This is a genomic window from Pumilibacter intestinalis, from assembly GCF_943193005.1.
GTDB lineage: Bacteria > Bacillota > Clostridia > Christensenellales > Pumilibacteraceae > Pumilibacter > Pumilibacter intestinalis.
On sequence record NZ_CALPCH010000003.1, the window covers coordinates 1 to 57,671 of the forward strand.

Here is a 57,671-nt window from a genome sequence, read left to right on the forward strand (position 1 = left end):
TGCCCGCACGGGAGCGTACTTTGAGGTACGTGACCACGTGGGCACAAGCACGTAGTGCGCAGATGTGCCGCTATACGCCCGCCGAGATTAGTCGAGTTCGAATGCGCCCGTATAAAGCTGATAATATTTGCCCTTTTGAGCGATTAGCTCGCGGTGATTGCCGCGCTCTATTATTTTGCCGTGCTCGAGTACCATTATTACGTCGGCGGAACGCACGGTGCTTAGGCGGTGCGCTATTATAAACACCGTTCTGCCCTGCATAAGGCGGTTGCAACCCTCTTGCACTATGGCTTCGGTGCGCGTGTCTATACTGCTCGTCGCTTCGTCCATTATCATTACGGGCGCGTCGGCAACGGCGGCGCGGGCAATGCTCAAAAGCTGTCGCTGCCCCTGCGAAAGATTTGCGCCGTCGGCGGTGAGCATGGAGTCGTAGCCGTTCGGCAAGTGCATTATAAAGTCGTGCGCTCCCGCAAGCCGAGCCGCCGCTTCCACCTCTTCGTCGGTAGCGTCTAATCTACCGTAGCGAATGTTTTCGCGAACAGTGCCGGTAAACAGGTTGGTGTCTTGAAGCACCATGCCCAAACTGCGGCGCAGGTCGGCTTTTTTAATTTTGTTTATGTTTATGCCGTCGTAGCGTATTTTGCCGTCGGCAATATCGTAAAAGCGGTTGATTAAGTTTGTTATCGTGGTTTTGCCCGCGCCCGTAGAGCCCACGAAAGCCACGCGCTGACCGGGCTTTGCAAACACCGAAACTCCTTTGAGCACCGGCTTTTCGGGGTCGTAAGCAAAGTCTACGTCGTCGAGCAAAATATCCCCTTTCACCTCGGTGTAGGTTACGCTTCCGTCGGCGGAATGGGGATGCCGCCACGCCCACCTGCCCGTGCGCTCGGCTGTTTCGGTCACGTTGCCGTTTTCGTCGTATGCGGCGTTAACCAAAGTAACGTAGCCGTCGTCGGTTTCGGGCGTTTCGTCCAAAAGCGCGAACACCCTGCCCGCGCCCGCCACGGCTTGAGCTATGCCGCTCACCGTTTGCGCCATTTGCATTACGTTGTTTGTAAACGAGCGGCACATTGCCAAAAACGACACTATCACGCCGGGCGTAAGCGCGTTCCAACCCGTAAGACTCAAATTATTCAAATTTGCGAGTATCATTGCGCCGCCCGCAAACGCGAGTAGCACGTACAAAAGATTGCCTATGTTGCCCACAATCGGACCGAGCACGTTGGCGTAGCTGTTGGCTTTTTCCATGTAGACGTGCAGTTCGTCGTTTATTTTGTCGAAATCCTTTTTTACGGCGTCTTCGTGGCAGAACACTTTAACCACCTTCTGCCCGTTCATCATCTCCTCGATGTAGCCCTCGAATCTGCCGAACGCCTTTTGCTGTTTCACGAAATATCGCGCAGTGCCGCCGCCCACTATTTTGGTTACGAACACCATTATAATCGAGGTTACGAGCACTACGCCCGTGAGCCACACGCTGTAATAAAGCATAACTCCGAGGTAAGCGAGTATCATTACCGACGAGCAAACTATGCCGGGAATACACTGCGTTGCAAGCTGCATTATGGCGTCTACGTCGTTGGTGTACGTGCTCATTACGTCGCCGTGGGTGTGAGTGTCGAAATATTTTATGGGGAGCGACTGCATTTTGTTGAACATGTCTACTCGTATCTGCTTTAAGAACTTGTGCGAAATTATCGCCATAAGTTGGGTCTGCCCGTGCACGGCAAGCACCGCGAGCAAGAACGTGCCCGTCATTACGCCCGCGTATATCCACAGCTTGGGAAACAGCGAAGAGTATCCCGCAGTGAGCGCGGGAGTAATGCAATCGTCTATAATGCGCTGTAAAAACACCGAAGCCGACACGTGCGCGGCGGAGGCGAACAGCACGCAAACAAGCACGGCGATAAGCCGCCATTTATAGTGCGAAAACAGGTAACGAAGCAGTCTGCCCATTACCGGCTTGCGCCGTTCTTTAACGCTCGGTTTCATTCGTTGCCTCCTTCGCTCTCTCTGTTTTGCGACTCGTACACCTCGCGGTATATGTCATTGCTTGCAAGCAGTTGCTCGTGCGTCCCCACCGCGCTTATGCGCCCGTTGTCCAAAACCACAATGCGGTCGGCGTCCATTACGGAAGCGGTGCGTTGCGCGATTATTATCTTGGTTGTGCCGGGTATTTCCTCGCGGAAAGCCTTTCTTATCAGCGCGTCGGTGCGGGTATCAACCGCGCTCGTGCTGTCGTCGAGTATGAGAATTTTGGGCTTTTTGAGCAGTGCGCGGGCAATGGTGAGCCGCTGTTTTTGCCCGCCCGACACGTTTGTGCCGCCCTGCTCTATGTGCGTGTCGTAGCCGTCGGGGAACGAGCTTACGAATTCGTCGGCGCAGGCAAGCTCTGCCGCGCGTTTAATTTCCTCGTCGGTCGCGTTTTCGTCGCCCCACCGTAGATTTTGAGCGATAGTGCCCGAAAACAGCAAGTTCTTTTGCAAAACCATGGCAACGCTGTTTCTGAGCGTTTGGAGGTCGTACTCCCTAACGTCCGAGCCGCCCACCTTAACGCAACCCGAGTGCACGTCGTAAAGGCGGGGTATGAGTTGCACGAGCGAGGTTTTGCCGCTTCCAGTGCCGCCTATAATTCCCACCGTTTCGCCGCTTTTTATATGCAGGTCTATGTTTTCAAGAGCGTCGGCTTCGGCGTTTGCCGAATATTTGAAATTCACGCCGCAAAAATCTATCGAGCCGTCTTTCACCTCGGTAAGCGCGTTTTCGGGCGAAACAATATCGCTTTGCTCCTCGAGCACCGCCGCGATACGCTTTGCCGACGCGCTCGCCATAACTATCATAACGAGCACCTGCGCCAGCATCATGAGCGATGAAAGTATCTGCCCTATGTAAGTGAAGAGCGCGGCTATATCGCCGGTGGACAGCTCGCCCCATACGGGATTATTGTTCGAGTCGTAGCCGCCGAAAGTTTTCACGGTGATTATCGCGCCGAGCGTGCTCACGAGCACTATGGCGGTGAAAATGCAAAACCACTGCAACGGATTTGTGAGGTTTATTATGCGCTCCGCTTTGGTGAAAGTCTTTCTTATATCTTCCGCGCTGTGCTCGAACTTTTGCTTTTCGTGCTCTTCGCGCACGTAGGTTTTCACAACGCGCATGCCCTTTATGTTCTCTTGCACGGAGTCGTTGAGGGCGTCGTAGCGTTTGAACACTCCGTCGAACATGGGGTAAACTTTCACTATAAGCAAAGTCATGCCGAGCGCGAGCACGGGTATTATAGCCAAAAATACGAAGGTCATTTTAACGCTTATGGTAAACGACATGATAAGCGCGATAATAAGCATGAGCGGAAAGCGCACCGCCATGCGAATTATCATCATAAAGGCGTTTTTCACGTTGAAAACGTCTACCGTAAGGCGCGTAACAAGACTCGCGGACGAAAACTTATCCACGTTGCCGAACGAAAATTCCTGTATTTTATAGAAAAGGTCGTGCCGCAAATTGCGCGAAAAACCGCTCGAGGCGCGGGATGCGAACAGCCCCGATAGCGTGCCGCAAAGTAGCGAAACCATAGCCATTGCCACGAGTATCAAGCCGAGCTTTATTATAGGCGCAATGCTATTGCCGTAAAACGTGTCGAGCAACCTCGCCATCACGAGCGGAATAAGACATTCGAGCAAGACTTCGCCCGTCATAAACAGCGGCGTAAGCACCGAAGGGAGCTTGTATTGCCGTATGCTCCGCGATAATGTTTTTACCACCATAAGAAGTATTTCCTCCGAGTATTACTCAAGTATAAAAGAATAAAATTTTATTGTCAATCAAAAAAGCGGCGTATGAGCGCCGAATTTTCTCGCCGTTGTTGACATGTCCGCACTTATTTGTTATAATGGTTTTATGCAGGGTTACGACGCCAAATCCGTTGCGCTCGGCGCGGCGGCAAATCTACTTGCGGACGGCACGGCAACGCCCAAAAGCGCGGTTTCCGCCGCGATTTCTTTCCTTGTGGGAATGACCGACAAGGCTACTTTTATAAAGAAATGCGCCAAGTGCCCGCAATACGCAAAACTCGTTTTGCTCACCCAGCAAAAGCCCGCCGAGTTCGATTCCGACTCGTTTTGCGCTCTGCACAAAACTTTGTTCGAGCCGCGAGCCAAAGCGGGCGAATTTCGCACCGAAGAACTCATGCTCGCGGGCGGAAGTTGCACCGACTCCAAATTACTGCGCGGTTCGCTCAAAAACGCGCTCATTAAATTATCCGAGCTTCGCGGCGCACCCGAAACGGCAAAACCCGACTTTGCCGCGTCGCTCAGTTGCTTTGCCCGCGAACTCATAATTCTCTCGCCCTTTTCTTACGGCAACGGCGTTACCCGCCGCGCTTTTATTCAGAGTTTTGCGCTGAGCCGCGGATTTTTTCTCAACTATGCCGCGGTAAGCAAAAAGGAACTCGAGGAGGCGGAAAACCTCGCTTTTGCCGCCGACGACCCTCAGCAACTTTTTACCGCGCTCGTAAAGTGCCTAAACTACATAACAGAAAACACGGCTTCTAAAAGCAAGCCCAATAAATTCGCCCTCTCGAGCCGACACGTATCCGCGTTGCCGCCCAAATCCGCCCGCTCCTCGGTTGAAATAGCCGCGGCAAAGCCCGCCGCCCCTCAACCCGAACCGCGCCGCATTCCCCAACGCGAAAAACCCGACTCCAAAGCCGAAGCCTTACGCGAACTGCGCGAAATACAAAAATCTCTCGCCGCTCTCACCCAAAGAGTGACCGACGTTATAAAATCTCTCGAAAACGAGTAAGTAAGAAATATAAAAAGCCGCAACTGTGCGGCATAAAGTTTTACCCCCACCCGCGCATTTCCTGTCATATTTTGTCCCACTTTGCAATATAATCGGAATATGAGTAAAGTTTGGTACATAATGTTGCTGGGTTCGGTGTCGGCTTTGCTGTTCACTAATCCGGGGCAAGCGGTTACGGCAATGATAGCGGGCAGTCATGCAGCGGTAAAGCTCGCAATAGAGCTTGCCGCGCTATACGGTTTTTGGCTGGGCTTTTTCGGCATTCTCGAAAAAACGGGGATTGCCGATTTTTTGAGCAGACTGCTCCGCCCCGTGGTGAAATTTTTATTTCCGGGCATAAACGAAACGGGCAGGAAATACGTTACCATGAACATGGCGGCAAACCTTTTGGGACTGGGCAACGCCTCCACTCCCATGGCGATTAAAGCCATAAAGGAAATGGATACGGGCAGTACGCGGGCATCGCAAAACATGATAATGCTTACGGTGATATCGGCTACGAGTTTGCAACTTTTGCCCACCACCGTTATCGGATTGCGCGCCACTCACGGCTCGGCAAGTCCCGCCGATTTTTTGTTGCCCGCAACCGTTGCAACCGTGTTAAGCACCATAATAGGAATTACTTTGGTAAAACTTATAGGCTTGCTTTTTCGCAAACGCGGAGAAAACCGCGAACATAAAAAAGAAAAAGCGGCTTTGCAAGCTCCATGCAGGGGATTGCTTCGCGGCTCGCGCCGCTCGCAATGACAGGGGGCACGTACACTGTCATTGCGAGGAGCGTAGCGACGAAGCAATCTCAGACATGCGGACGGTGCAGTTACTATACTTGTTTCATGTATGAGATTGCCACGGGTGCAAGCACCCTCGCAATGACAGGATAACCCAACCGCTCGCAATGACGTTGTGACCCAAATGCCCTCGCAATGACACAATAAGGAAACAATAATGACCGAAATTATAATACCTCTTATATTCGTTACGGTGCTTGTGATTGCGGCGATACGCAAAAAAGACTCGTATTCCGCCTTCACCGAAGGAAGCCGCGGCGCGCTTTCGCTCATGGCGAACGTGTTCCCCTACCTACTCACGATAATGATGGCGGTGGAGGTTTTCAAACAAAGCGGGCTTAGTTTTTATTTATCCAAAGCCGTTTCGCCCGTTATGAACTTAATGGGCATACCGAGCGAACTCACCGAACTCATGCTCGTGCGACCGCTTTCGGGCGCGGGCGCGATAGGCATACTTGAAAAAGTATACTCAACTTACGGAGTGGACTCTTACATAGGCAGGTGCGCTTCGGTTATATACGGCTCGAGCGAAACTGTGTTTTACATTTCCACGATATATTTTTCGCAATCCAACGTAAAAAAGTTGGGGTACGCAATACCCGTTGCTCTTTTTGCCACGCTCGCGGGTTGCATTACGGGCTGTGCGATACTGCGGGTCATGTAATTGCTCCATGCAGGGGATTGCCGCGCTCGTAAACTCGCTCGCAATGACAGGGCATTAAAAAGCACAAAAAAACGACGGGGTAAATCCGTCGCTTTTCTTGTTTTATTATATTATTTTCTTTTATTAGTTCTTGAACATAAAAGTTGCAAGAGCGGCACCTGCGGCGGCTACAAGGCTGAATATGCCCGCCATAATCGCGCCGATACCCGGGGCAACGCTGCCGCCCGCTTTTTTCAAAGCGTCAACAACGGTATCCAAACCGTCGGCGCACATAGGATAAAAAGCGCCGAAGCAGAAGAACAATACGCCCGCTACCGCAAACGCCGCAAGCGCGATAAGCTTACCCAACTTAAGGTTAAGGAACGAAAGCACAACGCCCGCAATGCCTACGATTACGAGAACAAACGGCAAGAACATCATGAAGTTGAAATTCATACCCGTTTGAGTTCCGAACATAAGTTCGAAACCCGTGCCCGCCGATTCCGACGCCGACTTACCAAATATTTCGGGCGTGGTCAATGTTACGCCCGAGAGCAACATCATGAATATCGCCACAATGCCCAACAGCGCGGCAACACCCATTAAAATCTTGCCCAATCCAAGTTTACTTTTTGCCATGTTTTTACCTCCCAAATAAATATATATTTAATCGATACGCATATTTTACCCCCCCCCGCGCTTTCTGTCAAGCGTTTTGCACAGGGTGAACACTCGTATTTCATTTTTTCACAATATGCGGGTGCTTGTCATTGCGAGGAGCGTAGCCGACGAAGCAATCTCAGCCATGAGGACGGTGTAGTTACTGTACTTGTTCCATGCAGGGGATTGCCACGGGCATAAATGCCCTCGCAATGACAGAAAGGAGAAAGTACGCTCGCAATGACATGGGAAACCGTAGGAGATTGCCTCATGAAATCGTTGCGCAGACAAAGGGACGGAGAACGCTTGACATTCCGTTTCCTTTGCTGTATAATTTGCGTATGGCGAGAAAAGCGAGGGTGAAAAGCGAAAGCGGAATGTATCATATCGTGCTAAAAGGCAACGATAAACTTTTGTTTGCCGAAGACGACGATTACCGCCATTTTCTTTTGCTTCTCTCTAAAATATGCGAACGCGACCTTTTGGAGTGCTACGCCTACTGTCTGTTTTCGGAAACGGCGCATCTTGCCGTAAAAGAGGGATTGCGCCCTATCGGCGAGTCGATAAAGTCGCTCGTGTCGGCGTATGCGGTGCGTTGCAACGAAAAATACGCCAGAGCGGGCAAATTATTTTACGACCGCTATATAAGCGAGCCGATAGAAACCGACGAAGAACTCACCGACGCGGTGCGATTTATTCACGCGTTGCCCAAAGCGCACGGCGAGGACGCAACATATATATATTCGAGTTACGGCAACTACGTGAATAAAAAAGGGCTTAGGAGCGACTCGCTCATGCTTTTATTCGACGACAGCGTGGTGCGCTTTCGGGAAGAAATGGAAATTGCGCCCGAGCACGCTTTTGCCTCGGGCGAAAAGAAAGTTACGCTTTCGGACGCGCAAGTGGTAGCTCTCGTGCGCCGCATGACGGGAAGCATGACGGCAAAAGAAGCCGAGCGGATAACTTTGCCCATACTCGGCGAACTTAGTTACAATCTTTGCCGCGAGGGCGCGAGCATACGGCAACTTTCGCGGGTGTTGCAGGTGAGCAAGAGCGCGGTGGAACGCGCCCTTAAGATACACGCGGAAAATTCGGCAAATTCGGAAGAATAGGTTTCTCATGCAGGGGATTGCTTCGGGGCAAGCCCCTCGCAATGACGGGCAACCATGTCATTGCGAGCGAACGCAGTGAGCGCGGCAATCTCCCGCATGATACAGGCACAACAATGGACTTAAATATACAAAACTGTAAGATTTGCCCGAGGGAGTGCGGAGCAAACCGAACGAAAACGCAAGGCGCATGCGGGGCGGACGAACATATGCGCGTTGCCAAAATTATGTTGCACCGTTACGAAGAGCCGCCCATATCGGGCACGAAAGGAAGCGGCGCGATATTTTTTTGCGGCTGTTCTCTGCGTTGCGGATACTGCCAAAACGCCGAGATATCGCGCGGAAAAATCGCGGGCGAAATATATTCGCCGAGCAGACTTGCCGCCGCCGCGCTCCAACTCCAAAGCGCGGGAGCGCACAACATAAATCTAATAACCGCGGGTCACTATCTTCCCCGAGTAAAAGAATTTTTGAGTATCGCAAAGCCCAAATTGCATATCCCCGTAGTGTATAACAGTTCGGGGTACGAAAAAGCCGAGGCGGTACGCGAGCTTAACGGACTTGTGGATATCTACTTGCCCGACTACAAATACGTTAGCGCGGACGCGGCGCAAAAATACTCCGCCGCCGCCGACTATCCCGAAATCGCGGAAAAAGCCATAGCCGAAATGGTTGCGCAAACGGGCGAATATAAAGAAAAAGACGGACTCGCCGTGAAAGGCACGGTAATCCGTCATTTGGTTTTGCCCTCTCTCTCGAAAGACGGCGTTTTAATCATGCAACGCATCTCGGCGCTGTTTCCCGCCGCCCGCGTGAGCGTTATGAGTCAGTACACTCCCTCTTTCAATCGCACGGACTACGGCGAACTCAATCGCAAAGTTACCGCAATGGAATACAACCGCGTTTTACGCGCCGCGCAACAACTCAATCTCGACGGCTTTATGCAGTCGCGCGACTCGGCTTCGGATTTTTATACTCCCGAGTTTTAGCGCATTACTGCCGTTTTCTTCCGCGCTTTTTCTTTGCGGGCGTTTCCGCGGGCGCGGGGAGTTCGTCGGTTTCTGCGGGAGTTGCGGCGGAGAGCTCGAACCAAAATTCGGTTCCCTCGCCGAGGCGCGACGATACTCCGAACTCCGCTTTATGCAACGTGAGTATATTTTTTACTATGCTTAAGCCCAGTCCGCTCCCCACCACCGCGCGTTTGCTCTGGTTCGCGCGATAGTAGCGGTCCCACACTTTATCCAAATCTTCGGGGGCTATGCCCGAGCCGTAATCGCGCACCGACGCGCGCACTTTGTTTTCAACGCGGGAAACTCGGATATCCACCGTCTTGTTGCCTGTGTAGCTCACCGCGTTGCCTATAAGATTGTATATAACCTGCTCTATGCGCTTGCTGTCGCAGTAAGCGAAACAGTCTTCGTCCGCTTCGAAACGGAACGTGTAACCGTCGCGCTCCGAATATACGCTGAAACGCTCCACCACCATCTTGGCGAGCACGCGCAAGTCGGTTGACCGCAGTTCGAGCGCGTCCGTGCCCGATTGCAACTTGCTTAGGTTCAAAATATCGTTTACGAGCCCCGTCAAGCGGTCGGCTTCGTCTATTATAACCTGACTGTGTTGGTTGCGCTTCAGTTCGTCGCTGCCCGAAATATCGCGTATCATTTCGGCGTAGGCTTTCACCATGGTGAGCGGCGTGCGCAAATCGTGCCCCACGTTAGCCAAAAAGTCGCGCCTTAACTGCTCGGTCTTGCCGAATTCCACCGTTGCGGTGTTGAGAGTGTCGGCGAGGTTTTCTATCTCGGTGTAGCCGTTGCCCTTAAAGCGCACGCTGTAGTCGCCCGCGCTCAACTTTTTCGCCACTCGCGAAAACTCGGTTATGGGCTTAGTTATGCGGTCGGATATAAAGAACGACACAACCACGCTCGCAACCAAGCACACCACGGTAGCTATCAAAAACTGGTCCGCCATTACCGATATTGTGGACTCGAGCGGCTGATAAGGGGTGGTGAGGTAAAGATACCTGCCGTTTCCGTCTATGTTTACGCCGTACACGAAAAAGTCGCCGGGTTTGGTGTGCTGAATATACCCGATGCTTTCGTGAGAGGATACTCCCTCGTAAAATTCTTCCCAATTTACTATTATGTGGGGATTATCGGTTGCTATAAGCCCTTTGTCGGTAACGTCTTCGGCGTTGAACTGACTCGTTAAATACTCGGCTATGAATTTCAACTCCGACACGGGGCAACTCTCATACTTTTCGTGAACGCGGAAAACTATTATGTTAAGCCCGTTGTTCATTGCCGTTTTGTTCAAAAAATCCCTGTATTCGGGATTGCCCGCGTGCCCCGGATATCTCGCGGCGATTTCGTCGCCCAGCCGCTCCACCTCCTGCTTTTTCATGCTCTTATACGCGGACTTGAAAAACACGAGCTGAAACAGCCACAGCACAAAAAGCGAAAGCGCGGCGAGCAAGAAGAAATACGTCCAAGTCTGAAATCTTATAGACCTGTACGAACGCTTCTTTTCGGGTGCGACTGCCGCCGCCGTTACGTTGCTTTCCGCCCACTCGCTCGCGAGCGTCTTTTTCTCACGTTCGGAATTTCGCGTCATAATCCGAATATCACAGTTCCAATTTGTATCCCAAGCCGCGCAAAGTAACTATTTTTTCGCGGTACGGTCCGAGCGACGCTCGCAACATCTTTATGTGAGTGTCCACGGTGCGGTCGTCGCCGTAAAAATCGTAGCCCCACACCTCGGTAAGCAGTTTTTCGCGGGTTATGGCTATGCCCGCGTTTTCGGTAAGATAGAACAAAAGCTCGTACTCCTTCGGCGTCATATCCGCTTTCACTCCGTCTACGAACACGTTTCTGCCCGCTATGTCTATAGTGAGTCCGTCCGAAACTATCTTTTTGTTTTCGGCGCGTCTGCCGCGCTTGAGCACCGCGCCCACTCTCGCCATAACCTCTTTGGGCGAGAACGGTTTGGTTACGTAGTCGTCCGCCCCTATTTCGAAGCCGAACAACTTATCGTATTCTTCCACCCGTGCGCTGAGCATTATTACAGGCACGTCTTTTTCCTTGCGTATCTCTTTCACGGCGGAAAAACCGTCGAGCTTGGGCATCATTACGTCCATTATTACAAGGTCTACCTTGTTTTGCTTTGCCATGCGCACGGCTTCCATTCCGTCGCTCGCTTCCAAAACCTCGTACCTTTCGAACTCGGCGTACTCGCGCAATACTTTGCGAATGTTTTCTTCGTCGTCCGCTATGAGTATAATTGCCATGAGTTTTTCTCCTCTTCCGTTATTTTATCCATTTTACCAAACAATCGTTATACCCGTATTTATCCCATGTGACAAGTTTGTGAACTTTTTTGCAAAGTTATTATATCATCCCCCCCCGAAATATGCAAGCGAATACCGGCATTTGTCTGTCCCCCCCCCTGTCATTGCGAGCGAGTGAAACGAGCGTGGCAATCTCAGCCTCCAAACCCGTACAGCCACTGCACTCGTTCCATGTAGGGGATTGCTTCGCTACGCTCGCAATGACGGGAAACCAAACATGTCATTGCGAGGGTGCTTGCACCCGTGGCAATCTCGTGCATGGAGCGGGTACAGGCACTTTTCCTTTCTCATGTAGGGGATTGCTTCGCTACGCTCGCAATGACGGGAAACCAAACATGTCATTGCGAGGGTGCTTGCACCCGCGGCAATCTCGTGCATGGAGCAAGTACGGTTGCTTTCCCTTTCTCATGCAGGGGATTGCTTCGCTACGCTCGCAATGACGGGAAACCAAACATGTCATTGCGAGGGTGCTTGCACCCGCGGCAATCTCCTACATGGAACTCGTTAGTTGCATTTCGTTTTCATATATGTTATAATAACGGCGAAGCTTTTGCGAGGTGAACCATATGGACGAAGACGAAAAGCGCGAGCAGTCCGCGGCGGCGCGGGTGGGCGTTGACTACGCGATAAAATTATCTTACGTTGCCGTAGACAAATCGGACCTGCCGAATAAGCGCGATATTATTTACAGTTTGGTTTGTTTCGGGTGCATGTTCGACGAAATTTACGCAACCGAACCCGACTCTATCGTAAAAAAATACGACTGCTTGAATTATCCCGAGCCAAAAAAAGCCGACCTGTACGAACTTGCCTACACGGTTGCTTCGCTCGAGTGCGACAGCGAAGCCCAACGCCGCGAACTCAAAAAGTCGTGGTATCTCACTTTCGCGTACGTGCTTTTATCCGAAGCACCGCACTCGCCCGAAATTTTTGCGGCGATGCAAAAACTGCTGTGCCGCGAAGACGTTTTCAAAGACGTGCTCGAGTCGCGTTTCAGCGTGTACGTGCCGCCCACCAAAGAGGAACTTGCGGCGCAGGGCACGCCCGACGTTCTCGCGGAGTGGTACTCGCCCTATCTCGACTACTGCGCCGAGCGCGACGAAAACGGCGTAACCCGCGAAACTCGCGAGTGCAAGCGGCTGTTGGCTCTCGGCGATTTCAACAACGCCCTCATGCGTTCCGAAAGGTTGCTCGCCGCCTTCCCCGACGATTTCCAAATTGCCATAACAGATATAGCGGCAAGGGTGTCGCTCTCGGGCGCGGCAAACAAGCAGTCGCGCGAAACGCTCTTGAAAGACACTCTTTCGCTTATAGACGATTATATAGATATAGCCGAGGGTCAGTATTTCCGCTACTATCGCGGGCTTACTCTTTTGGGGCTTATGGACACGGTGGGCGCACGGGCGGAGTTCGAGTCCTGCCTTGCCGCCGAACCGAATTTCGAGCTTGCGGCACTCATGCTCAAGGGCATGGACAAATACGAAAAATAGCTTTTCAAACTCAATAAAAAGGAGAACACGGTTATGGACGAATTCGAAATAGAAGACGGATTGCTTATAAAATACCGCGGCAACGACGCGAGCGTAATAATTCCCGACGGCGTAATCGAAATACAGGATTTTGCTTTTTATAACAACGAGCGACTCACGAGCGTGAAAATGCCGCAAAGCGTGGTAAAGATTTGCGACAGCGCGTTTTACGGGTGCGAAAATCTCAAAAACGTGCAATTTTCCCAAAACCTCGAGGAGATAGCGGACGACGCGTTCGGAAACTGCAAAAGCATAGAGTCGCTTATGCTTCCGCCGTTGCTCAAAACAATAGGATACTCGGCTTTTTACGGGTGCGCAATAAGCGAACTCGTAATTCCCGACTCGGTGGAAGAAATAGGCGACGAAGCGTTTTCGTTTTGCGAAAATCTCGAACGCGTAGCGGTGGGCAAAAACGTGTCCGAAATGGGCGGCGCACCGTTCGGTTACTGCGAAAAACTCAAAAAGATAGAAATACACCCCCAAAACGAAAATTTTGTTTTCAAGAGCGGCTGTCTTATAAACGCAGAAGAAAAGACTCTTTTGCAAACGCTCGAAGAATTCGAGATACCCGCCGACGGAAGCGTAACCGAGTTCGGCGAGGGCGCGTTCGCGGGGCACGACTCCCTGCGAAATTTCGAGGTGCCCGAATTTATCGCAAAGATACACAACGGCAGGGCGTTTGCCGACTGCCACAATCTGCGAAGGCTTACCGTTGCACGCGGCAACAGGCACTATTATTCGCATAACGACTGCATAATAGAGAAATCTTCGGGACGGCTGGTATTCGGACTTAACCCCGAAAACATACCCGATACCGACAGCGTAAAAACAATCGGCATGGGCGCGTTTCCCGAAACCTCGGGAGCAACGCGCATAACGCTTCCGCGCGGCGTGGAAGAAATCAGCGAGTTTGTGTTCTGTAATTTTACGGACCTTCGCTCCGTCACTCTGCCCGATTCGCTCAAAACGATTTGCGACAATGCGTTCACGGGTTGCAAGAACTTGGAAACGGTGAATTTGGGCAACGGACTCAAAACCATAGGTCAGTGGGCTTTTTCGGAATGCACAAGTCTTAAAGAAATAGAGTTCCCCGAAAGTCTTGAAAAAATAGGCGCGTACGCGTTCGAAAACGTGCCGCTCGAAAAGGCGATATTCCGCGCGCCGAAAAATTGGATAGCCTACGCTTGGAAAAAAGCTCCGTGCAAGCCTAAATTCAAAAAACCTAAAATCGCCGCCGAAATACTTGCGGCTCACAAAATCGAAACTTATTTCGAACGCAAGGCGGAAAAGTAACGAAACAGACCGAATAAGAGGAATACGCGCACAATCGCCGCGTATCGCTTGCCAAATTCGGCAAATTCGTATATAATACTAAAGATTTATGTGCAACGAAAACGAACGTGCAGAAAGAAAAAAACTCGCGATAAAGTATTTTATGTTCGCGATTATAGCATTTGCCGGTATTTACGCGGTGCAGATTTTCCATTTGTTCGAACTGCTTTTCCAACCCGTATATCGCGGCAACATTTCAACGGTGGTATACTGCGCGATAACGGTGGCGGTGTGGATACCGTTTATCATACTCTTGCGCAAATTCGTGCTCAAGCACACAGGCTACAAGCTGTTTAACCGCGAAAATCCCCCCATTCCCTTTAAGCGGGCTTGCATAATTTACGCCTGCGTTTTCGTTCCCATCTTTATAATATCGGCGTGCCTCGGGTTCGAGCTAAAAATAGTTTACGAACTCGGCAAGCGCGTAACGCAGTTGCAGATAATCAAAAACGCGTCTTTGTACGCTCAAGGTTGCGTTGAACTGATACTCGCGCTCGTTTGTTTGGAGCTTGTGCAAGAGGGCATGGAACTGTTATATCGCGGCAAGCACGCGAATATCATTCCTTGGGGCGGCATTGCGCTCGCGCTTACATACGGTTTCGCCGAGGTGCTCGTAGCATACTTAAGCGGCGCAAACGTACTGTTCGCCTGGCTCAACATTGCCTTTTTCCTGCTTTACGGCGTGATATACCTTCTGAGCAAAAAGAGTTTTTCCATAACCTTGTTTGCGGCAATCATGATATATCTTTTGTAAGAGAATAAAAAATGAAACAAAAACTTTGGCGGTTTTTCCGCACGAACTACATTATTTGGTGCTATTGGGCGGTGATGCTCTCCATAGAGCTTACCGGGGTTTGCGTTACGAGCGGTAAGTTTTATATCCGAAACCCGCTCATGTTCTTTTCGCTCATAGGAATTTTCACCGCCGTTTTGTTTTCGATAAAAAACCAAAAGGGCAGATACTGGTGCGCGTTCGTGCTCGCCCTCGTGCTTTTCGTTGTGGATTTGGTGTTTATAGTCATATTCGATATGACGGGCACTACCTTCGACTTTGCCATGCTTCAGCTAAGAGGCGACGCCATGACCATAGTCGAAAAACTGCAAGTGGATTTCGTGTTCGTGCTCGTTTCGGGACTTATCATAAGCGCGTACATGGTGCTCGCTCACTATTATTTGGAGCGCGCGCCCAAGCCCGAGCGCATAATGCCTCGAGGTGCGATTGCCGCCGTTATGGCGGCGGTGCTCGTGTTCCACGGCGGCATGGCTTATTTCGATAACCGCAACTACGACCCGTCCGACCTTTCCTATCTGCTTTACACGGGCGACGAAGGCACTTACACCGACCGCGGCATACTCGGCAATTTCGTAGACGAGCTGTATAAAGGCGCGTTTTTCAACAGAGTTCAGCTCGGCGACCCCGCGGACGTGGAAAACGAGATATACAAAACCGTAAACGACCCCACAAAAAGCAAGCTTATATTTAATCCCGCAGACGGAGAAAAAGAGGTGTTCGGCGCGGCGAAAGATTTCAACGTGATTACCATACTCGCCGAGAGTTTCGAGTGGTACGGCTTTATGGCGGAAGCTCCCTACGCGGTTGAAAACGCTTTCCCCAAAGGTTTTAATTACTCGTTCGCCGAAGAGTCTGCGCCCGAAAAAACCGACTCCGCGAAAATAAGCCAAATTTTGCAAGACCTGTACCCCAATCTTTACAAACTTTACAACACGAGCGTGGTGGGGTTAAATCACCACTCGCGCGAGAAAACGGACGTTTCGGAAAATCATTCCATAATAGGCAACTACCCCACGGGCAGTCTTATAAACTACGACTATAACGAGAACACAATCCCCTACTCCGTGCCCAACGTGCTCGGGACTTTGGACGAAGATATAATTTCGCGCTCGTATCACAACGGCAACTACACGTTTTACAATCGCGGAGAGTTCCACAAAAACGTGCTCGGGTTTGAAAAATTCACCGCCATAGAGCAAATGATAGAACTCGACAAAGAGAAAAACGACGGAGCCGTATTCGAAGGCAAGGGCGCGGACGCCTGGTCTAAAAACGAACATAACCTCGACTCCGATATGATTGAGGTATGCAAAGAGGAAATGTTCCCCGCAGACCGCAGGTTTAACACCTACATCACCACGATTGCCATGCACGGGCAATACGACTACCGCGACAACCTCGTTCCCTACTACAAAGAACTTATCGAGGCGGGCATAGCCGATGTTTACATTAAAGACAGCTACGTAGAACCCGATTTCGACAAATTGCTTGCCGGAAAAGAGCTGTCCGAAGAAGAAAAAGAAGAGGCAAAAGCCGAGCTTGTAATGAAAGCCAAAATAGCCGCGCTCAAAAAGGACAGTCCCGACCCGTTTATTCACTACGCCGCCGCCGCAATAGACACCGACCGCGCCATAGGCAAGCTTATGGACTATCTCGAAAACACGGTAAGCGAAATCACGGGCGAGCCGCTTATAAACAACACTCTGATAGTAATGTTCGGCGACCACAACGCCTATTACCAAGGTTTGGGCGAAACGGTGAAAGACCTTTCGGAATACAACCCCGAACGCAACTACACCGACCTCTTCCGCGTTCCGCTCATGGTGCACGTGGGAAATCAAACCCTGCAAATTCCCATAAACAAATTTACATGCACGGTAGATATCGTTCCCACCATATTCGACCTTTTGGGAATTAACTATTACAACAACTTAAACTACGGCTCGAGCATATTCGGCGAAAACGTGAGCATGCTTTATTCGCGCTCATACAACAACTTTATCACCGACAAGTTATTTTTCACCTCTATAAACAACATTCGCTACAAAACGCCCGACGCCACCCAAGCCGACGTAGACAAAGCGGAAAAAGACGCGCTCGCCCTTTTGGAAAAGACGAGCTACGTAAACAAAATCTTCTATCACGACTTTTTGAGCGGCTCCCGCGCCCAAACATATTATCAAAAACTGAAAGAACTGAATTAGTTCCTAATGCAGGAGATTGCCACGGGCGTAAACGCCCTCGCAATGACGTTTTTTACCTGTCATTGCAAGCGAACGCAGTGAGCAGCCCAATCTCAACCGTCGGAAAGCGGCAACGGTTGTTGCTCTTTTAGCGTTTCGTTGCTCGGGCCGCCGAGCGGGAGTTCGTTCGAGTCTTTTTTGAAGAGCAGTTTTAAGAGTATGGGGGTTACGAGCGAAGATATTATAACGAGCATAATAACGGGCGCTACGTAAATCTCGTCTAAAAGTCCCGCCGTAATTCCCTTTTGGGCGACTATGAGCGCAACCTCGCCGCGAGCCATCATGCCCACGCCTATTTGGAGCGACTCGCGCCAGGAGAATTTGCACGCTTTCGCCGCCGCGCCGCAACCTATTATCTTTCCGCCCATGCCCGCGAGCACGAACAGCAGGCAGAACAAAAGAATTTGCGGCACGAAACCCGAAAAGTCGGTTTTAATCCCTATGTTTGCAAAAAAGACGGGCGCGAAAATCATATACGTGTTTACGTCCACTTTGCGTTCTATGTAGCCCGTTTCGCGCGTGTTCGACAGCAATATGCCCGCAAGGTACGCGCCCGTTATATCGGCTATTCCGAAAAAGTGTTCGGCGCAAAAGGCGTACACAAAGCACATAACGAGTCCGAATATGGGCACTCTGCGGCGGTGCGGATATTTCTTTTCGAGCCAACGAAAAAGATAGTTGAGACCCACTCCGAGCGCAATGCCTATTATGAAGAACAGGGCGGTTTTCACGAGCACCATATACGGCTTGGTTTCGCCCGGATTTTTCATGCCTATAACGAACGTAAGGACTATTATGCCTATTACGTCGTCTATAATCGCCGCCGAGAGTATCACGGTGCCCGTCTTGCCTTTGAGTTTGCCCAACTCTCGGAGCGTTTCAACGGTAATGGACACGCTCGTAGCGGTAAGAATAACGCCTATAAACACGCACTTGAGCACGTTATGAGTGTCCGAAACGCCAAAGAACGGCACGGCGATGCCGAAGCCGAGCGCGAGCGGCACGCCCACGCCGAGCAGAGCCACGAAACCCGCTTTGAGTCCGCAATTTTTAAGCTCGTGCAAATCGGTTTCGAGTCCCGCGCTGAACATAATCATTATAACGCCGAGTTCGGCTATTACGTTCAAAAAGTCGGTAGAGCGAACGAGCGTAAACTTACCGCCCGTCATGGGAAACCAAATAGCGGGTCCTATGAGTATACCCGCAATGAGCGCGCCCACCACCTGCGGAAGCCCGAACTTTTTCATTACGAGCCCCAGCACTTTGGTGACGAACAGTATTATAGCCAAATCAAGTAAAAATCTATAGTCCATTTTTTTTAATTCTCGGATAGTTATTATATTTTCCTAACTATCTTTAGTCCTCGCGTTTTTTATTTCTCGGATAGCCGAACTGCCCGAAAATGCGCCATGCGCGGCTACATTATAATACCGATTTTCGCTTTTGTCAAGCGTTGACCGCCGCGAAAATAAATGTTATACTGTATATGCAATGAAAGCAGATATACAAACCGTAAACGCGCAATTTTCGGCGCGAATGCAAAAATTGCTCGGGGAGAGCGACTATAAAAGATATCTTGCCGCGCTCGGCGAGCCGCCCGAAAGAATTGCAAGGAAAAACCCGCTCAAGTCGGTATCCGACGAACTGATATATAGCGAACTCGGCGGCTATCCCATGCTGCCCGCGAGCGCAAAGCCGGGCAAAGGCGCGTTGCACGCCGCGGGAGCATATTATGTACAAGAACCAGCGGCGGCGGCGGTGTCGCGCATGATAATACCGTTTGTGCCCGAGCGGGCGAACGTGCTCGATATGTGCGCCGCGCCGGGCGGCAAAACCACCGCGCTTGCGGCGGCACGCCCCGACTGCCGCGTGCTCGCAAACGAAATCGTTTTCTCCCGTGCCAAAATACTGTTATCAAACATAGAGCGCATGGGACTGCGCAACTGCACGGTAACCTCCTTGCGCCCCGACGAAATTTCGCGCCGCGGCGAAAACCTTTTCGACGCGGTGATTGCCGACGTGCCCTGCTCGGGCGAAGGCATGCTCAGAAAGACCGAATTCGGGTCCGCCGACCTTAGCGACGAATGCGTGCTCGCCTGCGCGGCGCGTTCGCAAAAAATACTCGACGAGTGCGACAAGTGCCTGCGCCCGGGCGGCGTTCTGCTCTTTTCCACCTGCACTTTTAATCTCGAAGAAAACGAAAACCGCGTTTTCGCCCTCATGAACGAAAAAGGCTACGAGCCTATAGAGCCTACAAAGCGCCCCGCCGATTCGCGGAGTGGATTCAATCTGCCCCAAGCGGTTAGGTTTTTTCCGCAAGACGGCGGCGGCGAAGGGCACTTTGCCTGTCTGCTCAAAAAGCCCGACGGTATCGCGCCCGCAAGCAAGCGGCAAAAATCCGAAAAACGCAACTCGAACAACAAGCGAGTTGCCGCCGCGCTCGACCTATGCCAAAAAATCACGCTCGAACGCTTTAACCCGCAACGCGTAATACTTCTCGGCGACGGTTGCGAATATATTTCCGAAGATTACCCGTACTACGCTTTCCCCGCTTTGAGAAGGGGCATGCGCATGGCGGACTTTGTGAACGAGCGGGCTGTGCCGCACCACCATTTCGCCGCGGCGGCAAACGCGGAACTCGCTCTATTCTCGCCCGATTACGCGCCCGATTCGCCGCAAATAGCCGCTTATTTATCGGGCAACGAATTCGACTGCAATCAAAAAGACGGCTTTCGTATTTTGAAAGTCGCCTCTATACCTCTCGGTTTTATAAAAATATCGGACGGCGCGGCAAAGAACAAATATCCCAAAGGCTTGCGGGTTTTTTAGTGCCCTCGCAATGACGTGGTTAGCCGCATGGGATTGCCGCGCTCGTAAACTCGCTCGCAATGACACAGCTATACGAGCAAATTCAGTTATCGCGGTTGCGAGCCATGAGTAGCAACGCCACAAAGCGCAAGAACTGAATAAGCGACATAAGAAAACTTACAACGTAGGTCATTGCGGCGGCGGTAAGCACCTTGCGCGAAAGCGCGGCTTCCTCGCTCGAAAAAAAGTTTTCCCTAAGTTCCTTTTGCGCTCGGCGGCTCGCGTCGAACTCGGTGGGCAAAGTCACGAGCGAAAACAGCATGCTAAGCCCGAACACCACCGCGCCTATGGCGATGAGAACCGTGCCGAAAGTGGTATACGGCGAAGCGAACCCGAGCAACATGCCTATGAGCAAAAGCGGAAACAACGCGCGGTTAGCCAAATTAACCACCGGCACGAGCTTAATTCTGAGCGTTGAAAACAGATACTTTTTTGCGTGCTGTATGGCGTGCCCCGCTTCGTGGCAAGCCACCCCTATCGCGCTTATAGTGCGCGAGCCGTAAACCGACTGCGAAAGCGAAAGCACGTTTGTGACGGGATTGAAATTATCCGTGAGATGACCGGATATTTTTTGTATCTGCACGTTGTAAAGCCCGTTGCGGTCGAGCACTCGGCGAGCAACCTCCGCCGCCGTAAGTCCGCAATCGGCAAACACCGCGCATTTGCGAAACGTACTGTCTACCTTTATCTGCGCAATAACGCCCGCAATTGTAAGCGGAATGAAAAGCGCGATAACAATAACGTAGAACCGATATTCGGGCGAAAACGCACGCCAATAGTCCAACAACATATCTATCATGTTTTGCACGTCTCCTTATAAAGGATACTGAAATCTTTGGTATATTATAACTTGCGAAAAGGGATTTGTCAAACGCTTTATTGCCTATACCGGCGCGAACGCCGTCATTGCGAGCGAACACGCCATTCGCCCCCGTCATTGCGAGCGAGTGAAACGAGCGTGGCAATCTCGGGCGGGAGAAAGTAATAGTTGTTGTACTTGTTCCATGCAGGAGATTGCCGCGGGCATAAATGCCCTCGCAATGACATTAAACCCGTAAGTAACCGCAAAGGCGGCGGAGAAGGGTTGCGGATTGGCACAGCTGTGGGTGCGCCCGCGCGGGGCTGTATTTCTTATACTGCCCCAAGTGGGCGCGCACAACGCAGTGACAAGACGCGCCCTTATACGCCCGCCTTTAGGCGAAGAATTTCTTCATTATGTTCAAAAACTCCCCCACTTCCGTTTCGTCGAGCGACGAAATGTAGTCGCTGAGCTTGCGGTAGTTGTCGGTTTCCTCGCCGGCTATCACCGTTTCTTTTATATAGGGGTTGTAGTAGTTTTCGCCGTTTGCGCTCAGGCGGCGCATTATTTCGGTTACTTTGTCGCGGTGATGCAGTATCATACTGCGGTATTTGTTTTGCAGGCGCAGAGCCTTTTTCGCGTTGCCGCCCGACATTTCCGCTATCACCTTGCGCACGCTCACGCCGCGAGCCTTGCCCACGAGCACGCGTTCGATAAGCTCTTCTATCTCGTCGCCGTTAAACAGTTCGAACCGTTCGCGGGCGGCGTCTACAAGTTCTATGCCGAGGTCGGTTGCGAGTTTGGGCACGAGCTCGAACATTTTGAGCTGGCTGTAATAATAGTTGCGCACGCTGTTCACGCTCCTTCCCGTGCTCTCGCTCACTTTGGAGAACGCCCAAATCAGTCCGCGACCGTTCTCGCGCGCTTCCTTTGCGAGCGCGAATAGAGTTTTCGTTTGTTCGATAGTCCAATTGTTTTCCATGTAAGTAAAAATACCTCCTAAATCAGTGCTACACCGAATATTGCCGCAAAGTCATTTTTTTATACGTAAAATCATAAATATATTGCATGGAATCAGTGCTTCATTTTGTGGCGGACAATTGCGTGCTCTTGCTTAACGGCTCGTTTGTTCAAACGGCGGCGGCGGTTCGCTACGCTTCCGACGACCCTCTTTACGTAACCGTTCTGCCACTCGAGGCGGCGTATTTGCCTTACACTGTGGAAATTCTAAACGGCAAGGCGGTAACGAACGTTTCTCTCGCCGTATGTTGCGATATGGGCGGCGGACACCGCTACATAGAACTCAAGCCGCGAAGCGCGTACGTATATTCGCCGGCGTCCATGCGAGCCTCCGAGCCTTCGAGCACTCCCGGGCAACTGCTCGGATACGTGCGGGCGGGAAACTTTACGGCGGCGCGTTCGCTTATGAGCGACGAGCTTGCGGAATCGGTTTCCGACGAAGCTCTCGGCGAATTCTTCGAAGACGTGCTTTCGGTGCGCGAAAATATCTACACGCCCGAAAAAGGTTGGCTTTTGATAAAAAAGGACGGCACGGCACAGCGATGCGATATAATAGTGCATGGCGGACTGATAGAAAACATAGTAATATAGGACAATTTTGCGAAAGGCACTTGATTTTACCTCTTCGGTGTGATATAATATTAAAATACAAAGACAAATTCGGAGAGGCTGTATATGTCTAAAATAATAGCGGTAGCAAATCAAAAAGGCGGCGTAGGCAAAACCACCACCACCATCAACCTCGGCGCGTATCTCGCCGCGCTCGGAAAAAAGGTTCTTCTCATAGACATAGACCCGCAGGGCAGCACCTCGAGCGGACTCGGAGTGGAAAAGCGCAAACTCACCAAATCCATATACAGCGTGCTCGTGGGCGAAGACAAAGCCGCCGACGCGATACGCAACACTTCGGTGAAAAATCTGGATATCATTCCCTCCAACATAGACCTGTCGGGCGCGGAAATAGAACTCGTGAGCATGGACAACCGCGAAAAGGTGCTAAAGTCCGCTCTCGGCGAGCTGAGAAACCACTACGATTATATTTTAATCGACTGCCCGCCGTCGCTCGCACTGCTCACGGTAAACGCCATAACGGTTGCCGACTCCATACTCATACCCATACAGGGCGAATTCTTCGCGCTCGAGGGCTTGAGTCAGCTCATGAACACAATCAAACTCGCGAAAAAATACCTCAACCCGTCGCTCGACGTGGAAGGCGTGGTGCTCACCATGTTCGACGGGCGCAGTAACATAGTGAACAACGTAGCCGACGAAATACTCAAAGTATTCGGCAAGAAAGTGTTTGCAACGCGCATACCGCGAAACATTCGGCTCGTTGAATCCACGAGCTACGGCTTGCCCATAATGCAGTACGAGCCGCGTTCCACCGGTTCGCTCGCCTATCTCTCGCTTGCCGAGGAGCTGTTAAAGCGCAATAACGACACGTTCACGCCCATAAAGAACATAGGTTCGCTCAAAAAACAGGCATGAGCGGCTCTCTCAAAAAAAATATACTCCGTCAACGCCCCCGCCTGCTCTATGCGGGCATAAACAACACGGGCGCGGGCTGGATAAACTCCAAAAGCTCCGCCGAAAACGCGGAGCTGATATTTATTTCGAGCGGCAGAGGAAAGATAGAGGCGGGCGACGAAACTTACCCGTTCGGCGCGGGCGACTTGCTGGTGATAAACGGCGGGTGCGCTCACCGCGAATATTTGGAAGAAACCGAAGGGCGCGAAATTATATTCGCGGGCATAGGAAATCTCAGGCTTTACGGGCAAAAGCCCGACACTTTACTTGCCGACCGCGAGTTTTGTTTGGTGCACACCGCCGAATATTCTTCCGCGCTCAAAACGTATTTGAGCGAACTTATAGCCGAAACCGAAAATGCTCAACCGCTCTGCGAGAGCGTAGCCGAGCATTTATTGAAAATAGTATTTTTGTTCGCAATGCGGCTCGTTTCTTTCGACTCCGCCGACACGTTCAACGAAAACCTCGGCTATCTCGCCGCGAAAAAGTATTTCGACGAGCACTTTTTGGAAATAGACTCGCTCGACGGCGTTTGCAAAAGCCTGTATATAAACAAGTACTATCTTTCCCACCTTTTTACGCAAAAAACGGGTTATCCGCCCGTTAGGTATCTTATAAACAAGCGCATAGAGCACGCCTGCAACTATCTCGAAACAACCGACATGAACGTAGCCGACGTGGGAAAACTATGCGGTTACTCCGACCCCTGCTACTTTTCGCGCATGTTCAAAAAAGTTAAGGGCGTTACTCCGCTAAGATACAGATACTTGTTCAAGTTGGAAAAGAACGGAAAGTAGCTACCGTTACTTTCTCATGCGGGGGATTGCTTCGCTACGCTCGCAATGACAGGTAAACCCAAACGTCATTGCGAGGGCATTTATGCCCGTGGCAATCTCATACATGAAACATGTTTAGCAACCGTTGCTTTCTCATGCGGGGGATTGCTTCGCTACGCTCGCAATGACACGGTAACCGTCATAACGTCATTGCGAGCGAGTTTACGAGCAGCCCAATCTCAGAGTAAAATCCGACTAAAGCGACTCAACCGCGTAAATTATGATTTTCGCGTGGTCGAACGCTATACCGCCGCGGGCAAGTATCTCGCTGCGGTTTATATCTATTTTGCCGTCTGCGCCGCGAACGAGTTTTAGCTCGGTTGTGGCGATTTCTTCGCCGCTCTTGAGTATGAGCTTGTAAACGTCGCCGCTCGCAAGATAATCTATGGAAAACCATTTTGCGTCCGACGCGTCGTCGCCCGCCGCGGGCGCGATAGGTTCGGGCAACAAGCCCATAAAACAGGTGCTCACCGTCCAGCCGCGCGGGTCCCTGCCGGGAGTGGACACGGTAACAAGCTGTTCGGTATCCACTTCAATGCCCGTTTCTTCGCCGAGTTCGCGCTTTGCCGCGTCTTCGGCGCACTCGCCGGGATTTACGAACCCGCCGGGAATTGCCCACTCGCCCAAAAACGGATGACCGCCGCGCTTTATCATGAGCACGGCAAGCCCGTCGCCGTTGTCGGCGAAAAGAAGATTGTCGGCGGTGTAGCTCGGGCGGTCGTAAGCCGTCCTGTCGTATTCCGCGAGGAATTCCTCTTGTGTTCTGCCTTTACTGTCGGTGATTTGCATGGTTTTCAATTCCTCCGGAATTTTTTGTTTTTTATTATGGGGTATTTTCCTCATGCGGGGGATTGCTTCGCTCGCGTTGCTCGCTCGCAATGACGGGAAAACGCGGGTGCTCCCTCATGCGGGGGATTGCTTCGCTCGCGTTGCTCGCTCGCAATGACAATGCGCTCCGCCCGTCATTGCGAGGGCATTTATGCCCGCGGCAATCTCCCACATGGAGCAACTTTATTACTCAAAAGTGCCCGCAACGATTTCTCGTATCACTTTGAGTACGCCGCCTTCGTCGTTGCTGTCGGCTATGCGGTTGCCGTATTCGAACATATCCTCGTTGGCGTTCTTCATCACGTATGCGTATTTAGCGCATTTGAGCAGCGGTATATCGTTGTAAAAGTCGCCGAATGCCACAGTTTCGTCGGCGGTTATTCCGCGGTGCTTTTGTATGGCGGTGAGAGCTTTGCCCTTGTCTATGCCGTTTTGCATAACGTCCATCCAAACCTCGCCGCTCACCGTTGCCGCCGCCCTGCCGCCGAGCATTTTAACCAGCCTGTCGAATGAGCCCGTGCGCGGATTGCGAAGGTCGCAAATGGCGATTTTGTTTATATCGTCTTGCACTTTCCAAAGCTCGTCGCGCGATACTCTGCGGAAATAATAGGGCTTTACGTGCGGTTCGTACTTTGTGCCTTCCACGCTTTCGAGATAGGTGGTTTGACTGCCGCACAGCAACACGTGCGCGTCCTCGCCCTTGCTCCACTCCAGCACTTCGGTTACTATTTCGCGCGGGACGGGGCGCGAATATATGATTTCGCCGCCCGATATCGCAACCGCGCCGTTATCGCAAATAAAGTCTATATCGTCGGCTATGGGTCGGAAATTCTCGTAAAGCGTGTACGGCGAACGCCCCGACGATGGCACGAAAAGCACGCCCTTATTTTTGAGAGCGTGCGCAAGCGGAAAAATTTCCGCGGGTATAACCTTGTCGGTACCCAACAAAGTGCCGTCGAGGTCTGTGGCTACGAGTTTAACCATACGTATATTATATCCGCCGCCACGCAAAAAGTCAACAAAAACGGAGCGGCGATTGCGGGCAATTGCCTATCGTAGCGAAAGCGTTTCGCCGTCGTATTCTATTTCGTCGCCGAGATAAGCGAGCGCGTCATCCAAATGTGCGCGTATGCTCTCGCCCACTCGCGAAAATCCCAACTCTTTGGCTATAAGCGCGTACAGCCCCGACTTTTGCGCACTCACGTTGCGCCGCAAAATCTCCCTAAGCCCCTCGGCAAGTTCTTCTGCGGCTATGTGCTTTATTTCCCGCGGCGCACTCCCCTCTTCGGGCACGCGAAGCATGGGCGCGGGTTTGTCTTTGAAATACAAAAATCCGTTTTTGCGCACAATGCCTTCGCGCTCGCATCCGTACATATCGCGCCTGAACTGCGCCGTAACCGCCGACGTCACTTTGTTTCTGCCGTAGAGCGGCGCGAGTCGCTTTATTATCCACTCCTCGCTCAGCGGAGCTTCGTCGAGCATAACCTCTCGCACGAGCGCAATCACGCTTTTCACTCTATTGCGCACTTGATACACGTCCGCCGTTTTGTATATCGGAAACTCGAACCGGTCGCGCACCGTTTCTTCGGCGAAAGACTCGGGCTCGATATAGGCGTTGCCGTTCGCGCTCGGCGCGTTTTGCAAGTCGCTCACCGCGGCGCGGGCGGCGGCGAGCAAACGCTCCTTTTCCGACTTTTTGTTGCGAAACCAGTCTGTGGACCAAATGCGGTAAAATTTCCAACCCATACGCTCGAGCACTTCCTGCCTTAGCCTGTCGCGGTCGCGTGCGGAACGCGACGAGTGATAGCTCGCGCCGTCGCACTCGATTGCAAGCGCATAGTCCGACGAGTCGGGGCGGCGCAACGCTATATCTATCTTAAACGACGAACAGCCCACCTGCATATCGGCGGCAAATCCGTTGTCGCGCAAAAACTCGCAAACCTCTTGTTCGAACTCCGAGTCGAACATATCGAAACCGTTGGTTTTAATCGAGCGGGCAAGCGCGATTTCGCCGAACTCGGCGTAGTCGAGATATTCTCTAAGCAGTCTTGCGCCCTCCGAACCCGCTCTCGACAAGTCTATATCGGTGGCGTGCATGCTCGAAACGAGCACCACGTTTTCCTTTGCGCGGGTTACCGCCACGTTGAGCCGCCGCTCGCCGCCCTCGCGGTTGAGCGGTCCGAAATTGAGCAGCAGTTTGCCCTGCGCGTCCCTGCCGTACGCCACGCTGAAAATTATCGCGTCGCGCTCGTCGCCCTGCACCGTTTCGAGGTTTTTAACGAAAAACGGTTCGGGCTTATCGGCGCGGAAAAAGTCTTCGCGCACAGGGTCGTCGCGCCTGCGCTTTTCTATTATTCGCTCGATGAGATTTTGTTGCGCTATGCCGAACGCAACCACGCCCAAACTGCGGCGGGGATATTTTTGCGCGTATTCGAACACGAGGTCGGCAACCTTTTCCGCCTCCGCCCGATTGGTTTTGCTCTTGCGGTCGAACGTGCCGCCCGCAAAACAAAACTCCACGCCGTAGCCCTGCTTTTTGCCGCCCGCCGACGGAAAAGTGACAAGTTCGCCGTCGTAAAAGTTCTTGTTGGAAAATGCTATCAAAGACTCGTTGCGGCTGCGGTAGTGCCACTTGAGCCGCTTTTGCGCAAACACGGTGGAGCACAAATCGAGTATGGACTCGAAATCAACCACGTCGCCGTAGTCCTCGTCCTCTTCGTCCGACTCTATCACCGCGTTGAAAAAGTTGGTAGGCGGCATCTGTTTGCCGTCGCCCACCACTATCAGCTGTTTCGCGCGGTAAATCGCGCCTATCGCGTCCTGCGGGAATATCTGCGACGCCTCGTCGAAAATAACGGTGTCGAACTTAATATCCGCGCCGAGGTATGTACTCACCGAAAGCGGCGACATCAAAAAGCAGGGCTTGAGCGTGAGCGCAAGCTCGCCTATTTCGCCGAGCAGACGGCGTATGCTCATCTGCTTGCGCTTTTTGCCGCCCTCGTGAAGCAATATGCCGAGCGCACTCCCCCTCGCAACCATTTCGGTGCCGGGTCGAGTCGCGCTCAAAGCGGCTTTGATTTTGGCTTTGTTTACGCCGAACGATATTCTGTCTTTTTCGCAAAACAGTTTTACCGCTTGGTCGTGTCTCACTCTGCCGAGCTCGTCGAGCACGGGCGAATTTTTCATAACATAGTCAAGCCACTGAACGAAAAACGCTTTTTTATAGACGTCGGCAAATTGCGCCGCGGGAATTTGCATATCCAAAGCAATATTCGTAAATTCCGCCAATCCGAGCGCGGACAGCTTGCGGCGCAGTTCGCTAAACATGCGCCACTCGTCTATGGCTTGCGTGTTTTCCAAACAACCGCGGCACTTGTCTTGCAACTCGCCGAGCGAGCAGGTGCGCAAATCGAACTCATCGGCGTTGAAATCTGCGGCGAGAGCCTCGAACGCGCCCGAATACTCGGCGAACGCTCTTTTGTATCGCGCCGTTATCTTCGCAAGCTCGGGCTTTTCGTTTTCCAGTCGCTCCGCCGTGTAGTCGGACAACGCGCCGAATTCCGCGCCGTCGGCGATAACCGCTTTGAGCGCGGCAATTTCGGTTTCGAGTTTTGCGAAATCGGTGTTCACTCCGTTGTAACCCGAGCCCAAAAGTTCCGCGGTTTTGCTCTCGAGCATGCCGAAATCCTCGCTTCGCGCGGCGTGCCTATTGAGCAGTTCGGCGTATTGCACCGCCTTTTTGTAGCTCGGCTTTTTGCCGTCTTTTTTGCACAGCCGCAGTTCGCTTATTATGCGCCTGTATTCGCCGCCGAACAGCCGCTTGAAAAATCCGCTATACTCCCTCGAGAGTTTTTTGTATACCGTTTTGCCGTCCAGCTTATATATATCTTCGTCGAAAATCTCGCCGAGTTGCGCTCTAAGCGAAATTATTTCGTTTGCGAGCGCGTGCATCTTCTTTACTGCTTCGTCCGCTTTTTGCACCGCGCTTACGCTCAAAAGCCGAGGAGTAACGAATTCGCAGTCGTCGAGTAGGTCGAACAGCGAGGCGAACGCCTGCGCCCGCTTTATTCCGTCGGCGGCGGAGGTTAGGTATCTTTTTGCGATTAAGTCGCGCAGTTCCCCGAGCTCGCCGCAAAGTTCCTCGGTTGCCGTAAGCCGTTCTTTTATCTTCGCCACGGCGGCGTAAGTTGTATCCGTCCCCGCGTAGCCGTACCATACGTTTCGCCTGTAATCGTACCCCACGGTTTGGGCAAAGCCCGCGAACCTTTTGAACAGCCCTTCCGCCTCGGTCAAAAACTCTTCGCCCTTAAGCGAAATATCCGAAATCACGTACTCGAGGTCGGGCGCGTTTCTCAGAGCCGAAACCTCCTCGCACATATCGTAAAACGATTTGCCTATAGGCTCGCGCACCGCGTGCAGTTCGGCGCAGTAATCTTCTATTGCTTTCTTTTCGCCGCGGAGTATTTCAAGCTCTTTATCCGCCCGCGCCGACACCACGGTGTTGTCTAATCGCAAAGTGCGGCAAAGCTCGGCGATAACCTCTTTTTTGTTCGCCTTGTGGCTGTGAAGCTCGAGGCAAAATTCTTCCAACCCCGCCGCCTTGAGTTTGCCGTAAACCACGTTAAGCGCGGCGAGCTTTTCGGACACGAACAGCACCTTTTTGCCGCACGAAAGCAGTTTGGCTATTATGTTGGTTATGGTCTGGCTTTTGCCCGTGCCGGGAGGTCCTTGCAACACGAAACTTTCGCCCCTGCCCGCAAGCTCTATGGCTTCGCATTGGCTGGAGTCGGCGTCTACTACGTTACACAGTTCGTCGAACTTTGCCGACTCGGCAGGCTCGCCCGCCTCCCCGCTTTTTTCCGCGGGTTCGCCGAGCAACGCCCGCACCGTTTCGTTTTGCACGATTTTCTCGGCGTTTTCGGTCACGTCCTCGTACATGTTGATTTTCTGAAAACAGAACGTGCCGAGTTTGCACTCGGTAAGCACCGTAAAATCCAACGCTTTTACGAGCTTTGCCACTTTGTTGAAATAGTTAAGCGCACCCTCGTCCTCGTCGTAGTCGGGCAGTTCTATCCCGAAATCGTTTTTGAGCTTGAAGGCAAACGCCGGATTTGTAATTATCTCGTCGTCTTCGAATTTTATGTAGTAGGGGTCTGCCGCCGACTCGTTCTCAATCTTTACGGGCGCGAGCAACAACGGAGCGCGCATTACGTACTGCGACTCGTCCGACTCGAACCAACGCATAAATCCGAGAGCGGCAAACGCTATGTTTACGCCCGTTTCCTCTATCGCGCTCTTTGCTTTTTTGTCTAAGTTTTTTACCGCCGTTATCGAATTAAACGACGAACTGTATATAAGAGTTTGGTTGCGCCCCGCTTTGAGCCTGTATTTATACAAAAACTCGTCGCGACTCAATCGGCGCGGTTTGTCCTCGTCTTTGTTTCGGTACTCGTCGTCGCGCTCTATGCTCGCGTCGTACACCTCGAGCCTTCCGCCCTTTTCGACTTTTTCGAACACCGTATAAAAATCGGGCAACAAAATTTCCGCCGTTCCCGACTTCGTGTCCTTAAAATTTATCAGATTGTTGCGCTTGCCCGTATCGAGCAACAACTCCGCCCACTTATTCAGCTTTTCTTTTTGCATACGCTTTTCCGCCGCTCGTTTCGTTTTCTATATTGTAACACATAGCGACGAAAATGTAAATTACTTTATTTTCTTTCGAGCACGCAAAGCGTCTCGACGTTTGCGGAGTGAGGGAACATATCGAAAGGGGTTAGGCGGGAAATTTCGTAGCCGCCCGAGATGAGTCGCGAGCAGTCGCGGGCGAGGGTTGCGGGGTTGCACGAAATATATATGATTTTGGGGGGATTTGCGGATATTATCGCTTCGAGTACGCGGGAGTCGCAACCCGAGCGAGGAGGGTCGAGCACCGCGCCGAGTTTATATTTGTCGGCGGAGGAAAGTTCGCTTATTATTCGGGGCAGTTTTTCCGCGCAGTCGCCGCACACCGTTTGCACGTTAGCTATACCGTTTTTAATAAGCATGGCGTTTGCCGAGTCCACCGCCTTTGGCTCTATTTCCACCGCGATTACTTTTTCGGCGGTGCGTGCCAAAACGGCGGACAGCACTCCCGCGCCGCTGTAGGCGTCGAGAATTACCGACGCGTCCGCCTCTTTTGCCGCTTCGCGATATAAAAGTTCGCGCACGCCGTCGTTCACCTGAAAGAAACTTTGCGGGTGCACGCTTATTTCCAGCCCGTTTTGCACCGAAACGGCGGGCGTTCCGCCTATAAGTTCGCTCTCTTTGCCCAAAATCACGTTGTTGCGCAAAGTGTTGTAATTTATGTAGTAGGCGTACTTTTCGCCGTAGAGATTACGCAAAACCTCGTCGAATTTTTTTAACTTTTTGCCATGGTTGCCGTTCGACACTACGGTTACGGTGTAAAAATCCCCCAGCTTGCGAGCGGTTATGTGCCTAACCGAACCCGAGCCGTCGGTTTCGTTGTAGCCCGAAATACCGTTTTCGTGCAAAAATTTGCCGAACGCTTCAATCAGTTTACCGTTTCCCTCGAACTGAACGGGGCAATCGGACACGGGCACAACGCGATGCGAGCCCAAAGCGAAAAAACCTATTTGCGCGGGATTGCCGCGCACGGGCAAACTCATCTTGTTGCGGTAGTTTTTTGTAAGCGGACTTTCAACCGTTTTGTCCGCGCTCGCTCTAAGCCGCGCCGACTTGAAAAAGGTATCTTCTACCGACTTCCGCTTGAACTCGAGTTGCGCCGCGTAAGACATATGCTGCAATACACAACCGCCGCACTTTCCGTAAACGGGACAAAACGGCTCTACCCTATCGGGCGAAAGCCGCAATATGTTTTGGAGCTTGCCCACCGCAAAAGTGGGCTTTGCCAAAATTATCAGGGCCCGCACCTTTTCGCCCGGCAACGCGTAACGCACGAAAACGGTGTATCCGCCTATGTGCGCTATGCCCTCGCCGTCATATCCGAGCCCGTCTATTTCTATTTCCACAACGTCGTTTTTGTTAACGGGAGTCATGCTATTTTCTTTCCGCTATGGGAACGTATTCTTTTATTTCCGAAATGCACTTGTAGTTCGGGCGGATTATCTTGCCCTTGTTGCTGAGTTCTTCTATGCGGTGTGCGCTCCACCCCACTATGCGGCTTACCGCGAATATGGGCGTAAACAGTTCGGTGGGTATGCCGAGCATGGAATTTACAAATCCCGAATAAAAGTCCACGTTTGCCGAAACGCCTTTGTACATGGTGCGGTTTTCGTTGATTATTTGAGGCGCGAGCCGTTCCACTTTGGCGTAAAGCTCGTATTCGTCGGTCTTTCCTTTCGCCTCTGCGAGCTTTTCAACGTAGGCTTTGAGTATTTCGGCGCGAGGGTCGCTCATGGAATACACCGCGTGCCCTATACCGTATATAAGCCCCGATTTATCGAACGCTTCCTTATTGAGCAGTTTATACAAGTAGTCTTTTACTGCGGAGTCGCTGTTATCGCGAAGATTTTCTTTCATATCTTCGAACATTTTGGTAACCTTTATGTTCGCTCCGCCGTGCCTCGGTCCTTTGAGCGAGCCGAGAGCCGCCGCTATCACCGAATATGTATCCGCGCCGCTCGACGACACCACGTGCGTTGTGAAAGTGGAGTTGTTGCCGCCGCCGTGCTCGGCGTGCAGGACGAGCATCATATCGAGTATCTTGGCTTCGAGCTCGGTATATTTTCCGTCGGGGCGCAACAGCCTCAGCATGTTTTGCGCGGTGGAGAGGTCTTTTTTGCAGGTGTTTATCACAAGCCCGCCCTCTTCGTGGTAATACTTATAAGCCTGATACGAGTACACGCTCACGAGCGGGAACTGCGCTATAAGTTGCAAACACTGTCTCAGCACGTTGGGTATGGAAATATCGTCGGCGTTGTCGTCGTAAGAGTAGAGCGTGAGCACGCTTCTGCTCAAGCCGTTCATCATATCCACGCTGGGAGCTTTCATTATAACGTCGCGCACGAACGAAACGGGCAGAGAGCGGAAACCGCACAAAAGTTCGTTGAACTCTCCGAGTTCCTTTTTGCTCGGCAACGAACCGAACAACAAAAGATACGCGGTTTCTTCGAAGCCGAACCTGTTCTCGCTCACAAAGCCGCGCACTATATCTTTTATATCTATGCCGCGGTAACGCAGAGTTCCGTTGCAAGGCACGCTGTTGCCCTCGGCGTCTTTGGTTTTGCCTACCACTTCCGAAATATCGGTAAGTCCCGCAAGCACTCCTTTGCCCTGCTGGTCGCGCAATCCGCGCTTAACGTCGTACCTGTAATAAAACGTATTGTCTATTACGGTGCTTTCTCGCGCCATTTCGCCCAGTCTTTCTATCTTGGGCATAACCTCTTTCAAAAATTCGTTAAATTCCATTTACTCGCGCTCCGTTTTGATTTATTTGCCCATTTCTTTAATTGCTCGGTCGGTGTCCCTCTTTATCGCTTTGTCGCGAGCTGTATCACGCTTATCGTAAAGTTTTTTGCCCCGCCCCACTCCTATCTCGATTTTAACCTTATTTTTCACGAAATACAATTTTGTGGGTATTAGGGTAAGACCTTTTTGACGCACTTTACCTTCGAGTTTGTCTATTTCCGCTCTGTGCAACAGCAGCTTGCGGTTTCTTCGCGCGTCGGGTGCGAACGAATTGCCTTTCTCGTAAGGCGATATGAAGAAGTTTTTTATCCACAGTTCGCCGCCGTCGAGTTGACAAAAGCTATCGCGCAATCTTGCATTGCCGAGTTTGACCGACTTCACCTCGCTTCCTTCGAGCACTATGCCCGCCTCTATCGTATCGGTTATTTCGTAGTCGAAATACGCTTTTTTGTTGGTATCGATAATTTTCATTAACATTCCTTTCTCATGCAGGAGATTGCCACGCTCACTGCGTTCGCTCGCAATGACGTTAATACCTAACGATTTCAAGATTGCCGCGTAGTCCTACGGACTCCTCGCAATGACATTAATATCTAACGATTTCGAGATTGCCGCGTCGGGCTACGCCCTCCTCGCAATGACATTATAATCGCATGTACTCCTCGCAATGACATTATAACCGCAAGTACTCCTCGCAATGACGTTAATACCTAACGATATGCTACTTGCCAACGCAGAATTTGGAAAATATTTCGTCTATTACGCTGTCGCTCGGATTTTTGCCCGTTACGCTCCCGAGCGAGTCGAGAGCTTCTCTCAAGTCGGCGCAAACACAGTCGGCGGTGAGAGTGTTCACGGCAATCTTCGCTCGCTCCAAACTTTCTTCCGCTACTTTGAGCGCGGCATACTGCCGAGCGTTGTTTACCGAGCCGCCGCTTTGGGTTTTGAACTTGGATATTTCGTATAGTTTTTCTTTGAGTTTTTCCGCGCCCTCGCCCGTTTTGGCGTTTAATACTATTATTCCGTTTGAACCGTTTTGTTCTTCGGATATAAAAGATTTACAAGAGTTTAACACGATAACGGTGTTTTCGTCAACGGTTTTGCCGCTTATTTGCTCTTTTTTTCTCACAACGCGTATCACAACGTCCGCTTCTTTCGCTTCGCGTATGCTCCGCTCTATGCCCATTTTTTCGGCTTTACTGTCAGTTTCGCGCAGTCCCGCGGTGTCTACGAGCACAAACGCGCATCCTCTGTATATCATCTTTTCTTCCACGGCGTCGCGCGTTGTGCCCTCCTCGTCGGACACAATCGCTCTGTCCTCTCCGAGCAAGGTATTGAAAAGAGTGCTTTTGCCGGCGTTGGTCTTGCCCGTGAGCACTACTCTGAGTCCCTCTCGCTTAATTCTGCCGCCGTTGTATCCTTTAAGTTCCTTTCTTATATTTTCGAGCGCGTCGTCTATATCTTTTACGGTTTCTTCGTTCGTCTGCTCCTGTACGTCCTCTTCGGGGTAGTCTATGCTCACCTCGGCTTTCGCCGCCGCCGTAACCGTTTGATTATATATTTCGTCTATGGTTTTTCTCGTCTTTCCCTCGCTCTGCTCGTATGCGGAGTCGAGCGCAAGCATGCTGTCGGCGTCTATCAAATCGCCTATGCCCTCGGCTTGAGTCAAATCGATTTTGCCGTTCATAAACGCGCGGCGCGTAAATTCTCCGGCTTCAGCCATTCTCGCGCCCGCGTCAAGTATGCACAAAAGAGCTTGCTCGGTAAGATATTTGCCGCCGTGAAAATACAGCTCCACGCTTTCCTCGCCCGTGTAACTTTTGTTTCCGAGAAAGGCAACCGCCATTATTTTATCGCGCACTTTGGAACTAAACTTGCAATTCACCATAAGCGCGTGACTCTTTCCGTCGAAACCCTCGGTTACTTTCTTTGCCGTTTCCACGCTTCCCGCGCCCGACAGCCTTATGCAACTTATCGCGCCGCGGCCGTGCGGCGTGGCTATTGCCGCTATTACGTCTTTTTCGCTGTTTGTCATTGTCTTTTTTCCTTTATGCACACATTGCACAATCTATGCACTGCGAGTTATCCACATTGTGGATAAGTGTGTGGATAACTTTTTTATTATATGCGGTTATACACTGTAGAGTGTGTATATAATGTTTATATAAGTGGGTCGTTTTGAGTGGGTTGTCCACATTGCGGTTTTTGTGCGTAACACATTATCTTGCCCACATTTTAATATTTTTATACCTAAAAACACTAAATACGGATGTATCCACATATACACGCTTTCTACTTACACTACTGCTACCTAATAATAATATATACTTACTTGCTAAAGCGGCTGTTTTTTGGGTTTGTTTTGCGAGCGCGGATATTTTTGAGGCGTTTCTTTTATTTTTTTAATCAAAACGAGCTTGCGAACTATATCCGTACCGAATACGTTAACCTGTTTTACGTCCTCTATTTTTCCGCCCAATATCTTTATTGCGGTTTTTGCTTCGTTTATTTCCTCTTCGCAATCGTCCGATTTATAAGATATAAACGTGCCGCCGGTTTTAACGAATGGCAAGCAGTATTCGCAAAGCGTGTTTAACCTCGATACCGCTCGGGAAACAATCGTATCGTAAGTTTGAGTTTTGGGAAGGTCTTCCGCTCGGGAGTGAATTGCGTGCGCGTTGGTTAAACCGAGTTTGTCGCGTAATTCGTTTAAGAAATTTACGCGCTTGTTTAGGCTGTCTATGAGAGCGAACTCGTTTTGTTGCATTACTATAGCCAAAACCATTCCCGGAAAGCCCGCGCCCGTTCCTATATCGGCAACCTTTCCGTTTACGTAAGGGAGTGCGGCGAGCGAGTCTATAAAGTGCTTTGTTACTATTTCCTGCGGGTCGGTAATGGCAGTGAGATTGAACAGTTTGTTTTGTTCGATTAAAAAATCACGGTAGACGCGAAATTTGTTTTCCGCGTCCGCCGCTTTGTCGGTGGGGATATTTATGCTTTGAAGATACCGTGAAATGAGCCGCAAACTTTTCTCCTTACTTTTTGCCGTCGTTTATATAGAGTATGCCCAACGTGTTTTTTCCGCAGTGGCTCGTTACCGTGCAACCCGCTTTGGTTTCGATAATCTCTTTGAACGGCGCAAGTCTTTGTATTTCCTGCCTTACGAATTCCACCGTTTGAGGGTCGGCGTAAGTGTGAGTGACGAATATGCGCGTGTAGTCGGGAGTATTAAAAGAGTTCAGCGTGTCGGCAACGTATTTGAGTATTACTTTGTCGAAACTACCCATGTATTTTTTGCCTACCACCATGCCGCCGTCTTTAACGAGTATGGTGGGTTTTATTCTCAGTACCGACGCGGCAAAACTCGCAATTCCGCTGCACCGTCCGCCCTTTCTCAAATATTCCATGGTGTCAACCACGAAAGAGGCTTGTACGAACGGTATTCTGTTTTTTATTTCGCCGTAAATTTCTTGTGCCGAACAGCCGCTTTCCGCCATATCCGCGGCGTGCATCGCAAGCAGTCCCGTGCCTGTGGAAAGATTGTAGCTGTCTACTACGAATACGTTGTTAAGCCGAGCCGCCGCCTTTTTTGCCATTTCGTTGCTTGCCGAAAATTTGCTCGAAATATTGAAATGTATTACCGAGTCGCCGCAGTCGGTATACTTTTTGAAAAACTCGTAAAAGTCCTCTTCGCTTCTTGCGGCGGTTTTGGGCAGAGCGCCGTTTTCCTTTACGTAAGAAAATATATCGGTCGGGGCGATATCCACTCCGTCGTAAAAGCTGTTTGCGCCCAAAGTTACTATAAGCGGCAGAAAATCAATGTTTCTTTTTTCGAAAAGGTAATCGAGGTCCGCCGTGGAGTCGCAGGTTATCTTTATCATTTTGTTTCTCCCTTATTTCGTGTTTTACCGTCAGTCCGCGGTGTTGCGGTCGTGATATAATAGTTGAAGAAGATATTCGAGTATGGAACCTTTGCTAACCGTAAGTACGGATTTTCCGTACACGGCTTCCACGGGATAAAAAAATCCGTCTTCGGTGCGCGAGTCGTTACTGTGGTTGCGGTTGTCGCCCATTACGAATACGTTTCCTTCGGGTATCTTGATTTCGGTATCGAAAGGAAAATCGTTGGAAAACTTACCCGAGTTTTTTTTCATAGGCTCTTTGATGTAGCTTTCTTCGAGCTTTACGAATTTGTCGGAGCCTCTGTTCTTTCTATGAACGGCTACGAGTTCCTCGCCCGTTTCTTCGTTTTTGTAAGGTTCGAATATTAGTACGTCGCCCTCAACGGCTATAACTCTCTTTATAATGTTGGTTTTCTTGTTTTGAACGTCTTTGGTTATTACTATTACGTCCTCTCTCTCGTAAGTGGAGGTGACTTTAAGCAAAAGCACGTGGTCGCCGTTGTGATAGGTGCTTTCCATGCTTTGTCCGCTTATGTTGCAAAGTTGAAAGAAACAAACGAAAATAAGCAAAAAACTCAAAAAGAACACAACGAAATACAGAAAAGCCACTACGTAGGGATTTTCGGGTTTCTCGTTTGTAAGAAAACGGTCTTTAATGACTATTTCCCATTTTTGTTTTTTGTTTTTTTTCATTTTGATATTATACCCACAAAATCGAACTTATTATAATTTCGTTGGGAGCGTCTATTTTAAGAAGAATTACGTTGTTCCAGCCCGTGAAAGTTCCCTCGCTCGACCTAAGCTCGGACGGCGATATCATAACTTTAGTCCAATCGGTATCGGGAGTTACGTATTTTTTGCACGAATAAGTCAAAAAACGGTCGCTGTCGGTAAAAGAAAAGGTAATTTCCTGCGGAGTGGGCGAGAAAAGCAAAAACTGAAGATTTACGTCCGGTCCGCCGCTGAACGCAACGTCGCCGAGTTTGTACGTAAACAGTCCGTTTTGAGCGCAAATTCCGCTTATTGAAAAAGGTCCTTTCTTTATTAAGGGCTCGCCGTCGCCTTCGGTGAAAAAATCGTCCGTGCCCATATCGCTGTCGTATATAAGGCGGCGTTTCACTATGGTGGTGGGCGTTATATCGAGAGAGGAAGGCAACTTTTTTATAACCTGCGTTGAGTACGTAAATCCTTCCTGCGTGGTTGCCGACACAAACGAGTATATGGGTTTATCCAAAGAATACACTTCGGTATAACCTATGTATTCGTCTTCGCCCGCCTTTTCGAGCGAAACGGCACGCCAATTCCTGTATGCGGGATTGGTAACGCCGTGCGAAACGTACAACTGAGCTTCCTTTAATTTTACGGCGCATTTAACCGAAAAATACATTCTTTTTTCGCCGCCGGATATTGAAAGGTTGAGCGGCGGCGCGAGATTATCTTTGATTTCGCAAGAATTTTCGTCGCCGAGATACAAATTCAAAAACATTTTAAGGTTTTCTATTGTTTCTTTTGTGAATATGCGGTTTGCGCGAGGAACGATATTGAGAATGTTTTTCTCGCATTTTCCGCTGCTTCGTTTGGATATATAAAGTATGTCTTTGTCCGCTGATTTGTTGCTGAGCTCGCTAATTGCGTCGAGCGACGAGTCGGTGTCGTTGGAACAGCACTGATGCAAAAACGGAACTTTGAGTATTTGCGAATAGCCCGTTACGTCCAAACTAACGCTGATTTCCATAAGTTCGGGGTCATCCGCGGGCGGGAAAAATCCGGGCGAGAAAAACGAAGCCGCGCAAGACGGATAATCGCATATCGCCGCGCTTCTGAGTACGGGTGCGCCGCCCCGCCCCACTCCCACGAGCGCAACTTTTTCGTAGCCCTCGCTTTGCGCGAAAGTGATAGCTCGCAAGCATATTTCAGTCCACACGTAATGGCAGGATTTTTGCGGACTTTCGGTTTTTTTGTACAGGTTTTCCGCCGAATAGTTGGCAAAAGAAAGCGGCGGCGGATAAATGGTAAATCTCATGCGGTCGGCTACGTTGCCCGCATAGTCCACTATCAAAAGAGCTTTGCCCTCGCCCGTATATTCCGAAATATCCGTTTTGCTTATATCGGAGTCGGGGTCGAGCATTATTATTACGAGTTTGTTTGTCTTTTCGGTAGGGACGAATAACCGCGCGTATATTCGCGTGCATCCCGCGGGCGTTGCCTCGCCGTTGAAATACAAATGTTTTTCAACGCCGTTTTCCGCGGTTACCGACGCTATTTCGCTTACGTCCAAAGGGAGCAACGTTCGGTCGTGTTCCGCCCAAAGCATTTGAGGTGAAATTACCATACAAGCATTTTACTCTATTTGAATGAGTTTGTCAAGTAATCGTTTCCGCGCTGTAAAAGGAGTTAAAACATAAAAAAAGATTGATTTGCCGCCGTTTGGGTGATATAATAAAATAATGAACAAAAATTACGGTGAAAAAGTAGCGGTAGTAACGGGCGGAAGCAGCGGAATAGGGCGCGAACTAATCGGCGGACTTATAAAACTCGGATATAAAACGGTGTGCGTTTCCCGCTCCGAACCTAAAACGGATAACGGTACGGAATGCGACTTTTTCAAATGTGATTTGTCTTGCGCCGAGCAAACCAAAACAGCGGCGAAAGAAATAACCGAAAAATACGGGCGCGTCGATTTACTTATAAACAACGCGGGACTGGGAATTTCGGGCGCAACCGAGCTGTTGCCCGAAGAAAAAATAAGATACGTTGCGGAGGTAGACTACTTTGCCCCGCTCGTTTTTACTCGAGAGCTGTTGCCCGCCATGCAAAGAGGGAGCAAAATAGTAATGATAAGTTCGGCGTGCGCACTGTTCGCCCTGCCTTTTCGCGGCGTGTACTGCAGTGCGAAAGCCGCGCTCAACATGCTCGCTTTCGGTTTAAGAATGGAACTTAAAAATAGCGGAATAAACGTGGTTTGCATTTGCCCCGGAGATATAAAAAGCGAATTTACCGCAAACAGACTTAAATACACCGATACCAACGAAAGATACGGCTTAAGCGTGGAAGCGGCTCAAAACAAAGTGGACGGCAGAGAAAACAAGCGCATGAACGCCGAAAAGGCAAGCAAAAAAATACTTAAGATAAGCGTGAAAAAGAAGGGCGCGCTTTATATAATAGGCGCGAAATATAAATTTTTATATTTTTGCTCCAAGATTTTTTCGCAAAATTTTATGCTTAAAATGACCGAAAAATTGTTTTTACCCAAGTAGAAAGTTTAACGGTTAAAAACGTCATTGCGAGGAGGGCGTAGCCCTACGAAGCAATCTCATCCGAAAGAAAATTTACTCGCTTCTTAGCGCGTCGACGGGGTCTTTCTTAGCCGCAAGGCTGGCGGGGATTAGTCCCGCAATCACCGTAAGCAGTATGCTTATTCCTATCATAACCACCGCGGAGAGAACGGGCAACGCCGCAATGGAATAAATTCCGAACAGCGTTCCGAGTATCATATTTAATATAAACGACAGCAAGTAAGTTATGGCTATGCCGAATACGCCCGACGAGCCGCCTATTATAAAGGTTTCGGCTACGAACAACGCGGAAACGTCGCGCTTTCTACCGCCCAAACTGCGTATCACGCCTATTTCTTTTACGCGCTCCATTACCGAAACGTAGGTTATAATCGCTATCATCACCGTAGACACAACGAGCGACAGCGCGGTAAACGCGATAAGCGCGGCTGTAACTATATCTATAAGGTCGTTTACAAGACTGATTACCAGTCCGAGATTGTCGGTGTATTTTATTTCTTCCCTCTGCTCGGCGGTTATAACTTTGTCGCCTACGGTTATATCGCCGCTTTCGTTCCATTTATCGAGATAGGCGCAAACTTTGTTTTTCCACTCGAAATCGGTGGGATAAACGGATATCGCGCTCGGAGTGTTTACGCCGCCGAGGTCGCGCTTTGAAAGAGTGTATATTTTGTATTCCTGCCCGCCGTTTGCCGAGCCTCCGCCCATTGCGCCGAGCAGAAGACTAAGTTGGTTCATTGTGCCCGCAACTCCGTATCCCGCTTGAGGTTCGCCGTTTAGCACGTATTGAAAAGGATACAACACCACCTTAAAATCGTTGCCGCCCGCAGTGCTCGGAGCGGAAGAAAAACTCTCTAACTCGTTATCGTTGAGGTATTTTACTATTTCGGAATTTAATCCGTCGGCAATCACCGCGTCGGTAAATTTGCTCGTGTAATAAAAGCCCGATTGCATGCTGCCGTACGCCATTCCTTCTTTAGGGCGCAATATAGCGGTTATTTTAAGTTTTTTTCCGCCCGTAAAGCTGTTATCTACGGTAGAACGGTACGTAAACGGTACGTTTTCTTTGTTTATGCTCGAGCCCGGAATAGGCGGCATGTTTTCCGTACTTTGGTATATGGTGTCGTTCGGATACCAGGTAAAGGTTTTTCCGAGCAGTTCACTATAGGTGAATTTGTCTTTCCAAAGATTTTCGTCGTATTTGTCTTGCGCGTCGGGGTCGTCTTTTATGGCTTTGTACGCAATATTCAAAAATTCGTCTTGAGAGAAATAGCCGAATTGCGCAAGAGTCAAGTCGGTGAGCGAGTATTTGTCGCTCACAACGAGCATTATTTCGTCCTCTTCTTCGGCGAATTTGCTCGTTGATTTGTCAGAAATTATATCGTACTGCGAAAGTATAAAGTCTTTATCTCCGGGCAATTGTCTGAAATGGTCGGTAAACATGGGTATGTACTGCGCGTAGTCCTTGAACTCGGTTTTTCCGAGCATGTGCGTATACATTTCTATTGCCGCCGCCAAAGACATAGTTTTCGTTTCGGTGGGGTTTGATGTTTCGCCGTCCGCCGAGCTCGGCAACGCTTCCAACTTAAAATCGGTGTATAAGTTGAGCGACGAGTTAATTCCGTATGTTGCCGAAACTGAAGCGTAGTATTCCTCGGGCATGGCTTTTACGTATTCGAGGTATTCGTTTGTGATATCGTTGCGTATCATGGCGGACTCCATTTCTCCGCCGCGTTCGGCAAGATACTCTATCATCTGCTCCACGTTTATCTTGCCGTTTTCTATGGAAGATGACGCCGCGCCCGCTTTTTCCATTGCGTTCATGCTTTCCATAATTGCGGTCATATCGAGAGCTTCGGTGCTTATGCGCACGGGATTGCCCGAAAGCATATCGTTTTGCATGTCGGCGATAAAGTTTTGCACGCCCGTAGACACCGCAAGCACCGTAGCCACGCCTATTATGCCTATAGAGCCGGCGAAGCAAACGAGCAAAGTGCGCTTGAGTTTGGAAAGCAGATTTCGCGCCGACAGCTTAAACGCCGACCAAAAGGAAAGTTTTGCTTTTTTCGTTTTGGGTTTTTGTGTTTCCGCAATTGCCGCTTGCGCTTCTTTTTCTTTAGTTTCTTTTTCGTTTGCAGGCTCTTTTTCTTCTTCTGTTTCGCCGCCGAACGGATTGGAGTCGGCTACCACTTCGCCGTCAAGCAATTTTATGATGCGCGTGGAATACTTTTCTGCAAGCTCGGGATTGTGCGTAACCATTATAACAAGACGTTCTTTTGAAATATCCTGTATCAGGTCCATTATTTGCACCGAAGTTACGGTGTCGAGCGCGCCCGTCGGTTCGTCGGCAAGCAGTATTTCGGGCTCGTTTACGAGTGCGCGGGCAATCGCCACGCGTTGGCACTGTCCGCCCGATAATTGATTGGGCTTTTTGTTGTACTGCCCTTTAAGCCCCACTTTATCGAGCGCTTCGTGCGCTCTGCGCACTCTCTCGGCTTTGTCAACGCCCGAAATATTGAGCGCGAGTTCCACGTTTTGCGATATGGTTTGGTGCGGTATCAGATTGTAACTTTGGAAAACGAAGCCTATGCGGTGATTGCGGTAGGTGTCCCAGTCGCGGTCGCCGTAGTTTTTGGTGCTCACGTCGTCTATGTACATTTCTCCGCTCGTGTAATGGTCGAGCCCGCCTATTATGTTTAGAAGCGTTGTTTTGCCGCAACCGCTCGGCCCGAGAACGGAAACGAATTCGCTCTTTCGAAAAGATATATCCACTCCCTTGAGCGCCTGAACCTTTCCGTCGCCTACGGCGTAATCTTTTGTAATCTTTTTGAGTTCGAGCATGGTTTTTCTCCGTTTTTCGATTTTTTCTAATTATTATAATACAAAAATATGCGTTTGTTAAGCGTTACGGGCAATCGGCGAAATTAAATTTACATTAAATCTTTTTGTTTGAGTAGTTTGCGAGCAGTATTTTGGTGTCTATTTTGCTAACGTCGGTGCGCGGAAATTCTTTAACGAAAACTATATCGTGCGGCTCGGCGTACACCGAAATTTTTTCGCGTATGTTCGAGCGAATTTGCTCGCCGAGCGCGGGGTTGTCGCTCTCTGCGAAAAGTATTATCTTTTGTTCGCCGCCGTTATTTGAGAGCGGCACGGCGCAAGCTCCTCTTATTTCGGGCATGGCGCAAACAAGCTGTTCTATTTCCATGGGATACACCGGTATGCCTTTAACTTTTATAATGCGCTTGTAGCGCGATACGAAATGAACGAAACCGTCGGAGTCTACGTATCCGCAGTCGCCTGTTTTAACGAACTTTTTGCCGCCGTGAGTGAAAAACACCTTTTCGGTTGCGTCGGCGTCGGCAACGTATTCTTCCATGAGAGTGTCGCCCGAAACCGAAAGCTCGCCCTTTTCGCCGCGCGGCAACGGCGCGGGCGGCTCTGCCGAGAAATCAAACGCTTCTATCTCCAAGCCCAAAAGCGGTTTGCCCACGGTTTCGCCGCGGTTGTCTTTATATGTGTTTACCGAACAAACCGTTACCGTTTCGGTAAGTCCGTACCCCTCGAACAATCGGCACGTGCCGCCGTTCTTTTTTATGTGACGGTCGAAACTTTCGAGCAGAGTGCGCGGAACGAAATCGCCGCCGACGAACGCGACGGAAAGCGAACGAAGCATTTTGCCGTTGAAATCGGGGTGCGATAAGAGGGCTTCGTACAGCCTCGGCACTCCTATTACGAACTGCACGTTTCCGCGCTTGATTTCCTTTATCGCCGACGCTCTGCGGAACTTGGGAAACAGCACGTTTTTGCCGCCGTGGCACAGCATTGCGTGCACTCCCATTGCAAGCCCGAAGCCGTGAAATACCGGCAAAACGCTAAGCATTCCGCTATCCGTCCCCTTTTCTATGCCGAGTATCCAAAGTCCCTTTTTGGCAAGATTGTTTATCGAATTCGCGCTCAATCCAATCACTTTGGGAGTGCCCGTAGTGCCGCCCGATTGCAACAAAACGTCGGTGTTTTCGCATGCGGGACAGCTTATCGATTTTTGCGGCAAAACTATGCTTTCGGGTTGTTTTTCGAACGAAGAAAAGCGGTGTAAATTCCCGCCCTCACGCGGCTGCGGATTTTTTATCGAATACAAGCGTTTGCCCAAAATAAGCGAATTTGCGGGGTTTACGGCTATTATTTTTGCAAAATCGCACTTTTCGGCTATTTTTTGCGCGTTATCGGAGAGCACAAACGCTATTCTGCTCCCCGATTTTTTCATTGCCGAACATACTGCTTCGGGAGTGGAAAGAGGGTGCAAAGGAGAACATTTCAAACCCGAGTGAGCCGCCGCGTAAAGCAGGTATACGCTTTCGGGAATATTGGGCAAAGCAAAGGTGACCGCCTCGCCTTTTTCGAGTCCGAGCTTTAGTAAATTTACCGCAAGTTTTGTCACTTTTTTGTCGAGCGAGGCATAGCTTATGTTTTTGCCCATAAAGCGCAAAGCGGTGTGTTTGGGAAACAGTTCCGCCGTTTTTCGCACGGGCGAATACAGCGAAACGGCGTTTTCGAATTGCAGTCCTTTGTTTATAAACAGCTCGTTTTCGGTCATGATTAAATCCTTTTCAAAGTATTGAAATTCCGTAAAATGCGCATATAAGCGCAACGATACCCATTATTACGGGCTGGTGCAACAGGTAAAACCATATCGCCTTTCTGCCCACGAAACACAGGGGTTTGAATGGCTTTGCGCCCAATACGGGCAGGTAAGAAACGCGGTATTTATACAGCTCTTTGCCGCCGTATACCCCTATCAAAAATATGCCCGCCCACGGCATAATGCCGAACCAATCCGCTCCGTACCAGCGCGAGCCTATCATTAGCTCGAGGTATTCGATTAAGCCGATTTCGTCGCGAAAAAGTTGCCCTCCGCCGCTATGAGTCATCAAGAAATTGAAGCTCAAACCCCATATGAAGAACAGCATTCCCAATCCCAAACAGGCGTATTTCGCCTTGTCTTTGAGCAGTAATTCGAGAGTTGCGGTAAGCAAAATAGCTACCGTCATGCAGTGCAAAACACCGAAAAGTATGCTCACGCCGAGGTTAAACAGCTTGTCCGCCTGCGTGGTGAAAATCGTTAAAATCATAGATGCGAGCGCGAGTTTGAAGCCGCGCAAAAAGTTGTTTTTGGAAAACGACGTGCTTATTCCGCTTATCGCGAAAAACATGCAAATAACGGTTAGGCGCGACGCCATTCTGAAAGAACTGTGCCACCACTCGCGCGAAAAATCGCTTAACGCCACTATCCAGGCGGGCGCGGAATTGTGAAAATCGTATCCCCAGCCGCCGGGTATCAGAGCGAAAAAGTCGTAAGAAATATGGTCGAGAACCATTAAAAGTATACATATTCCGCGCAATAAATCCAGTCCGTGTATGCGCGGAGCTTGCACCGAAAACAGCGGTTTGGGGCGTATTTGCTTGTCCGCAATTTCGGGGTTTATATTGTTTTTACAATCTTGCCGCAATGAAATTCACCGCCTTGTCGAGTGCAATTTTGCCTTCTTCCGTGGTTGTGTCGAATTGATATTCATGACCGAGTTTTTTGCCTTTGGGCGCGGGAAGATATATTTCGCGCGATATGTTTGCCGCTCGTAAAATTTCCGACATTTCGTGCGCTTGGTCTATGAACGGGTCGGCGTTGCCGCATGTGAGATACACGTTGCAAAAGTCCGAATTTACGTATTTGATTGCGCTCATATCGTCTTTTTTATCGAAATTTCCTATTTTCTTTTTGTTGGTGTACGCCCATAAAAATGTTTTCATTGCGGGAAAATGCGATTTCATTACGGTGTCCATATTGTAAAATCCGCAACAAAGCAGTATGCCGCGCAGGTCGTTCGCGCTAATCGGCGGCGTAATTTTCATGCGGGTTTGTAATTCTTTGTTGCAAACCAGCGCGGCGAATTGTGCCGTAAGCTGTGCGCCCGCGCTGTCGCCGCCTATAAAAATACGTGCTGTGTCGAGGTTGTACTCGCTTTCGTGATTTTTCAAAAATCGCAGAGCTTCGCAAATTTGCAGGAGCGGCACGGGATAATGATGCTCGGGCGCAAGACAATAATTCATACTGATTACGGCGATTTTCAGTTTTGCCGCGGTTTCGTGCGCCCACGGAACAATGCAAGTTTTGTCGCCGCCCACGTATCCGCCACCGTGCACCCACAATAATACGGGTTGCGGCTCGGTTGCGGAGTTTGAGGAGTAAATATCCAGCGTTCCGCCCGGGAACGCGCTCATATAATCTATATTGTTGTTGAGCGCGGTTTGTTTTATGTATTCGTTTATTGCGACGTCTTTTATGCGAAAGAATTTTCGTATCAAGCGCACTTGAGTGTGATAGTTGCTTGCAAATTCCGCAATCAGTCCCGTAACGGCAAGCGCAAGCGCGATTATTAAGAGCGGCAGCAACTCCTCACCTCCTTTTACTGTGGCTACGTTACCAAAGTATTCGCCGTAATCCCGTTTTGTGAGAACGAATTTTTACTTACAGCTATTATATCACGAAACGCCGGAAAAACACAACGAATTTACAAAAGATATCGTGTGTGAATAAACTCGCCCCAAATGTGGATAAGTAGACAACTTTGTGGATAACTTTGTGCATAAGTGTGCACAACTCGATTTCAGTACGATTTTGCGGCTTTTGCTATCCCGCCAACGTGTTTGTATGAATTTTACGCCTTGCCTACTAAAAATACAAATTACAATTTTATTCTGCTCTGAATTTTTTACACAATCGAAAACCCGCAATACAAAATACATGCGTTTTTCATGGGGTAATTGTATAATATTGTTATTATGCTCTAGAACCTGTCAAAAATATACAAAAAGTTTCAAAACCGAGAAATACCGCCGAAATTCTCCCATCATGCAATATTATAGTTACCATTTAATAACAAGTTGCTCGCAAAATCTAATATTCAACATATCTGTCATTGCGAGGGCATTTATGCCCGCGGCAATCCCTTGCATGGAACAAGTATTACACTGTCATTGCGAGGGCATTTATGCCCGTGGCAATCCCCTGCATGGAGCAAGTACGGCAACTACACCGTCCTCATGTCTGAGATTGCTTCGTCGCTACGCTCCTCGCAATGACACTGTAAACGCTCCTCGTCATTGCGAGCGCACTTTCTCTTTTCCGTCATTGCGAGCGCACTTTCTTTTTTCCGTCATTGCGAGGGCATTTATGCCCGTGGCAATCCCCTGCATGGAGCAAGTACAGCAACTACACCGTCCTCGTGTCTGAGATTGCTTCGTCGCTACGCTCCTCGCAATGACATAGTAGTTAGCCTTTCGCCAAATCATTTAATTATCACGTGCCCCCTCAAAATAGTAAGGAAATGCACAAAATGCAAATACTATGCGTCCCCGTGTCTAAATATGGCGTTTTCTTATAAAACGGACAAGTTTTCGGTCGGGGCAAAAATCGGTCATTCTGAATTTAGTTATTAAATCATAACGCTAAAATGAGCGTATTTTACCAAAAAATGCCAAATATGCGAGTTTACATTATTTGCAACATTTTTACCGAATTTTTACCGAATTAATCCATCTAATAAAAAGTGTAACTTGTTGGCATTAAGGCAAATAGAAATAATTGTAAAAGCATAACAAATATATTCTCCGAACGCAGGGACAGTTGGCTTAGCAAACTTTTAGTGGTGTTTGAGCTTTTATTATATGAAGCACAAACAAATGGCTTGCTCAACAGTATAGAACTTGTATTCGGTTTTCACATTAAAAGCCCCAAAGCCGACAAACGCAATGTTTGGAACTCGAGCATAAAACATAATAGAAATAGCGAGTTACTAAATAATAACAATATTTATCGCATGTGTAGAATTGTCCACTAAAAATAAGCCTACATGTGCCATATAGTTATTATATAATAACTATATCTACGTATCGGAAAGATATTAAGGTGCTTTTTGTCGAAAAATGTTTCACATTAAACAAATTTTTTGCTTTTCTACAGAAATTAAATCTACGCTTATTCGATTTGAGATTATATGGCTATAGGTTTATTGAATAGGTTTTTTGCTTACTACAAATTCACTCATTTCATATTTATTATACAAATCGTATAGCATGTAAAATACAAGTTACGGTGCGAGCAATACTCTTTGTCGGGTCGTGGCAAAATGCTATTATGGTATTATATGGTTGATATACGCCACAAGTAAAAAGTAATCTATTTTGCGGATATCGTTAACTTATATGCAATAACAATCAGCAGTATTCTTTTAACATGCATTGCTCTATTTATAGCAAATAGTTATAATGGCGGCAAAACCGCAAGAGCTTAGAAAGTTTACGGTGCGTTGTATATTTTGCCTTAAACTAATCTACGCGTGAGAACATGTAATAATTTGCGAATGTTCTATTGCCCAAGTGCTTTACGCTGTATTGCGGCGTCTGATACGATTAAGTATTAACTTACTGCACTATTGTGTTCAGGAGTTGGTTTTTGAATGTAGTTCTTATCTATGCGAGAATTGTTTGTATTCCGTAATATAAAAGCTATTGCGCATTAACCCGCGTTGCAATTAAACATAATTATATAATAGAGTTTCACGTTAAACAATTGCTAACCGAAAAAGCGATAAAAACATATATATTTGCGCCGTTAAAAAATGTTTCACGGAAATTAGCAATGTTTCACATGTTTAACGTGAAACATTTCCAAACAATTTCAAACGGCAAATTTGCCCTATTTTTGGCATGCGCAGGGCAAATTTTTGGGCAAAAAGCCGCTTATTGAGGCTTGTCCTATTACGGTATGCCTTCGTCAACCGCCTATATTCGATTGCTTGCATTGGCTACTGCTATGAGTAAACCCATATTGCCACAATCTCAAATAAAGCCTAATGAGCGGTGGCTTTTACGGGCATATTCAAATAGTTCCTTTAATAGTCTTGTATATGGTTATTACCGAATATGAATATTGCTGTTGAATACTTGAGCTTATAGAAACAATGGCAATCGTATAATATCTTCTGCTATAATTATTGTTTCAACCTATATATGGGCAATTGCTGTCTAACGCTATCTAAACTAATTGCGCGTACTTTAAGCAATAAAAAAAAGTCCCACGTTGTTACACGTGGAACATTTTTATTGCGTTATGTGGCGGTTTAGTCTTGCGCTTTGTCTTTCTCGAGTCGCTCTATAAGTTCTACTATGCGGTCGAGGTCGTCGCGGTTGTAATAATCGATATATATCCTTCCGCGGCGGTCGTTACCCAAAGCGGACACTTTGGTGGCGAACGTGCGTTGCATTCTGCCGATAAGGTCTTTAAGCTCTATGCTTTGCTCTTGCTTGGGTTTTTCCTGTTTAGGCGTAAGGAACGCTTTAACCATTTTCTCGAATTCGCGCACCGATACTTTGTTGTCAATACCGTTTTGCGCGAGCTTGAGTTGTGCCTCGGGATTTTCAACTACTACAAGGCAACGCGCGTGTCCCGGACTTAAACGCCCTTCGGCAACCAAATCAATCACGGCTTGGCTTAGAGTGAGGAGTCGCAACGTATTCGCAATTGCGGGGCGGCTCTTGCCTATGCGGTCGGCAACCTCTTCTTGCGTGTATTTGTATTCCTCCATAAGCTGTTTGATAGCGTTGGCGGTTTCTATGGGATTAAGGTCCTCGCGCTGTAAGTTCTCTATGAGCGAAATTTCCTTTACCTGCTGTTGCGTATAGTTACGAACGATGCCGGGAATGCTCATGAGTCCCGCTTTCTTCGCCGCACGATATCTGCGTTCGCCCGCGATAATCATATAACGGTTTCCGTTGGGAACCAAAATAATGGGGGATATCACGCCGTGTATGCGTATGGAATTGGCAAGTTCGTTCATTGCCGCTTCGTCAAACGTTTTGCGGGGCTGGTTTACATTTGGGTCAATCAAGCTCAAGCTGATTTCAACCGGAGTGTTGCCCGCTTCGGTCTTCTCGCCGCTCTCGGTTTCGCCGTATGCACCCTCATATTCTTCTTCCGCGCCCGATAATAACGCGCTCAATCCGCGGCCGAGACCGCCTTTCTTCACTGCCATAATGTACTCCTTAAGTTTGTTGCCACTATTATACAATATTTTACCGCAACAGTCAAGAAATTGCGATACAGTGAATATATAGTTATTATATCATAACTAAGCGTAGGGTTGATTCAGTGGTGTGTAAAGGGGTGAGAACGCGTAGGCGGTATGTGGAAGATGTGTGATGAGTAAAGAGAGGAGGGAATATAAGGATAAAAGGAAAATAATGGCAATTTGGAAATGTTTATAGAGATTTACAAGTTCCATGTAGGGGATTGCCGCGGGCGTAAACGCCCTCGCAATGACGGAGAACGCGAGGAGATTGAGCTAAGAGAGTTTACAAGTTCCATGTAGGGGATTGCCGCGGGCGTAAACGCCCTCGCAATGACGGAGAACGCGAGGAGATTGAGCTAAGAGAGTTTACAAGTTCCATGTAGGAGATTGGACTGCTCGCGTTGCTCGCTCGCAATGACAAGGAAGCGGAAATAGTAAGAAAAGTTGCAAAAATCGGCGGCAAAAACGATATTGCATAAAATTGTGCAATATCGTCGCATATGCGCAATATTATGCAATTCAAGCATGATTTTTGTAACTTTTTCTAAAGCGGGTATTCGGTATAAACAAAAAAGTTGCATGAGAAGTAAAAAGAAATTATGCGGGAACAAAAAACAGCTTCTTTCACGGCAACCCAGGGGGGGGGAATAGCTCATAGAGTTTGCGATTTCTTAAAATCGCTTTTAAGATTGTTTTTATAGAGCAAATCTATTGTGTATTCGGCACTCGCAACTTTCGATAAGCCGCTTACCGATACGTACTCTATTAGTCTATAGTACATTTCGAATTTGAAAAATTATGAAAAAATTTTTGCGCAAAGTCTTGACAAGATGAAAAATGTGTGATACTATTGTTTTAGTTGGAATCGATTCCAAATCGCACAGGAGCGCGGCTACGAGCACTAAAGGAGTGGTTGCATTCGGGGCGCGGCGGCGTGCACTTAATGAGTAGTTGCATTTAAGTCGTGCGTGCGATTGGCGTTAAAGCGAAAAATCTGATATCGATGAGGAACTTTTAATGATACTCTGCGTCGGTGAAATTTTGGCGGATATGATAGGAAGCAATAACGGCAATGCGTTTTGCTATGAACGCAAAGCCGGCGGTGCGCCTTTTAACGTGGCGTGCGCCGCAAAAAAGCTCGGGTCTGCCGTGGGTTTTGTCGGTGCGGTGGGAGATGACGTTATAGGCGAGTACTTGATTGGTTTCGCTCGCGGGCGCGGTTTCGATTATACGATTATAGATAAGAATAACAGTGCAAATACCACTCTTGCGTTTGTGGATATAAACGCCGACGGAGAACGCTCTTTCAGTTTTTACCGCAAGAATACGGCGGATTATTTGTTGCCGCAGGTAAGCGACGAAATGTTGAAAAAGTCCGATATTGTGCATATCGGGTCGTTGATGTTGTCGGAGGAAGCGGGGCGCAAAGCCGCTTCGGAACTTTGCGAGCGAGCGCGAAAAGAGGGCAAGCTCGTAAGTTTCGACGTGAACTTTCGTTCGGATATTTATCGCGATACGGAAAGCGCGGTGAAGATATACAAACAGGTTATGAAATATGCCGATATTCTCAAATTTTCGGAAGACGAAGCGGAGATTTTCGGTTGGGAATACGTTGAGAGCTTAACCGACAAACTCGTGTGCGTAAGTTTGGGCGGCAAAGGCAGTATGTGGAGATACGGCGGCGAGAGCGAAACCGTGCCGTCGGTTAGGGTAATGCCGGTAGATACCACGGGAGCGGGCGACGCGTTTTACGGCGGAGTGCTCAGCGGACTCGACGGACTGCGCAAAGAGAATTGGACGAAACAAAAACTCAATGAAATTTTCGGTTTTGCCAACGTGTGCGGAGCATTGAATACGCTTTGCAAAGGCGCAATCGAGGGGTTGCCCGACAAAGCCGACGCAATGAAAAAGATGAGAGCGGAATAAGCATTCGGAATTTGTATATCGAGGTGGAAAATGAAGGCAAAAGTCAAAAAGTCGAGTTTGTATTACATAATAATCTTGCTGGCGTTGTGCGCGATTTCCCTAACCGTTGCGGGGGGGGGTGGACTTAATAAAACGGTGCATGCCGCGCAGGTTTCTTTGGAAGGAGCGGGCGACGAGTTTGCTTTTTCGGCGGAGAGTTACGGCGCGGGCGAAAGTTTCGCGTTTGTTTCGGTAGCTCATTTCGAGAACGGCAATGCGGCGGGACTTGTTTTCGGCGGCAAAGAGAACGACAGTTGCTTTGTTTTCAACGTAGACAGAGCGGCTAATATGGTAAAACTAATGTATTTCTACGATATGGCGGAAAACCGAAAAGTAGAGGTACTTAAAGAAGAATATTACGTGGGCAGTGCGATTATGAACGAGGGCGAACGCAACTACGTTCAAAGCCGCACCGCTAATATAGATAAAGTTTATTTGAAAGTAGCCGTAAACGCGGACGGCACAGCCGAGTTTTATGCCGACGGCATACGGAGGTTTGCGTATAAAAACGGAAGCGAGGAAGCCGAGGTTATAAATATTAACGGCTTTACGCTCGGGGACGACGACAAAACGCCCATAAAATACGAGGGCGGATTTTTGGGTTACAACTGTTTTAACGCGAAAGTGTATTTTGCCGATACGCTTATCGGCGAAACCGACTACGGATATTACGGGGAATTCTACCGCAATCAATTTCATTTTTCGCAATTCGCGCATTGGAACAACGACCCCAACGGACTCGTATATTACAACGGATACTATCACTTGTATTTTCAGCACAATCCCTACGGAAACACTTGGGACGCAATGCATTGGGGGCACGCGCGCAGCAGCGACCTCGTGCATTGGGAGCTTTTGCCTATCGCGCTCGTTCCCGACAGAGACCTTTCGACCGAGGGCGCAACGGACTACGGCATAGGCGCGATGTGGTCGGGGTCTGCCCGCGTGTATCGTAAAGGCGACAGCGACAAGATAGACAACGAGTACAAATGGTTCGGCGAAACCGCCGATAAAGCCGACGGCGAGCCGCTCGGACTTATAGGCTTTTACACTCGATTCGACAACGGCGGTAACCGTCATCAGATAGTGATGTACAGTACCGACGGCGGCTTATCATGGAATAAGCGCAACAATATTCCCAGCACCGTTTCAAAGGATTTGAACGGCGCACCCGTTGTCGGCGGCTCGTGGCGCGACCCCAAAGTGTTCGATATTTCGGGCATAACGGGCATTGCGGACGGATACAGGTGGGGAATGGTGCTCACCGATATGGAAGACAACACGCTGTTTTTCCTCAAGTCGAGAAACATGGTTGAGTGGGAACATGCGGGCAGTTATTTCGTTTACCGTCCCGAATGCCCCGACGTGTTTACGCTCGGTGCGGACGGCGGAGAGCAACATACCGTAATTACGTTTACCTCGCGCTACTACGTTGTGTGCAATCTCGCTTACGAGGGCGGCAACATAGTTATGAAAGACCCCGAAACTAACGCCGCAATAAATAGATTGGATACTAACGGCGAATATCTGCAAGTCATGGATTACGGCGTAGACTCGTATGCGGGGCAGACTTTCTATATAGACGAAAGCTCGAACAGCGCGTACAAGGGCAAAGCGGTGGGAGTAAGCTGGTTTTCGGGCGTTCCCAACGCGGACGCGTCGATAGAAAGCGGAGTATTGCAAACTGCGCGTAAAGTGTGGAACGGCGGCGGCATGACCATACCCGTAATTTACGGACTTAAAAAGCAGGGTGCAAAATACGCGCTCACCTCCACGCCCATAACCGTAAACGACGAAAACTTTGAAAAAAAGCAACTTAACGGCTTAGAGGAAATCAAAAGCCACAGTTTCGAGATAACCGCAACCGTGCCAAACGCGGACCGCAATCCCGTATATTTCAGAATAAACGGAAGCGAAAACGGCGCACATTATACCGAAATCGGGTGGAACGCGCAAGACGGGTATTATGTGGACCGCACGCACACCGAGGACGCGGGAATAAATTTCCCCCAACCCAACTATGCTTGCAAGTATGCTTCGGGCATGGGCAAAGACAATACTTTGCTTGACTTTTACATTCTCAGCGACAACGGCGGAGTGGAAGTATATTGCGACGGTTTCACCGTACCGTTTTATATTCTCACGTTTGCGTCGCCGTATTCCGTGAGGGCTGCGTTTACGGCGGACGACGCGGCGAGCGCAACTGTGGCCGTAAACGAGATTGCGTCCGTATGGCGGACGGAGAGCGAAGAAACGCTCATAAATCTCTCGTCAGCTCAAATCGATTTGGGCGCGGAACTCGGGCAGACTCAAACTATAACGGCGTATGCGCAGGGCAAAGATATAAGCTACGAGGTTACGGAAGGCGCGGATATAGTAAGGGTTGAGCCTACCGCTACGGGCGCGCGCATAACCGGCTTGAAAGCGGGCGAGGCGCAAATAAAAGTCAGTGCGGGAGCAAGCAGCAGAACGATATCCGTTACCGTGCACAGCGGCAGAGTAGAAGGCGATTTCACTTTCGTATCCGACGGCATTGTTTCGGGCAATTGGTATTACAGCGGCAACGCGCTTATAGGCGAGCAGACGGGCGGCGACGGGTTTATTCTCGCCTCGGAGAGCGGCGGCGACTTTACGTATTCCGCATCTTTCGATTTGGGGAGCGGAGCGGCTGCCGCGCTCGTGTTCAGAGCCGCGGCGGAGAACGGAAAACTTTCAAGCTATTTGATAGCAAACTACGACAACAACTCCAAAATAGTCAAGCTGTGGTCGCAAAACGGCGAACTCGGCAACGTGCCTGCGGGCGAGCCTGATATAAGAAATCTCGTGCTTACCGCCGAAACGAAGGGCAGGAACGTAAAAGTTTATCTCAACGGCAATAAACTTATAGACTGCGATATACGCGAAAACGACCCCTTAAACGGCAAGTTCGGCTTAAACGTATGCGCGACCAAAGCGGCGTTTTCGTCGGTAACGGTGCAAAAGAGCGAGCACGACTACTCGGGAAGCGGCAACATGGTTATAAAGAGCGGCGTTGAGCAAAAAGTGCTGGAGATAATAAACGTAACTCTCGGCAACGCCGCGCTTTCTTCGGGGCAGTACGAGTGTTCGGGGCGCGAGGTAACAATCAAGCGGAGTTATATGGAATTACTGCCGCAGGCGGGCAACTACACGTTTATTATTTACGGCTCTGCGTACACGTTTACGGTGAGCGTGAACGTGCCGAGCGTTCCTCGAACCGAGCTCGAAGCAATCGCCGTGGACTCGGGCATAAGCGCGACTTTGTGGCTGGGCAACAGCAAAGTTGACTACGTGAAAGTGAACGGCGAGGAGATAGACCCGAGCTTGTACAAAATCGCGAATTACATGCTTATAATCAGTCCCGAGGCTTTAGTCGAGGGTGAAAACACCGTGCAAATAAACGACTCGCAGAGCGTGACCGTTACCGTGCTCGAAGTGCCGCATAAAACGGCTACGGAAAGCGCGGCGGACGGCGGCGCAAACATAGGGCTTATAGTCGGGCTTAGCGTAGGCATAGTGCTTGCGGTAGGAGCGGCGGCGGTAACGGTAATAATGTTTATGCGCAAGAAGAAAGGCGTTAGCGTAAAAGAAAGCGTAAAGGAGAACAAATAAATGGCGGCTACAATATCCGACGTGGCAAAGTGCGCGGGAGTGGGCATAGGAACGGTGTCGCGGGTGCTCAACGGCGGAAAATCGGTAAAAGACGATAAGCAACAAGCCGTAATGCGAGCTATGCGAGAGCTTAACTACAAGCCCAACAGCATGGCGAAAAGACTGCGCGAGCAAAAAAACGGCGTAATCGCGCTTATGGTGCCGGTAGTAAATCACCCGTTTTTCGCGCAGTTTATAGATTGCGTTGACCAAGAGGCTGACAAATTCGGTTATTCCACGCTTTTGGTTGCTTCACAGCAACACGCCGAAAGGGAAAACAAGATACTCGACAGAATAGGGCGCAGAGAGGTGGACGGCGCGATATTCGTGACTCATCACAATCACGCGTCCGAGCGGTTCGACAGTTATCCCATAGTGTCGGTAGACAGGCATTTATCCGAAAACGTGCCGTACATTACGAGCGACAACTACGAGGCGACAAAACGCGCAATAGAGTATCTCATAGAGCGCGGCTGTAAAAAGATAGGGTACATAGGCACAAAGCCGCTCGTAGAGTCCGAAGTGCTGTTGCGCGAAAAGGCGTATCGCGACGCAATGCGGGAGCACGGCATGACCGAGTATATAGTGAACGAAGTTGCGGTGCACGGCGACGAAACCAAACTCGCCGATAAGTTTTTCGAGAGTTTCGCCGATTTGGACGGAGTGTTTGCGTCGGGTTACAGCACTGCGCAGTGCGCGTATAAAGCCGCGGTGCAAGCGGGCAAAAGTATACCCGAAAACTTGCAGATGATAGCTTACGACGGCAGCTTTACGCAGTGGAGCGGGCTTAGCATGACTTGCGTTCAACAGCCCATAGAGCAAATGGCAAAGTCGGCGGTGAAAATTCTCATGGAGCGCATAAACGGCAAAACCGTTGCCGCGCGCACGGTGCACGAAAGCTCGCTGATAATAGGCAACACAACAAAATAAAAATCAAAAACAAAACAGGAGGCAAATAAAATGAAAACAAAAGGTCTTTTTACGAAAGCGGCGGCGCTTATTGCATGCCTTTGCTGCGTTATAAGTTTGGCGGCATGCGGAGGCGGCGGCAAGAGCGAAGAGCTCGAGAGCAGAACGGACAAATACGGCAACACGCTCGTAACCATTATGGTGCACAAAGACTCATCCACCAAAGAGGGCAAAGCGTATCAAAAGTGCGTTGACGAG

At 49.6% G+C, this 57,671-nt stretch carries 43 protein-coding genes (1 of these 43 running past the window's edge); 18 read left to right on the top strand and 25 right to left on the bottom strand.

Going from position 1 to position 57,671, the window contains the following annotated elements:
- Positions 1-87: 87 nt before the first annotated feature.
- Together NFR55_RS01920 and NFR55_RS01925 are read right to left on the bottom strand one after the other, a co-directional pair.
- On the bottom strand, positions 88-1,992 hold the full coding sequence (locus NFR55_RS01920; protein WP_251545687.1) for an ABC transporter ATP-binding protein: 1,905 nt from the start codon (positions 1,990-1,992) through the stop codon (positions 88-90).
- A complete protein-coding gene (locus NFR55_RS01925) occupies positions 1,989-3,761 on the bottom strand; it encodes an ABC transporter ATP-binding protein (protein WP_251545961.1) in 1,773 nt (590 codons plus the stop codon). The genes NFR55_RS01920 and NFR55_RS01925 overlap by 4 nt, the downstream gene beginning before the upstream one ends.
- 136 nt (positions 3,762-3,897) lie before the next feature.
- Between NFR55_RS01925 and NFR55_RS01930 the strand changes: the two genes are divergently transcribed.
- The 3 genes from NFR55_RS01930 (at position 3,898) to NFR55_RS01940 (ending at position 6,252) form a co-directional block, all read left to right on the top strand.
- Complete coding sequence (locus tag NFR55_RS01930; RefSeq protein ID WP_251545689.1) at positions 3,898-4,800, top strand: hypothetical protein; 903 nt, start codon at positions 3,898-3,900, stop codon at positions 4,798-4,800.
- 99 nt (positions 4,801-4,899) lie between these two features.
- The gene (locus tag NFR55_RS01935; RefSeq protein ID WP_251545690.1) at positions 4,900-5,547 is read left to right on the top strand and encodes a spore maturation protein A; all 648 of its coding nucleotides are present in this window, start codon (positions 4,900-4,902) and stop codon (positions 5,545-5,547) included.
- 198 nt (positions 5,548-5,745) lie between these two features.
- Positions 5,746-6,252: a nucleoside recognition domain-containing protein gene (locus NFR55_RS01940; protein ID WP_251545691.1), complete on the top strand. Its 507-nt coding sequence runs from the start codon at positions 5,746-5,748 to the stop codon at positions 6,250-6,252.
- A gap of 123 nt (positions 6,253-6,375) precedes the next feature.
- Here the strand turns inward: NFR55_RS01940 and NFR55_RS01945 are convergent, their stop codons facing one another.
- On the bottom strand, positions 6,376-6,870 hold the full coding sequence (locus tag NFR55_RS01945; protein WP_251545692.1) for a hypothetical protein: 495 nt from the start codon (positions 6,868-6,870) through the stop codon (positions 6,376-6,378).
- Between the two features lie 362 nt (positions 6,871-7,232).
- Between NFR55_RS01945 and NFR55_RS01950 the strand changes: the two genes are divergently transcribed.
- Complete coding sequence (locus NFR55_RS01950) at positions 7,233-8,003, top strand: hypothetical protein (RefSeq protein ID WP_251545694.1); 771 nt, start codon at positions 7,233-7,235, stop codon at positions 8,001-8,003.
- 113 nt (positions 8,004-8,116) lie between these two features.
- Positions 8,117-8,989, top strand: a complete 873-nt coding sequence (locus NFR55_RS01955; protein WP_251545696.1) for a radical SAM protein — start codon at positions 8,117-8,119, stop codon at positions 8,987-8,989.
- A gap of 4 nt (positions 8,990-8,993) precedes the next feature.
- Here NFR55_RS01955 and NFR55_RS01960 read toward each other — a convergent pair whose 3' ends face one another.
- Both NFR55_RS01960 and NFR55_RS01965 read right to left on the bottom strand, forming a co-directional pair.
- Positions 8,994-10,610: a HAMP domain-containing sensor histidine kinase gene (locus NFR55_RS01960; protein ID WP_251545698.1), complete on the bottom strand. Its 1,617-nt coding sequence runs from the start codon at positions 10,608-10,610 to the stop codon at positions 8,994-8,996.
- Positions 10,611-10,620: 10 nt separating this feature from the next.
- Entirely contained in the window at positions 10,621-11,283 is a 663-nt protein-coding gene (locus tag NFR55_RS01965) for a response regulator transcription factor (RefSeq protein WP_251545700.1), read from the bottom strand.
- 626 nt (positions 11,284-11,909) lie between these two features.
- Between NFR55_RS01965 and NFR55_RS01970 the strand changes: the two genes are divergently transcribed.
- The 4 genes from NFR55_RS01970 to NFR55_RS01985 all read left to right on the top strand — a co-directional run bounded on the left by NFR55_RS01970 (position 11,910) and on the right by NFR55_RS01985 (position 17,201).
- Positions 11,910-12,833, top strand: coding sequence for a hypothetical protein (locus NFR55_RS01970; protein ID WP_251545701.1), 924 nt, complete (start codon positions 11,910-11,912; stop codon positions 12,831-12,833).
- A 33-nt stretch (positions 12,834-12,866) separates the two neighbouring features.
- The gene (locus NFR55_RS01975) at positions 12,867-14,165 is read left to right on the top strand and encodes a leucine-rich repeat domain-containing protein (RefSeq protein ID WP_251545704.1); all 1,299 of its coding nucleotides are present in this window, start codon (positions 12,867-12,869) and stop codon (positions 14,163-14,165) included.
- A gap of 88 nt (positions 14,166-14,253) precedes the next feature.
- On the top strand, positions 14,254-14,958 hold the full coding sequence (locus NFR55_RS01980) for a hypothetical protein (RefSeq protein WP_251545706.1): 705 nt from the start codon (positions 14,254-14,256) through the stop codon (positions 14,956-14,958).
- An 11-nt stretch (positions 14,959-14,969) separates the two neighbouring features.
- Complete coding sequence (locus NFR55_RS01985) at positions 14,970-17,201, top strand: LTA synthase family protein (protein WP_251545708.1); 2,232 nt, start codon at positions 14,970-14,972, stop codon at positions 17,199-17,201.
- A gap of 92 nt (positions 17,202-17,293) precedes the next feature.
- Here the strand turns inward: NFR55_RS01985 and NFR55_RS01990 are convergent, their stop codons facing one another.
- Positions 17,294-18,553 (bottom strand): cation:proton antiporter, encoded by a 1,260-nt coding sequence (locus NFR55_RS01990; protein WP_251545710.1) that lies wholly within the window; start codon positions 18,551-18,553, stop codon positions 17,294-17,296.
- 178 nt (positions 18,554-18,731) lie between these two features.
- On the opposite strand from NFR55_RS01990, the gene NFR55_RS01995 reads away from it, so the two are divergent.
- Positions 18,732-20,069: a methyltransferase RsmF C-terminal domain-like protein gene (locus NFR55_RS01995; protein ID WP_251545712.1), complete on the top strand. Its 1,338-nt coding sequence runs from the start codon at positions 18,732-18,734 to the stop codon at positions 20,067-20,069.
- 82 nt (positions 20,070-20,151) lie between these two features.
- Here NFR55_RS01995 and NFR55_RS02000 read toward each other — a convergent pair whose 3' ends face one another.
- Together NFR55_RS02000 and NFR55_RS02005 are read right to left on the bottom strand one after the other, a co-directional pair.
- Positions 20,152-20,907 carry a zinc metallopeptidase gene (locus NFR55_RS02000; RefSeq protein ID WP_251545713.1) on the bottom strand — a complete coding sequence of 252 codons (756 nt, stop codon included), beginning with the start codon at positions 20,905-20,907 and terminating at the stop codon, positions 20,152-20,154.
- Positions 20,908-21,301: 394 nt separating this feature from the next.
- On the bottom strand, positions 21,302-21,889 hold the full coding sequence (locus NFR55_RS02005; protein WP_251545715.1) for a hypothetical protein: 588 nt from the start codon (positions 21,887-21,889) through the stop codon (positions 21,302-21,304).
- A gap of 86 nt (positions 21,890-21,975) precedes the next feature.
- Between NFR55_RS02005 and NFR55_RS02010 the strand changes: the two genes are divergently transcribed.
- From NFR55_RS02010 to NFR55_RS02020, 3 genes are all read left to right on the top strand, one after another.
- On the top strand, positions 21,976-22,518 hold the full coding sequence (locus NFR55_RS02010) for a hypothetical protein (RefSeq protein ID WP_251545717.1): 543 nt from the start codon (positions 21,976-21,978) through the stop codon (positions 22,516-22,518).
- 84 nt (positions 22,519-22,602) lie between these two features.
- Entirely contained in the window at positions 22,603-23,415 is an 813-nt protein-coding gene (locus NFR55_RS02015) for a ParA family protein (protein ID WP_251545719.1), read from the top strand.
- Entirely contained in the window at positions 23,412-24,251 is an 840-nt protein-coding gene (locus NFR55_RS02020; protein WP_251545721.1) for a helix-turn-helix domain-containing protein, read from the top strand. Before NFR55_RS02015 ends, NFR55_RS02020 begins: the two co-directional genes overlap by 4 nt.
- 234 nt (positions 24,252-24,485) lie before the next feature.
- Here NFR55_RS02020 and NFR55_RS02025 read toward each other — a convergent pair whose 3' ends face one another.
- The 11 genes from NFR55_RS02025 to NFR55_RS02075 form a co-directional block, all read right to left on the bottom strand.
- Positions 24,486-25,079, bottom strand: a complete 594-nt coding sequence (locus tag NFR55_RS02025) for an NUDIX domain-containing protein (RefSeq protein WP_251545723.1) — start codon at positions 25,077-25,079, stop codon at positions 24,486-24,488.
- A 225-nt stretch (positions 25,080-25,304) separates the two neighbouring features.
- Positions 25,305-26,102: an HAD family hydrolase gene (locus NFR55_RS02030; protein ID WP_251545725.1), complete on the bottom strand. Its 798-nt coding sequence runs from the start codon at positions 26,100-26,102 to the stop codon at positions 25,305-25,307.
- A 66-nt stretch (positions 26,103-26,168) separates the two neighbouring features.
- Complete coding sequence (locus NFR55_RS02035; protein ID WP_251545727.1) at positions 26,169-30,761, bottom strand: DUF4011 domain-containing protein; 4,593 nt, start codon at positions 30,759-30,761, stop codon at positions 26,169-26,171.
- 65 nt (positions 30,762-30,826) lie between these two features.
- The gene (rlmD, locus tag NFR55_RS02040) at positions 30,827-32,173 is read right to left on the bottom strand and encodes a 23S rRNA (uracil(1939)-C(5))-methyltransferase RlmD (protein ID WP_251545729.1); all 1,347 of its coding nucleotides are present in this window, start codon (positions 32,171-32,173) and stop codon (positions 30,827-30,829) included.
- Between the two features lies 1 nt (position 32,174).
- Positions 32,175-33,545, bottom strand: a complete 1,371-nt coding sequence (locus tag NFR55_RS02045; RefSeq protein ID WP_251545731.1) for a citrate/2-methylcitrate synthase — start codon at positions 33,543-33,545, stop codon at positions 32,175-32,177.
- Positions 33,546-33,566: 21 nt separating this feature from the next.
- Positions 33,567-34,016 (bottom strand): SsrA-binding protein SmpB, encoded by a 450-nt coding sequence (smpB, locus tag NFR55_RS02050; protein WP_251545739.1) that lies wholly within the window; start codon positions 34,014-34,016, stop codon positions 33,567-33,569.
- A gap of 250 nt (positions 34,017-34,266) precedes the next feature.
- Entirely contained in the window at positions 34,267-35,580 is a 1,314-nt protein-coding gene (gene mnmE, locus NFR55_RS02055) for a tRNA uridine-5-carboxymethylaminomethyl(34) synthesis GTPase MnmE (protein WP_251545741.1), read from the bottom strand.
- Positions 35,581-35,880: 300 nt separating this feature from the next.
- Positions 35,881-36,570 (bottom strand): 16S rRNA (guanine(527)-N(7))-methyltransferase RsmG, encoded by a 690-nt coding sequence (gene rsmG / locus NFR55_RS02060; RefSeq protein WP_251545743.1) that lies wholly within the window; start codon positions 36,568-36,570, stop codon positions 35,881-35,883.
- 10 nt (positions 36,571-36,580) lie between these two features.
- The gene (locus NFR55_RS02065) at positions 36,581-37,426 is read right to left on the bottom strand and encodes a DegV family protein (protein WP_251545745.1); all 846 of its coding nucleotides are present in this window, start codon (positions 37,424-37,426) and stop codon (positions 36,581-36,583) included.
- 30 nt (positions 37,427-37,456) lie between these two features.
- Positions 37,457-38,140, bottom strand: coding sequence for a signal peptidase I (gene lepB / locus NFR55_RS02070; protein WP_251545747.1), 684 nt, complete (start codon positions 38,138-38,140; stop codon positions 37,457-37,459).
- A gap of 7 nt (positions 38,141-38,147) precedes the next feature.
- Positions 38,148-39,779, bottom strand: coding sequence for a hypothetical protein (locus NFR55_RS02075; protein WP_251545749.1), 1,632 nt, complete (start codon positions 39,777-39,779; stop codon positions 38,148-38,150).
- Between the two features lie 115 nt (positions 39,780-39,894).
- Between NFR55_RS02075 and NFR55_RS02080 the strand changes: the two genes are divergently transcribed.
- Positions 39,895-40,704 (top strand): SDR family NAD(P)-dependent oxidoreductase, encoded by an 810-nt coding sequence (locus NFR55_RS02080; RefSeq protein WP_251545750.1) that lies wholly within the window; start codon positions 39,895-39,897, stop codon positions 40,702-40,704.
- A 72-nt stretch (positions 40,705-40,776) separates the two neighbouring features.
- Here the strand turns inward: NFR55_RS02080 and NFR55_RS02085 are convergent, their stop codons facing one another.
- The 6 genes from NFR55_RS02085 to NFR55_RS10490 all read right to left on the bottom strand — a co-directional run bounded on the left by NFR55_RS02085 (position 40,777) and on the right by NFR55_RS10490 (position 51,651).
- The gene (locus NFR55_RS02085; RefSeq protein WP_251545752.1) at positions 40,777-43,584 is read right to left on the bottom strand and encodes an ABC transporter ATP-binding protein/permease; all 2,808 of its coding nucleotides are present in this window, start codon (positions 43,582-43,584) and stop codon (positions 40,777-40,779) included.
- Positions 43,585-43,678: 94 nt separating this feature from the next.
- Positions 43,679-45,340, bottom strand: coding sequence for a class I adenylate-forming enzyme family protein (locus NFR55_RS02090; RefSeq protein ID WP_251545754.1), 1,662 nt, complete (start codon positions 45,338-45,340; stop codon positions 43,679-43,681).
- A gap of 13 nt (positions 45,341-45,353) precedes the next feature.
- A complete protein-coding gene (locus tag NFR55_RS02095) occupies positions 45,354-46,253 on the bottom strand; it encodes a heparan-alpha-glucosaminide N-acetyltransferase domain-containing protein (protein WP_251545756.1) in 900 nt (299 codons plus the stop codon).
- On the bottom strand, positions 46,237-47,193 hold the full coding sequence (locus NFR55_RS02100; RefSeq protein ID WP_251545758.1) for an alpha/beta hydrolase: 957 nt from the start codon (positions 47,191-47,193) through the stop codon (positions 46,237-46,239). Before NFR55_RS02100 ends, NFR55_RS02095 begins: the two co-directional genes overlap by 17 nt.
- 2,729 nt (positions 47,194-49,922) lie before the next feature.
- Positions 49,923-50,834 (bottom strand): ParB/RepB/Spo0J family partition protein, encoded by a 912-nt coding sequence (locus NFR55_RS02105; RefSeq protein ID WP_251545760.1) that lies wholly within the window; start codon positions 50,832-50,834, stop codon positions 49,923-49,925.
- 688 nt (positions 50,835-51,522) lie between these two features.
- Positions 51,523-51,651: a hypothetical protein gene (locus NFR55_RS10490; protein ID WP_275556900.1), complete on the bottom strand. Its 129-nt coding sequence runs from the start codon at positions 51,649-51,651 to the stop codon at positions 51,523-51,525.
- Positions 51,652-51,887: 236 nt separating this feature from the next.
- Here NFR55_RS10490 and NFR55_RS02110 point away from each other — a divergent pair, with 236 nt between their 5' ends.
- The 4 genes in view from NFR55_RS02110 to NFR55_RS02125 are tightly spaced (at most 30 nt apart) and all read left to right on the top strand, a layout consistent with a single transcriptional unit that may run on beyond the window.
- Positions 51,888-52,796, top strand: a complete 909-nt coding sequence (locus NFR55_RS02110) for a carbohydrate kinase family protein (protein WP_251545762.1) — start codon at positions 51,888-51,890, stop codon at positions 52,794-52,796.
- Between the two features lie 30 nt (positions 52,797-52,826).
- A complete protein-coding gene (locus NFR55_RS02115) occupies positions 52,827-56,465 on the top strand; it encodes a glycoside hydrolase family 32 protein (RefSeq protein WP_251545764.1) in 3,639 nt (1,212 codons plus the stop codon).
- Positions 56,466-57,434: a LacI family DNA-binding transcriptional regulator gene (locus NFR55_RS02120; protein ID WP_251545766.1), complete on the top strand. Its 969-nt coding sequence runs from the start codon at positions 56,466-56,468 to the stop codon at positions 57,432-57,434.
- Between the two features lie 30 nt (positions 57,435-57,464).
- A protein-coding gene (locus NFR55_RS02125; protein WP_251545768.1) for an ABC transporter substrate-binding protein crosses the window boundary here: on the top strand, positions 57,465-57,671 show its 5' end (the start). 1,131 nt of this gene lie beyond the right edge of the window; 207 of the gene's 1,338 nt are visible here — the first part of the coding sequence; it begins with the start codon at positions 57,465-57,467; its stop codon lies beyond the right edge, outside the window.

What these genes read in the sequence shown, in the direction of transcription:
- NFR55_RS02000 (WP_251545713.1), bottom strand. Translation starts at nt 20,907, where the DNA reads ATGATAGATATGTTGTTGGACTATTGGCGTGCGTTTTCGCCCGAATAT.
- NFR55_RS02045 (WP_251545731.1), bottom strand. Translation starts at nt 33,545, where the DNA reads ATGGAATTTAACGAATTTTTGAAAGAGGTTATGCCCAAGATAGAAAGA.
- NFR55_RS02005 (WP_251545715.1), bottom strand. Translation starts at nt 21,889, where the DNA reads ATGGAAAACAATTGGACTATCGAACAAACGAAAACTCTATTCGCGCTC.
- NFR55_RS02115 (WP_251545764.1), top strand. Translation starts at nt 52,827, where the DNA reads ATGAAGGCAAAAGTCAAAAAGTCGAGTTTGTATTACATAATAATCTTG.
- NFR55_RS01970 (WP_251545701.1), top strand. Translation starts at nt 11,910, where the DNA reads ATGGACGAAGACGAAAAGCGCGAGCAGTCCGCGGCGGCGCGGGTGGGC.
- rlmD (WP_251545729.1), bottom strand. Translation starts at nt 32,173, where the DNA reads ATGACTCCCGTTAACAAAAACGACGTTGTGGAAATAGAAATAGACGGG.
- NFR55_RS01935 (WP_251545690.1), top strand. Translation starts at nt 4,900, where the DNA reads ATGAGTAAAGTTTGGTACATAATGTTGCTGGGTTCGGTGTCGGCTTTG.
- NFR55_RS02090 (WP_251545754.1), bottom strand. Translation starts at nt 45,340, where the DNA reads ATGACCGAAAACGAGCTGTTTATAAACAAAGGACTGCAATTCGAAAAC.
- NFR55_RS02030 (WP_251545725.1), bottom strand. Translation starts at nt 26,102, where the DNA reads ATGGTTAAACTCGTAGCCACAGACCTCGACGGCACTTTGTTGGGTACC.
- NFR55_RS01940 (WP_251545691.1), top strand. Translation starts at nt 5,746, where the DNA reads ATGACCGAAATTATAATACCTCTTATATTCGTTACGGTGCTTGTGATT.
- NFR55_RS02120 (WP_251545766.1), top strand. Translation starts at nt 56,466, where the DNA reads ATGGCGGCTACAATATCCGACGTGGCAAAGTGCGCGGGAGTGGGCATA.
- NFR55_RS01985 (WP_251545708.1), top strand. Translation starts at nt 14,970, where the DNA reads ATGAAACAAAAACTTTGGCGGTTTTTCCGCACGAACTACATTATTTGG.
- NFR55_RS01995 (WP_251545712.1), top strand. Translation starts at nt 18,732, where the DNA reads ATGAAAGCAGATATACAAACCGTAAACGCGCAATTTTCGGCGCGAATG.
- NFR55_RS01990 (WP_251545710.1), bottom strand. Translation starts at nt 18,553, where the DNA reads ATGGACTATAGATTTTTACTTGATTTGGCTATAATACTGTTCGTCACC.
- NFR55_RS01980 (WP_251545706.1), top strand. Translation starts at nt 14,254, where the DNA reads ATGTGCAACGAAAACGAACGTGCAGAAAGAAAAAAACTCGCGATAAAG.
- NFR55_RS02035 (WP_251545727.1), bottom strand. Translation starts at nt 30,761, where the DNA reads ATGCAAAAAGAAAAGCTGAATAAGTGGGCGGAGTTGTTGCTCGATACG.
- NFR55_RS01930 (WP_251545689.1), top strand. Translation starts at nt 3,898, where the DNA reads ATGCAGGGTTACGACGCCAAATCCGTTGCGCTCGGCGCGGCGGCAAAT.
- NFR55_RS02010 (WP_251545717.1), top strand. Translation starts at nt 21,976, where the DNA reads ATGGAATCAGTGCTTCATTTTGTGGCGGACAATTGCGTGCTCTTGCTT.
- NFR55_RS01955 (WP_251545696.1), top strand. Translation starts at nt 8,117, where the DNA reads ATGGACTTAAATATACAAAACTGTAAGATTTGCCCGAGGGAGTGCGGA.
- NFR55_RS02110 (WP_251545762.1), top strand. Translation starts at nt 51,888, where the DNA reads ATGATACTCTGCGTCGGTGAAATTTTGGCGGATATGATAGGAAGCAAT.
- NFR55_RS02080 (WP_251545750.1), top strand. Translation starts at nt 39,895, where the DNA reads ATGAACAAAAATTACGGTGAAAAAGTAGCGGTAGTAACGGGCGGAAGC.
- NFR55_RS02075 (WP_251545749.1), bottom strand. Translation starts at nt 39,779, where the DNA reads ATGGTAATTTCACCTCAAATGCTTTGGGCGGAACACGACCGAACGTTG.
- NFR55_RS10490 (WP_275556900.1), bottom strand. Translation starts at nt 51,651, where the DNA reads ATGTACTATAGACTAATAGAGTACGTATCGGTAAGCGGCTTATCGAAA.
- NFR55_RS01975 (WP_251545704.1), top strand. Translation starts at nt 12,867, where the DNA reads ATGGACGAATTCGAAATAGAAGACGGATTGCTTATAAAATACCGCGGC.
- lepB (WP_251545747.1), bottom strand. Translation starts at nt 38,140, where the DNA reads ATGAAAAAAAACAAAAAACAAAAATGGGAAATAGTCATTAAAGACCGT.
- NFR55_RS02065 (WP_251545745.1), bottom strand. Translation starts at nt 37,426, where the DNA reads ATGATAAAGATAACCTGCGACTCCACGGCGGACCTCGATTACCTTTTC.
- NFR55_RS01960 (WP_251545698.1), bottom strand. Translation starts at nt 10,610, where the DNA reads ATGACGCGAAATTCCGAACGTGAGAAAAAGACGCTCGCGAGCGAGTGG.
- NFR55_RS02025 (WP_251545723.1), bottom strand. Translation starts at nt 25,079, where the DNA reads ATGCAAATCACCGACAGTAAAGGCAGAACACAAGAGGAATTCCTCGCG.
- NFR55_RS01945 (WP_251545692.1), bottom strand. Translation starts at nt 6,870, where the DNA reads ATGGCAAAAAGTAAACTTGGATTGGGCAAGATTTTAATGGGTGTTGCC.
- NFR55_RS02085 (WP_251545752.1), bottom strand. Translation starts at nt 43,584, where the DNA reads ATGCTCGAACTCAAAAAGATTACAAAAGATTACGCCGTAGGCGACGGA.
- NFR55_RS01950 (WP_251545694.1), top strand. Translation starts at nt 7,233, where the DNA reads ATGGCGAGAAAAGCGAGGGTGAAAAGCGAAAGCGGAATGTATCATATC.
- NFR55_RS02020 (WP_251545721.1), top strand. Translation starts at nt 23,412, where the DNA reads ATGAGCGGCTCTCTCAAAAAAAATATACTCCGTCAACGCCCCCGCCTG.
- mnmE (WP_251545741.1), bottom strand. Translation starts at nt 35,580, where the DNA reads ATGACAAACAGCGAAAAAGACGTAATAGCGGCAATAGCCACGCCGCAC.
- NFR55_RS01920 (WP_251545687.1), bottom strand. Translation starts at nt 1,992, where the DNA reads ATGAAACCGAGCGTTAAAGAACGGCGCAAGCCGGTAATGGGCAGACTG.
- smpB (WP_251545739.1), bottom strand. Translation starts at nt 34,016, where the DNA reads ATGAAAATTATCGATACCAACAAAAAAGCGTATTTCGACTACGAAATA.
- NFR55_RS02105 (WP_251545760.1), bottom strand. Translation starts at nt 50,834, where the DNA reads ATGGCAGTGAAGAAAGGCGGTCTCGGCCGCGGATTGAGCGCGTTATTA.
- NFR55_RS02015 (WP_251545719.1), top strand. Translation starts at nt 22,603, where the DNA reads ATGTCTAAAATAATAGCGGTAGCAAATCAAAAAGGCGGCGTAGGCAAA.
- NFR55_RS01965 (WP_251545700.1), bottom strand. Translation starts at nt 11,283, where the DNA reads ATGGCAATTATACTCATAGCGGACGACGAAGAAAACATTCGCAAAGTA.